Here is a 57,671-nt window from a genome sequence, read left to right on the forward strand (position 1 = left end):
GATGCCGGCGGCCGGCGGCGGCGCCGGGGCGCTGAGCGCGGCGCCGGGCATGGCAGGCCAACCCGGCGAACCGGGTGCGCGCGAGAGCCGCGGCATCGTCGGCCTGATTACGTCGATCGGCCGCGTGATGGGCGGCGTCGTCAATGTGCTGTTCAACAGCGGGCGCAAAGCGATCGATACGGTGATCCGCAACGTGCTGCCGTTCATGGCGTTCGTGACGATGCTGATCGGCGTCATCAACGCGACCGGAATCGGCACGGGTCTCGCGCACCTGCTCGAACCGCTTGCGGGCAACATCATCGGCCTCGTCGTACTGTCGGCGATTTGCGGGCTGCCGTTTCTGTCGCCTGTGCTCGGCCCGGGCGCGGTGATCGCACAGGTGATCGGCGCGGCGATCATCGGTCCGGCGATCGGCAATGGCACGATTCCGCCGCAAATGGCGTTGCCGGCGCTGTTCGCGTACGACACGCAGGTCGGCTGCGATTTCGTGCCGGTCGGCATGGCGCTCGGCGAAGCGAAGCCGGACACGATCCGCGTCGGCGTGCCGGCGGTGCTGATCAGCCGGCAGATCATGGGGCCGGTGTCGGTGCTGATCGCGTGGGGCGCGAGCTTTGCGCTGTAGTGATGTCGCGGCCCGTGCAACGGCGGTCGTCTTTTGTGGAAACGGACTATGCACTACTACAAGACGGTGATTTCGGAAGTCGGACCGGAAGTGGCGGAACTGCTCGAGGGCGGCGTGCTGATTCTTTATGCGGACGGCGCGCCGCCCGAACTCGCGGAAGTGTCGGTGCTGCATCGGGTCGAACAGGCGCAGCAGCAGGCGCCGCAAGCGGGCTCGCGGCTGCGCATCGGCGCGATCAGCGCGAGCGTGACCGCGGTCGGGCCTTCCGCATGGAACAAGGTCAGCGAACTCGGTCACGTCGTGATCAATTTCAATGGCGCGAACGAGGCGCAGCGGCCCGGCGAGATTTGCGCGCAGCCGGTCGATGCGGGTGAACTGCTCGCATGCATGCGCAGCGGCACGGTGATCGAGATCGCGGATCGGTGAGCCGGTCGTTGAGCCGGTCGTTGAGCGGACCATGCGGACCGTCGCCGGCGCTGCCCGTTGCCTCACGATTGTTCCGCGTGAACGGGGATGGGCGGTTATCCGTTGCGCGAGGCGGGTGACCTCGTTTGTTGCGGGCGCAACGGTGCTCGACCGTGCCGTGAAGTCACGGCCGGCCAGACGGCAAGGTGATGTCGATGCTTGAAGCAGCGGTGGTGGTGAAGGTGAGCGAAGGGCTGCATGCGCGGCCCGCGACGCAATTCGCGAAGCTCGCGAAGGAGTTTTCGTGCTCGCTGCAGGTGCTGCACGGTTCGACCAGCGCCGATGCGAAGAGCGCGGTCAAGCTGATGCTGCTCGGTATCCGCGAGCATGACCAGATCGTGCTGCGCGCGGACGGCGCCGACGAAAGCGATGCGATGCGGCGGATGGCGCAGTTCCTGTCTTCGCCTGAGGCGGGTGTGCAGCCGCAAGCGCAAACGGCGCAAACAGCGGATGTGGCGCAAACGGCGCAAACGGCGCAAACAGCGGATGCGGCGTTGGGCGATGCAGATGCGAACGCGGCCGCGCAAAACGCGATTCGCGTTGCCGCTGCCGCCGCCTCGGACGTCACCGAATCCGCCGCCGGTGTGTCGAGCGCGACCGATCAGCGCGCGATGGCCTCCGGCGCCGCCGCACTATGCGTGGACGCGGCAAGCGGACCGCCGCCGCTGATCGGCGTGCCGGCCAGCGAAGGCCTCGCGTACGGCGACGCATACGTGTACCTGCCCGAGCCGCTGCAAGCGAAACGCCAGTTTATCGAGCCGCACGAAATCGACGCGGAGACCGCGCGCTTTGACCGCGCGTTCGACGACGCGCTGGCCGCGCTCAACCAGCAGTGCGACACGGCCGGCGCGCACGACGATATCACCGAAGCGCTCGTGAGCGTCGCGCAGAGCGACGAGTTCGCCGGCCAGATCAGAGCGTGCATCGCAGCCGGCCGCGATGCGGCGGCCGCGGCGCTCGAAGTCGGCGCGGCGCTCGCCGCATCGTTCGAGTCGATCGACGACGAGTACCTGAGAAGCCGGGCCGACGATATCCACGGCATCACGCGCCAGCTCGTGCTGCGCCTCGCCGGCCAGCAGGACGTGAGCCTCGCCGGCTTGACGAGGCCCTGCGTCGTGCTCGCGGCGGAGCTGACCGCACCCGATCTCGCGCGCGCACCGCTCGCGCATATCGCCGCGCTCGTCTGCACGCGCGGCAGCGCGACCTCGCATCTTGCGATTATCGCGCGCGCGCACGGCATTCCGGCGGTGTTCGGCCTGCAGGCTACCGACGATGCGCTGCGCGGCGTGCGGCAGGTGGCGGTCGACGGCACGCTCGGCCATGTATGGTTCGAGCCGCCGTCCGCGTTGCACGCGCAGTTCGCCGCGCGCATCGACGACGCGCGTGCGCATCGCGCAGCGCTTGACGTCTATCGCGACGTCGAGCCGGTCACGCGCGCGGGCCGGCCGATCCGCATCGCGGCGAATCTCGGCGCGCCGACCGAGATCGACGCGGCGCGCGCGGTGGGCGCGATGGGCGTCGGCCTGTTTCGCACCGAACTGCTGTTTATGAATCGCCGCGCGCTGCCGGACGAGCAGGAGCAATTTGACGTCTACTGCCGCGTCGCGCAGGCGTTTGCGCCGCACCCGGTGGTGATCCGCACGCTCGATGTCGGCGGCGACAAGCCGGTGCCCGGCATCGCGTTTCCTGCGGAAGACAACCCGTTTCTCGGCTGGCGCGGCGTGCGCATGTGCCTCGACCGCCCGGACGTGTTCAAGCCGCAACTGCGCGCGCTGCTGCGCGCGGCGACGCACGGCAACCTGCACATGATGCTGCCGATGGTCGCCGATATCGACGAGGTGCGCCGCGTCAAGGCGCTGCTCGCCGTGTGCGCGCAGGAGCTCGCGCGCGAAGGCGTCGCGTACGGCGAGCCGAAGCTCGGCATCATGGTCGAAACGCCGGCCGCCGCGTTGACCGCCGACCTGCTTGCGCCCGAAGTCGATTTTTTTTCGATCGGCACCAACGACCTCACGCAGTATGTAATGGCCGCGGACCGCGCGAACCCGACTCTCGCGTCGCTCTATCGCGCGAGCCACCCGGCCGTGCTGCGCGCGATCGGCATGGTGTGCGATGCGGCGCGGCGGGCCGGCATCGGCGTCGCGGTGTGCGGCGAGGCCGCCGCGCAGCCGGACATGATTGCGCGACTGATCGCGCTGGGCGTCGATGAACTGAGCATGAGCCCGGCTTGCATATTGCGCGCGAAGAAAACTGTCAGTGAACTGTGAGCCGCTGCGCGGCGTCGCGTATTGGCTAGACGCGCGGCGTCGGCCGCATGCCGACGAACGACGGCGCGCCGAGCGCCGCTTTCACGCCGAGCGCCTCCGCCTTCAGCACGAAATCCGCGAGCGAACGCGCTTCCATTTTTTTCATCGCCTGGCTGCGGTAGATCTTCACCGTGATTTCGCTCAGCTTCATCTCGGCGGCGATCTGCTTGTTCAGCAGGCCGCATGCGACGAACGCCATGACCTCGCGCTCGCGCGGCGTCAGCGACTCATAGCAGCGCCGCAGGCCCGCGAACGACAGGTCCGCCTGGCGGCGCTGCTGATCGGCGGCGAGCGATTCGGACACCGCGTCGAGCATGTCCTGATCGCGGAACGGCTTGGCGAGAAAATCGCGCGCGCCGGCCTTCATCGCTTTCACCGACATCGCGATATCGCCGTGCGCGGTCATGAATACGATCGGCATGCGGATCTGGTGCGCGGCGATCTGCTCCTGCACCGCGAGTCCGCTTTGTCCTTTCAGACGCACGTCGAGAATCAGGCATGCCGGCACATCCGGCCGGTCGGCGGCGAGGAAATCCTGCGCGGAAGAGAATGTTTTCACCTTCAGGCCGATCGAGCGCAGTAATGTGCTGACCGCGTCGCGCATCGACTCGTCATCGTCGACGACGTAGACGATCGCATTGTCCGCGACGTTCACGGGTTCGTTGGCGGCTTCACTGCTCATTGCGGTCTCCCATCGTATACGGGCAAGGTAAATTGCAGCGCGGCGCCGCCTTCGGGCGGGGACTCGGCCCAGATACGGCCGCCGTGCGCTTCGACGATAGAACGGCAGATCGACAGTCCGATACCCATGCCTTCGGACCGGGTCGTGAAAAAAGCTTCGAAAAGCTGGCCGGCATGTTCCGCCTTGATGCCGGTGCCGGCGTCCTTGACGATCACGTGCACATACTGCGCATCGGCCATGCGTGTGGCGACCCACAGCCGTTTCGCGCGGCCGGTGACGGCCGCCATCGCCTGCGCGCCGTTCATCATCAGGTTGATCAAGACCTGTTGCAATTGCACGCGGTCGCCGATGATATGCGGCGCCGGCGACATATATTCGATCTCGAGCTCGACGCCGTGATCGTGCAGTTCATGCAGCACGAGTTCGATCGATTCATCGACGAGCGCATTGAGGTCGAGCGGTACATGCGCGGGGCCGCGCTTTTGCGCCATCGAGCGGATCCGCCACACGATGTCGCTCGCCCGCTTCGCGCTGCGAATCGCCTTGTCGATCGCCTCGCGCGCCTCGGCCAGATCCGGCTGCGGCCGGTCGAGCCAGCGCAGCGCCGCGTGTCCGCAGGTCACGATCGCGGCGATCGGCTGGCTCACTTCGTGCGCGATCGACGCGGTCAACTCGCCGAGCATCGTCACGCGGGTCACATGCGCGAGCTCGGTCATCGAACGCGTGAGCGCTTCCTCGGTGTGTTTGGCATGCGTCACATCCATCAAGGCTCCGACGTACTCGAAACGCCCGGACTGGCGGGCGCTGAGGTGAGCGACATAATGCACGTGTTTGACGGATCTGTCCGGCATCAGGAGCCGGTGTTCGATGTCGATGAACGGCGCTTCGGCGAGTATTTGCCGATAGCTTTGCCGCACCAGCGCGATATCGTCGGGGTGGGTGCGCGCGAGAATCAGATCCATGCTCGGAACGACGTTCGCAGCATAGCCGAAAATACGGTATGCCTCGTGCGACCACAGCATTTCGCCATCCGGGAGTTTCATCGCGATGCTGCCGGTGTGCGACAGCCGCTGGCCGTCGGCGAGAAACGCCTCGCTGCGCTCGAGCGCCTCCTCCGCGCGTTTGCGTTCCTCGATGTCGGTATTGACGCCGTACCAGCGCACGATCGCGCCGTCGATATTGCGCAGCGGCTCTGCGCAAATGTGCATCCAGCGATACAGGCCGTCCTTGCGCCGCAGGCGCGCGGTGCCCTCGAACGGCGCGCCGGTCGCGACCGCGCTGCGCCAGTCGTTTTCGAGCCGCGGCAGGTCGTGCGGATGCACCAGCGTGCGCCATAGACTGCGGTCTTTGCGCGTGGCATCGCCGGGCGCGATATCGAATGCGTCCCAGCGGCGATTCATCGGCTCGATTTCGCCATCGTGCGTCGAGGCCCAGATCATCCCCGGAATGGCTTCGAGCATCGCGCTCATTTCGTCCTGCTTGCGCTGCAGCTCCATCTGGAGATTCTTGCGCAACGTGATGTCGTTGTCGGTGGCGAGCACCGCGCGCGGCTTGCCGCGCTCGTCGCGCAACAACGCAAGGCGGCTCGCGATCGTCACGACCGTGCCGTCGTCGCGCGTGCGTTCGAGCTCGCCGTCCCAGCGGCCGGCTTGCAGAAGGGCGGCCCGAACCTCGTCGGCCGCGGCCGGAAAGCGCGTGCGCGTGAGTTCGTGAATCGGCTGGCGCAGCGCGCGGTGCGCGGGCCAGCCGTACAGTTTTTCCGCGCCCTGGTTCCAGAACGCGATGCGATCGTTCATGTCGTACACGACGATTGCATCGTGCGTGAGATTGAGCAGGTGGATCTGCTCGATCAGGTGCGCGGTGCTCGCCTGATGGCGTATCGCGATGAACGAGGTCACCGCGATCGCGACGAGGCTCATCGCGCTGCGCGCGGCGGCGCCTCCCGGGACGCCGTGCGGATGCGCGATCGCGAGCGCGGCGAGCGTGAGCGCCGCACAGGTCCATGCACTGGAATGCGTCGCCCGCCGCGAGCCGGTGAAGGCGACGAGCAGGATCACCACGACGTATAGAACCGAGATCGCGATGTGCAGTGACGTCAACGCGTCCGCGAAAAACACAGCGGACGCAAGCGCCGCGGCGAGGATGCGGAGCGCGCGCGCGTCGGGGCGGCGCACCTGTTCAAATGCGCGTCTTTGGACTTTCACGGCAACTGGAAGCGCGCGCCGACACTGTGCTGTGGGCACCAGTGCGGCGTGACAGGAGATAGTGCTGTTCAGGGCGGACACGTTGCCGCGAATGCCGGCATCGCTTTCCGTCAAAAGCGCGATATATAGCATGGCCATGAACCCGGCGAGAAGTCCGGCAGTGCCCGGCATGCCGCAGTTGCCTTGACAAGGTCGGCAATCTCCGCTTGGCCGGACGGCGGCCCGCGGCGCGTGTCGACGCGCCGCGAGGCCGGAAAAGCGCACATGAAGCGGAACGGACACGCATCGGCGCGTGCGTCTTTACCGCTTGCGATCTGGCCGCCGGCGCTGAATCTAACGCATGCAGCCCGCTCGCGGTGACGGCTGCCGCTGCGCGCGCAGGGTGCGACACGCGCTGTGCGCGCGCCGGATCACGCGCCGCGCACAGCGTGACATCACGGCGCAAACCGTTGTCGCGGCAGCCGCCTGAATCGCGCGCAGACGCCTCGCCGGTACCGTCGCTTTGCACGCGCGCGGCGCTTCGGTGTACCGTTCAATGATGCCCAGTCCACACAGTTGCGACTGGGCGTTGAAGCGCGCCATTCGGCAATGCCCGTTTTTCTATTCAGAACGAAGTCGACGACCGACAGCCTGCGCATGCGACCTGCGGAGCGCGTGTGCTGCTTTGCCGGCGCACCGTTCACCGAACGCATACCTCATCGGTGTTGAGTGTAGTCATCGGGTGCGCGCCGTCTTTTAGCGGCATCGGCGATTTGTTGAAATCGCACGATTCGTGCATTTCGCATGCCAGTTCGCGCGAGATACCGTGCGCGCTTTCACACGCGGGCCGCCGCGATGCGAAGTCACTTCGCGCGAGCCGCGAGCGCCAGGCGCCGCGTGCCGATCCGGGCGACGTGCATATTTGCAGCGGCACGTGCTGTTCGCAAAAAGCACGCGCGCGATTGCCGCTACTCTCGCCGCAATGATGACGCGGATCGCGCGCGGTGCAATCTCGCACGAATGGAAACAATGGTCTTGAGCGCGCGAACGCCCGGGTACCCGTCATTTGGGCTTGAACCTTTCCAAATTGGTCTGATTGAATGGTCTGACTGAATTGCGTCGACTGAGCGCCGCGTCTCGCGCATGCAATGCGCGGCCGGCGGCAAGCCCGTCCCACCCCGGTATTTTTTCAGGAGCATGCATGACGCGCGCAGCACAATCTCTGGAAGGCGAAGCACGTGAACGCCTGGTTCGCTGGATCAGACGCCGCATGAAGGAATCCGGCATCACATTCGACGCGCTCGAGCGGGCGCTCTCGGACGACCTGCGCGAACGGGATGCGATTCGCTATTGCGATGCGTACGGCAATACGTGGACCGGCGCGGGCGATATGCCGAACTGGTTGAGGCGCGCGGTGGCCGCCGGCCAGAGCATCGAGCATTTCCAGACAGACGGCCGGCCCACGGCGTGTGATGAGCCGCGAGCGGCCGGCGCACGGATATCGTCAGGCCACCAACCCGCACCTCGATTACCCACATCGGCTAGTTTGCGCGCGCATGGTACGCAAATCGGATTAGACGACTAAACCTGCAGATGAGTCGGCCAAACCAACAGTGGCCTGTGTCAATCCTTTGTAGGGCTGGTTAGGCCCTGTCTGTTCGGATACCTTTAGGAGAGCGCGGGGACCCGCGGTCTCCGCTTCGCATGCCCCCCACTTCGTGCAGGCCGCTCATGATTGCCTTGTCGACACACCCAACCGAAATCGCCACGGACGCCGTGCGCAAAAAAGCCGGCAACCCGATTCACGGCGAGCATCACTGGCGCTACCCGGCGATAGATGAACCGCGCGACGCGCTGCCATACGGCGACATGATGGTCGCGCGCTGGACCCGCAACGACGCCGGACCGTTCGAAGCGTCGCACCAGGGACACGCCGGCTATCACTGCATCGGCTTGAACCTGAAATGCACGACGCTCAGTTTCGAGCATGCGGGGCGCACGATCGTCTCGGGCCGCGTGACCGCGGGCGCCGTGCAGGTCACCGCGCCCGCGGTGCCGGTCAGCGTGCGCTTCGAATCGCCGGGCGACGTGCTGCATCTGTTCGTGTCGCAGCAGGCGCTTGCCGAATGTTTCGAAGACCTGTTTGGACAAGCGCACGCCGGCGAGATCGTGCTGGCCGATCCGCGCATGCTGCGCGATCCGACGCTCGAGCGGCTCGCGCAGGCGCTCGCGGTGTCGCACTCGACGGACGCCGCATCGGGCAAGCTGTTTACCGACAGCGTGTGCCTTGCAATCGTGTCGCGCCTCGTGTCGCGCTACTTCACCGCGGCCGCGCGGCAAACGCGCGAAGCGGCCGCGCTGCCGCAATGGCGCATGCGCCGCACGATCGAATTTATCGAGGCTCATTTGTCTGACTCGATTGGCCTGGCCGAAATGGCGCAAAGCGCGGGGCTCACGCGCATGCATTTCGCCGCGCAATTCCGCCGCGCGACCGGTCTGCGTCCGCACGAATACCTGCTGCGCCGCCGGATCGAACACGCGCAACAATTGTTGACGCGCTCGCGGCACAGCATGCTGGATGTTGCATTGAGCTGCGGATTCCGTTCGCAGTCGCATTTCACCGCGGTATTCAAAAGGTTCGTCGGAGATACACCTTACTGCTGGAAAGTGAAGACGAACGTCAATCCATGAACCGGCGGCCTGTCCTGCCGCGCAGAAGAAATACGGAGATGAAAGCAATGCGCAAACGTGTACCCGCGGCCGACCTCGACGCGCTGCTCGCGCCGTCCCGGCCGATCGCTGTGCGGCCTGTCGTGGTCCAGCCTGTGCCGGCGCTGCCGGTCGAGTATCGCAAGTCTGCCGCACCCGAACTGCCGCAGCCTTATACGCTGCCGCCGCAGAGCGCCGCGCGCCGCCATGCGCGGATTCTGAACTCGTGCGTCGTCGGTGGACGACGCAAGCCCGGTTGAATGCACTTCCTGACCAAGAGGTGACAGATGTTGGCCAAGATGATGGATATATGCGATCCGTGGCGGCAAACCATCGGTTTGCTTTCGTTGATGTCGGGGCGCGTCGATCCCGCGGTCACCCGGCTCGCGGCGCTGCACGTGCAGTTCGAACGCAGGCACAGCCCGCTGCCGATGGCCGGTGAGCGCTTCGACGCGCAGGTGTGCCTGATCGAGCGGCCGACCTCCGCGACCGCGACCATCGCGTGGCGCGATGCGACGCACTGCTCGTACGGCGATCAGCTCTGGCATGCGGCGCGTGCCCGCGTCAGCGGCGTGTGCGCGATGAGCGGGCGCGCGATCCGCGTCGGCGACGCAGTGTTCAAGCCGCGCCGCGGCCGGCCGGCGCCGCTCAACGCAAGCGCGATGATCCTCGCCGCGGTGCTCAACGAGGCGGCCAACGGCGCGATTCAGGCGCGCTTTCCGGCGGCCTGAGCGGTTGCGGCGACGCGCTGGGCTGGCGCGCTGACGAGGCGCCGTGCAGCGGCCTCGTCAAAAGAAAAACGCCGGCGCCTTGCAACAGGCGCCGGCGTTATCGGTACGCGGCAGCGGCCCGCGCGACCGGTTGCGTCAAGGCTTGTAGCCGTCGTTCAGCGTATTCATGAACGCGATGATGTCCTGGATATCGTCATCGGTCATCGCGGGCTTGTCGCCGAACTTGCGGTCGAACGGCGCATCGGCGACGTCGATGTTCGCGTGATACTTCGCCGGCAAATCGTCGTATGTTTCGACCTTGCCCGCTGCGTCGTGCGGGTAGATCCTGTCCGGGTTCGTGTTGCGCAGGTTGTAGAAGTCCATCACCTGCTTCAGGTCGTGATAGACGCCGTTGTGGAAGAACACATGGCGCGTCGCGACGTTGCGCAGCGTCGGCGTGAGGAACATCCCGCAGTACTGCGTGAGATCCTTCACGTCGTCGCGGAACGGGCCGCACACGCCCATGTCGTAGAACGCCGGATCCTTGTTGATCGCGAGCTTGTGGTTGCGCGGCACGCCGAGCGCTTCATATTGGGTATCGGTGAAGAGCGGCGGCAGGCCGTCCGGCGTCGGCTTGCTCAGGTGGCAGCCGGCGCAGTTCGCCTTGTCCGGGTCGTTGAACAGACGCAGGCCGTGCAGTTCCGCCTGCGTGAGGCGCGCCTTGCCTTGCAGCCAGTAATCGTACTTGCTCGTGAATTCGTGGAACGACGGGTCTTCGAGCTGGTAGCGGCCCACCGCGAACATCGCTTCGTCGACGAGCAGTTCCGGCCGGTTGATGATCGAATCGCCAAACAGCTTTTTGAAGCGGTCCGCGTATTTCGTCGCGCTCAGCTTGTGCGCGACATCGAACACGCTCGCATTGGCCATTTCGACCGGATTGAGCATCGGGCCGATCGCCTGGTCCTGCAGCGTGCTCGCGCGGCCGTCCCAGAAGAGGCCGCCTTGCGGCACCATCGCGGGCGCAGCGGGTGCGACGCCGGCGGTCTTCACCGCGCGCTGCACGCCCGCCGCGCTGGCCGCGAGCTGCTGGAGCGTGACCGGTGCGGCGTCCATGTCGCCCTGGTCGGGGCCGATGCTGAACGGCGCCTGCCGGTACAGATAGGTGAGCGAAGGCGGCGGCCGGTAGCCGGCGTCGGTCATGTGCGGGCCGCCGAACTGCACGTCGAGATCGTTCGCGGGGCCGTACGAATGTTGCGGGCTATGGCACGACGCGCATGACTGCTTGCCCGATGCGGACAGCGACGTGTCGTTGAAAATGTCCCGGCCCAGTTGCGCGACCGCGGACAGCGGCGCTTGCTGCGGCAGGACCAGATGAACCGGTTGGGGATTCGCGCCGGTGATGTCTTCGACCATCGTGCCGATCGCAAGCGGCATCCGCTCAGGATAGATCGCCGCGTAGGCGGCAAAGGCGGCGCAGCCGGCCGCGACGACGGCGAGCGTCCAGCCCACGATGCGCTTGAGCGACCGTTTGGCGGCGCCGGGGTTCGAATCATTGCCGGCGGGCAGGGTGGGCGGCAGGGTGTTCGGACGAAGACTCATGGCGGTAGTGACGGAGTGATCCAGCGATAAAGCAAAAAAAATGTCGAGCCAGCACGGTTGCGTACTGGCTCGACACGGTTACGGCTAGCGGCGCTTCCCGCTACGCGGCGCCGCGCACGTGGTGACCACGGCTGCGCCGCACCGCGCGGGACAGAAAGCGCATTTCATTTACACGGCCGGTCAGTTCGTCGGCGCGGCGGCGACCGTCGTGCCGAAGGTCTCGTCGAGGAACACGGTCGGCGTATTGCCGGTGGTGTTCAGCATGCTGCGGATATCGCCTGCGTTGGCATCGAACGAACCGTTGCCGAGGCGTTGACCGCCGAGCCAGTTGTCTTCGATGAACTTCACGACCGACGCTTGCGTGATCTGCGTGTGGTCGACGAAGTTCTTCTTCGCCCACGGCGAGATCAGGATGAACGGCGTGCGCGTGCCCGGGCCGCAACGGCCGTTCACGACACCGCCATTCACGCCTTGCGGCTGCGTCGAGGTCGCGCTGTCACAACGGCCCACACCCGTCAGCTGGTCCGCACCGCCCGGGAAAGTCAGGTTCGGCGTCGTGGTCTTGATCGTGGTCGACAGCGTCTGGTCGAACGACGAGTTCACGATGGTCGGCTTCTGGTGGTCATACCAGCCGTCCGAATCGTCGTACGCGATGATCACGGCGGTGTTCTTCCAGTCCGGCTGCTGCTGCAGGAAGTTCACGACCTTCACGACGAACGCCTGCTCGTCGAGCGGGTCCGAGTTGCCCGGGTGAGCGTCCTGGACTGCCTGCGCCTTCAGGAAGCTGACCGACGGGAAGTTGCCCGCCGTGACGGCCGCGAAGAAGTCATCCGTGTCGTACTGGTGGTGAACCGGCGTGGCCGTGTTGTCGAGCGTCGGCTCGGTGAAGCCGATCATCGTGTTCGACGACGGACGCTGGTGCGTCGGGTTCGCGGTCGATGCGAAGTACTGGAACCACGCGTGGTGCTGCGTGTAGTCGACCGATGCGGCGTTCAGCACCGACGAGAACGTCGAGCGCTTGCAGCCGGTCGTGCCGTTCGGGTTGGTCGTGCCGAGGTTGAAGCCGCCCATGAAGCCGCCCCACGTGATGTTCTTCGCGTTGAGCAGGTCACCGATGTTCTTGACCTTCGACGAGTACTGCATCACGACCGAGCCCACGCCGTTGCCCTGGTTCGTGCAGGCGTCGCCTGCCGGGTCCAGGTCGCCGATCAGCGTGAAGCCGCCCTGGCTGTCCGGAATCGCGTTGCCGCTCGGCGACGTGGTGGCGGTAACCAGCGTGCCGAGGCTCGAGCCCGTCGTCGCCGTCGTCGTGTACATCTGGATGCCGTTGTTCTGGCCGGAGACCACTTCGACCGCGCCCGGCGTCGACGGACCGAACGTGTCGGTCCACGCGTTGTCGCTCATCGCGAAGTTCTGCGCGTAGTTCCACATCGCGGTGACGGTGTTGCCGTCGAAGTAGCCGAGCACCTGCGCGGCCGAACCGAATGCGCCCGAGCTGCCCGTCGTGACCGACGTGGCCGCCGTGAAGAGCGGGAACGCGTCCATCGCGCCGCCGTCGTCGGCGAGCTGTTCCGGCGCGTAGCTGTGGTTCTGGCTCTTCGTGTTCGCCTGCGTGCGGTCGAGGCGGAACGGTTGCGACAGGGCGGCGGTCAGCGTGCCGCCGGTGCCGACAGCATTCGGCGGCGTGGTCGCGACGTTATTGACCGTCGTAGCGACGACGTTCGGCGAGGTGCTGGCCGCGTTCGGGTTGGCCGTGCCCAGCAGGCCCTTGGACTGCAGCGTGTTGATGTCCGTCTGCGTAGTCGCGGCAGCCGTGATTTGCGGTTCGCCGTTGCCGGTCAGCGCATTCGGGTACGTCGCGAAGTAGTGGTCGAACGAGACGTTCTCACCGAAGATCACGACGACGTGCTTGATCGGCGTGGCCGTCTGCAGTGCGTCCTGCGGGCTGACCGAAGCGGTCGGCGTCGACGGCGGCGTCGAGTTGTTGTCGTCGCTGCTGCCGCAAGCGGCAAGCGCAAGCAGCGCCGCTGCTAACGACATGGGGAGGATCGCTTTGCGAAACATAGGTGGGGGGCTCCAATATTCAACGTCGCTGTTCCAGCTCCGCCTTTCTGCGTGTGGTCGAGCTGGGATGTTTTTGTTGCTGACTGGTACAGCCGCAGGCCTGCAGACCGCTCCGGATGAAACAGCGCGAATTGGAACACCGGCTTATTAAGGTTTAGAGGCGCAATCTTTTCTAAAGCCTTTCGATGCATTTCTATTTCATTTTCCTGGTAGGGTGCATACAACTTCAATACGGCGTGCAACGGGGCTTGCGGCCCCCTTGCGTCCGCCGGAAAAAATAAACGGTAATAAAAAAACTCTTTTGACTGAGCGGGCGGCAATGGACGGTGTTGCGCCGCATGCGAGGTTCGCGCAAGCGCCTGTTCTACCGGGAATAAACGCCCCCGCGGTCCCGTTCCTGCTTTGCGCGCCGCCTGCGAAATGCGATTGCCGCGCCACCTTTCGTAGCGCCTGACGTAGAGGTTGGCTGTGCAAGAATTTCAGCGTTTGTGTACATTCCCGCTTGAGTTCGCCGATATGCTCCGCGCCGGGCGGTTTTTCCGTCCGGCGCCAGCCGCGCAATGTTCTGTTCAGTTCGCGGAAAGGAGAAAGAAAGGATTTGTCGCCGGTCTTTTAATGTGTAACGAGACCGGGAACGGCCCGTACTCACGGCCCGTTTCGAAGAAAGCGAAGCGCATCACCCCGCGCCTCCGATTAGCCGGTTACTGCCGTATGCGGTGACCGCGCGATGCCGACACTGATCTCGTCCGCGCCGCAGCGTTGAACGTGCGGCGTGGCTACATCTTTTTTCCGGCGCCGCAACGGATCGCAGTGGTGTACCGCAGTACGGTGCACCGGGCGCTTTTCCCTGTAACCGTTCTACCCAGGAAATCTCATGCTCGGCCTGGTACGTATTGCCCTTCAACGGCCATACACCTTTGTCGTGCTGGCGATCGCCATCTTCATCATCGGGCCGCTGTCCGCGCTGAAGACGCCAACCGACATCTTTCCCGACATCCGCATTCCGGTGATCAGCATCGTGTGGCAATACACGGGCTTGCCGCCGGACCAGATGGCCGGCCGCGTCACGTCCACGTTCGAACGCACGATCACCACGACGGTGAACGACGTCGAGCACATCGAGGCGGAGTCGATCAACGGATTTGCGGTGATCAAGGTGTTCTTCCAGCCGGGCGTGAACATCGCGACCGCGAATGCGCAGGTGACCGCGGTCGCGCAGACGCAGTTGAAGCAGCTGCCGCCCGCGACCACGCCGCCGCTGATCCTGAACTACAACGCGTCGACGGTGCCGATCATCCAGCTCGCGCTGTCGGGCAAGGGCCTTTCCGAGCAGAACCTCGGCGACCTGGGCTTGAACCAGTTGCGGCCGCAACTGGTGACGGTGGCGGGCGCATCGATTCCGTATCCGTTCGGCGGCAAGACGCGCCAGGTGCAGATCGACGTCGATCCCGCGAAACTGCAGGCGCGCGGACTCTCCGCGCAGGATGTCGCGAACGCGCTCGCCACGCAGAACCTGATCACGCCGGTCGGCACCGCGAAGATGGGCGACCACGAATACGTGCTGCAGCTGAACAACGCGCCGTCGGTGATCCGCGAGCTCGGCGACCTGCCGATCAAGGCGGTGGGCGGCACGACCGTCTATATTCGCGACGTCGCCAACGTGCGCGACGGCGCGCCGCCGCAAACCAATATCGTGCACGTGAACGGCCACCGCTCGGTGCTGATGTCGGTGCTGAAGAACGGTTCGGTGTCGACGCTCGCGATCATTTCGGGCATCAAGCAGCACGTCGCGGATGCCCGCGCGGCGCTGCCGGATAACCTGCAGATCGACCCGATCGGCGACCAGTCGCTGTTCGTGCGCGCGGCCGTCTCCGGCGTCGCGCGCGAAGCGGTGATCGCCGCGGTGCTGACGAGCCTGATGATTCTGCTGTTCCTCGGCAGCTGGCGCTCGACGGTCATCATCGCAATCTCGATTCCGCTGGCCATTCTCGGTTCGATCATCGCGCTGTCGGCGCTCGGCGAGACGCTGAACATCATGACGCTCGGCGGTCTCGCGCTCGCGGTCGGCATATTGGTGGACGACGCGACGGTGACCATCGAAAACATCAACTGGCACCTCGAGCACGGCAAGCCTGTCGAAGATGCGATTCTCGATGGCGCCGCGCAGATCGTCACGCCGGCGTTCGTGTCGCTGCTGTGTATCTGCATTGTGTTCGTGCCGATGTTCTTCCTGAACGGCGTCGCGCGCTTCCTGTTCGTGCCGATGGCCGAGGCGGTGATCTTCGCGATGGTGTCGTCGTTCATCCTGTCGCGTACGCTCGTGCCGACCATGGCGAACTTCCTGCTGAAGCCGCACAGCGCCGCGCACGAAGAAGAGCACAAGCCGTCAGGCCCGCTCGGGCGTTTCCAGAAAGGCTTCGAAGCGCGCTTCGAGCGCGTGCGCACGGTTTACCGCGGTCTGCTGATGCTTGCGCTTTCGCATCGCAAGCGCTTCGTCACGGCGTTTTTAGGCTTCGTGCTGCTGTCGTTCGCGCTGGTGCCGTTTCTCGGCCGCAACTTCTTCCCGGATGTCGATGCCGGTCAGATCCTGATGCACGTGCGCGCGCCGGTCGGCACGCGGGTCGAAAGAACGTCGGAAATCTTCGCGCATATCGAGGACTCGGTTCGCACGATCATTCCGCCGAATGAACTCGGCACGGTGGTCGACAATATCGGCCAGCCGGTCAGCGGTATCAACACCGCGTACAACAACACCGGCACGATCGGCTCGCAGGATGGCGACATCCAGATCGAACTGAAGGAAGGCCACGCGCCGACCGCCGAATACGTGCGCCGGATGCGCGAGGAACTGCCGCGGCTCTACCCGGGCGAGACGTTCTCGTTCCCGCCGGCGGACATCATCAGCCAGATCCTGAACTTCGGCTCGCCCGCGCCGATCGACCTGCAGGTGCGCGGCAATAACCTGAACGGCAACTTCGCGTATGTGAATGCGGTGTTGCGCGACGTCCGCAAGGTGCCGGGCGTGGTCGACGCGCGCCTGCAGCAGTCGCAGCAGATTCCGTCGTTCAACGTGAACGTCGATCGCACGCGCGCGCAACTGGTCGGCATCACCGAGCGCGACGTGACGAACAGCCTCGTCGTGAACCTCGCCGGTTCGAGCCAGGTCGCGCCGACGTACTGGCTGAACAACGCGAACGGCGTGTCGTATCCGATCGTGCTGCAGACGCCGCAGTACTCGCTCGATTCGCTGTCGGCGCTGCGCAATATTCCGATCACCGCCAACGCGCCGCAGAACGCGCAGGTGCTCGGCGGCCTCGCCACCTTCGATCGCACCAATACGAGCTCGGTCGTGAGCCAGTACAACATCGTGCCGATGGTCGAGATTTTCGCGGCGACGCAGGACCGCGACCTCGGCGCGGTCGCCTCCGACATCCAGAAGATCGTCGCGCAGCACGCGAAAGAACTGCCGAAGGGCTCGACGGTCGCGCTGCTCGGCCAGGTGCAGACCATGAACAGCGCGTTCGGCGGCATGTTGTTCGGCCTGCTCGGCGCGGTGGTGCTGATCTACCTGCTGATCGTCGTGAACTTCCAGTCGTGGTCCGACCCGTTCGTGATCGTGTCGGCGCTGCCGGCCGCGCTCGCCGGCATCGTGTGGATGCTGTTCGCGACGCACACCACACTTTCGGTGCCCGCGCTGACCGGCGCGATCATGTGTATGGGCGTGGCGACCGCGAACTCGATTCTGGTGGTGAGCTTCTGCCGCGAGCGCCTCGCCGAGCACGGCGACCCGATCAAGGCCGCGATCGAAGCGGGCTTCACGCGCTTCCGCCCGGTGCTGATGACCGCGCTGTCGATGATCATCGGCATGGCGCCGATGGCGCTTGCGCTCGGCGAAGGCGGCGAACAGAATGCGCCGCTCGGCCGCGCGGTGATCGGCGGCCTGATCTTCGCGACCACCGCTTCGCTTTTCTTCGTTCCTATCGTGTTTAGTATCGTTCACGCGCGCGACAAGCGCGCGGCTAGCCCGGCATCTGCCTCGGGAGGTCCTGCTCATGTCGTCTGAATCCGTAGAACCCGGTTTTGAACCCAAATATGCGGGTGCCCCGCCGCGCCGTCGGCTCGTTACGGTCGGCATCGCCGGCATCGTGCTGGTCGTCATCGTGGTCGGCGCCGGCCTCGCGGTACGCGCGTCCGACTCGCGCAAGCTGACCAGCTGGACCGACGCGCAGGCGGTGCAAACCGTCAGCGTGGTCGCGCCGGTGAAGGACGCGCAGGGCCCGACGCTGACGCTGCCGTCGCAATTGCAGGCGTTTTCGCGCGCGCCGCTGTTCGCGCGCGTGAGCGGCTATCTGAAGGCGTGGTACGTCGATATCGGCGGACACGTGAAATCGGGTCAGCTGCTCGCCGTGATCGAAACGCCGGAGCTCGACCAGCAACTGGTGCAGGCGAAGGCGGACCTCGAGACCGCGAGGGCGAATGCGGCGCTCGCGCAAACCACCGCGAAACGCTGGCAGGCGATGCTCGGCACCGATGCGGTCGCGCAGCAGGATGTCGATACGCGAAATGGCGACTACGCGGCGAAGAAGGCGCTGGTCGATGCCGCGCAGGCGAACCTCGACCGGCTGGTCGCGACGAAGGGCTTCGCGCGCATCGTCGCGCCGTTCGACGGCGTGGTCACCGCGCGCGATACCGATATCGGCGCGCTGATCAATGCGGGCAGCGGCGGCATCGGCCAGGAGCTGTTCCAGGTGTCCGACGTCAAGCAGTTGCGCGTGTACGTGCAGGTGCCGCAGAACTACGCGCCGATCGTCCATAACGGCACGACCGCGACGCTGATCGTGCCCGCGTATCCGGACGAGAAGTTCACCGCGCGCGTGGTCGCTTCGGCCGACTCGGTGAATGCGACCTCGGGTTCGACGCTCGTGCAGCTGCTGGTCGACAACAGCGAAGGCAAGCTGTTGCCGGGCGGTTTCGCGAGCATCCAGTTCAAGCTGCCGGTCGCGCCGAACGCGTTGCGGGTGCCGGCGAGCGCGCTGCTGTTCGACAGCCACGGCTTGCGCATCGCGACGGTCGGCGAGGGCGAGCGCGTCGTGTACAAGCGCGTGACCATCTCGCGCGACCTCGGCGACTCGGTCGAGATCGGTTCCGGCCTTGCGCCGACCGACCGCGTGATCGATGCGCCGCCTGATGGCCTGCTGGAAGGCGATAAGGTCGAGATCGCGACCGCGGGCAAGAAGGCCGCTCATGGGTAATGCCGTCATGCGCGCCTTGCGCCCCGCGCCGCTTGCGGCAGCTGTAGCGGCTTTGGCGGCGCTCGTCGCCGGCTGTTCGCTCGCGCCGGACTACAAGGTGCCGCCTTCGCCGGTTGCCGCGCAATACCGGACCACCGGGCCGTGGGTCAGCGCGAAGCCCGGCGACCAGTTGAATCGCGACGGCTGGTGGACACTCTACGACGACCCGCAACTCGACGCGCTCGAGAAGCGGCTGCTCGCGAACAACACCGATCTCGAAGCCGCGTACGCGCATTATCAGCAGGCCCAGGCGTTCGTCACGCAGGTGAGTGCGGGGCTCTTCCCGACCGTCACGGCGAATACATCGGCGTTCCGCGAGCGGCAATCGGCGACGCGGCCGTTGCGCGGTGCGGGTCCGAACGACTATAACGCGGTCACGCTCGGCGGCGAAATCGACTACGACCTCGATCTGTGGGGCCGTGTGCGCGATTCGGTGAAGGCCGGCAAGTACGAAGCGCAGGCCACCCAGGCGGATCTTGCGTCGGTGCAGTTGAGCTTGCAGGTGCAGCTCGCGGATAGTTACGTGCAGTTGCGCGGCCTCGATCAGCAGACCGCGCTGTTGCGCGAGACCGTCGTCGCGTTTACGAAGGCGCTGCAGCTCACCGAGGCGCTGCACGGCGGCGGCATCGTCGCGGGGCTCGACGTCGCGCGTGCGCAGACGCAGCTGTCGTCCGCACAATCGCAGCTGTCGCAGACCGTCGCGCAGCGCGCGCTGCTCGAGCATGCGATCGCGGTGCTGGTCGGCGCGTCGGCGTCCGAGTTCACGCTGCCCGAATCGACCGCGGCGATTCCGCTGCCGCCTATTCCGGTCGGCGTGCCGTCGGTGCTGCTGCAGCGGCGCCCCGATATCGCGGCGGCCGAGCGGCGTGTCGCGGAAGCGAACGCGAAGATCGGCGTTGCGCGCGCCGCGTATTTCCCGTCGATTACGCTGACCGCGGCGGGCGGCCTGCAAAGTTCGAGCTATACGAACTTCTTCAGTGCGCCGAACTTCTTCTGGGCGCTCGGGCCGCAGCTCACGCAGTATATTTTCGATGGCGGATTCCGGCGCGGCCAGCTCGAAGCGGCCAAGGCGGCCACCAGCGAAGCCGGCGCGCGTTATCGCGGCGTCGTGCTCACGGCGTTCCAGCAGGTCGAAGACAACCTGACGCTGCTGGCGGATCTCGGCACCGCGCTGCAGCAGCAGCGCGATGCGGCGTCGGCGGCCGAGCGTGCGCTGTCGCTCGCGCTTACGCAATACAAGCAGGGCGCGATCGGCTACCTCGACGTGGTGACTGCTCAGACCGCCGCGCTCGATGCGGAAGTGTCGGCGATCCAGATCCAGACGCGGCAGCAGAGCGCGAACGTGCAGCTGGTGCGCGCGGTGGGCGGCGGCTGGTCGGCTGAGCAGCTCGACCAGGCGGCCACTGCGCCGGCGCTCGTCGCATCGGCGGACGAGCATGCGCCGTCGAATACGGCGTCGGACGCCGCGGGTAAATAAGCGTGATGCGGCTGTTGCGCGGTCGCTCAGCGGCGGCGCTGTAGCCGCGCGTCGAACGCTGCGTGGCGCTTGTGGCGCTTGCTCGGTGACCGCTGAGCCGCAGCAGTGAGAGCCCGCCTGGGCGGGCTCTCACGTGCGCCATCGCGGGGCGGCTTTGTGTGTGTCCGCGTCTGCCCCGCATTCGCCGCCGCGCCCGTCATATCTCACATCTCGCAGCTCACGGCGCACAGCCTTGATGGGGCGGGCAGTGCACGCGCCGCTTTGCATGCCTGAGCCGCTTCGCGCTACCGCCCCACCGCCCTCGACGTACTGCGCCGCTTACACGTGGCGCGTCGCCTCGAACAGGAACCACGCGCGCCGTTCCGTTTCGTCGATCCAGTTCTCCAGCTCGCTTGCACTGGCGACATCGCCGGCTTCGTCGCAGACGTCGTGCGCCTCGCGCATGCTGGCCGCGAGCGCGAGGTTGTCGTTGCGCAGTTCCGCGAGCATTTCCTCGGGCGGGACAAACGGCTTGTCGTTGTCGCGGATGCGTTGCAGCTTCGCGATCTGGCCGATCGAGCGCAACGTCGTCTGGCCGATCTTGCGGACACGCTCGGCGATATCGTCGGTCATGCCGAAAATCTGCTCACCCTGTTCGTCGAGCAGCAGGTGATAGTCGCGGAAATGCGGGCCAGACATGTGCCAGTGAAAGTTTTTCGTCTTGATGTAAAGCGCAAAGGTATCGGCGAGCAGCGGATTGAGCGCCGCGGCGACCTTCGCGGTGGCGTCCTCCGGCAGGTCGGACGGCGTGCGCAGCGCGGCTTTGGCGGGTTTGCTTTCAACGGTATGCGGCATGGCATGTTCCTCGATTGAGTGTCGGTTCGCAGGATGGTGCAAGAGGCGCGTCGCCGTGAACGGCCGTCGTATCCGCGGCCGGCGATGCGCGACTGGAAAGCATCGCGCGTCGCGCGCCGCGGCGTATTGCCGGACGAACGGCTTTTTGCAGGTTCGCACTTTTTTACGCGGCGTGCACGGACTGCGCGACTCGCGCAGAGTGCATCAGCGTGCGTTGACCCGCCGGCGTGCCGGGTTGCGTCGCGCGTGACATGTTCGGCGCGCGCGGCGTGCGACTTCGCGACGCACGCAGTTTGTGTGCCACGCGTGACGCAGGGTCGGACATCACGCAGCCCGTCGCGTGCCGCAGGCGCTCGATGCCGGATAAGTGGCGCTCACGCATCGGATACGACCGGCTGGGTACAACGGATGCTCTGCCGTCGAAGTGCCGCGCGCCTGTAACGAGCAATCCGGATCGGGTGCGCGCCCTGTCACGACGCATCGGGAGGACCGCAACCATGGCAAACGGACACAGCGAAGAACGCATTCGGGAACGCGCATATCACCTGTGGGAACAGGACGGCTCGCCGGAAGGCCGGGCCGACGAGTACTGGGACAAGGCCAGCAGACAGATTGTCGCCGAGGGCGACGATACGACGGAGCCGGTTTCCGCCGACCAGTCGAAGAAGCGCAGTCTTGAAGATGTGGCGCCGCAGGAAGACGAGGACCAGAGTGCGGGTCAGGTCGGGGCGCCGCGAGCGAAACGGGCGCGCTAACTGTGGGCGGGATGAGCGGGTGAGGGGCGCTGACGAGATAACAGGGCCGGTGTCGATGCGGAATAAGCACGCAGAATCAGCACGCAGAAGAAAGGCGCAGGATACGCACGCGAAATAAGTACGCGAAATAAGTACGCGCAATCAACGGTGCGCCGGCAGCGTGAAGTCGCGCATGTTGCGCGCGTAAGCCTTACAAACGCCGTGCAGCGAATCGGAGCGGCTCTTCACCGCCCACTGTCGGAACGCATGATGACGACCTTGCACAATGCCCCGCGGAATGCGCCGCGGACCGCGCTTCGGAGCGCGCTCCACCACGCGCGAAGCAACGATGCGCTGCGTTTTCTCGCGACGCATCCGCTGCGCTTCCTGTTGAGCGCACTCAAGGCGTTCCGCGCGAACCAGGGGCTGCTGCTGGCCGGCGCGGTTGCGTATTACGCGTTGCTGTCCATCGTGCCGCTGCTGATTCTGATCGCCATCGCGTTCTCGCATTTCGTCGGCGAACAACGCCTGCTCGAGACGCTCGCGCGCCTGCTCGAATGGCTGACACCGGGACAGTCGAATGCCCTCGTGCATGAGCTCGCCAACTTCCTTGCGCATCGCAACGTGGTCGGCTGGCTGCTGCTCGTCACGATGATCTTTTTCAGTTCGCTTGCGTTTACGGTGCTCGAGAATGCGTTGTCGATCATCTTCGTGCATCGCGTCGCGATCCGGCGCCGGCACTTTCTCGTGTCCGCGATCGTGCCTTACTGTTTCAGCCTGTCGCTCGGGGTCGGCGTGCTGCTTGTCACGCTCGTCACCAGTAGTCTGCAGGTGGTCGCGTCCGACGGCATCGTGCTGTTCGGCCATCCGGTTTCGCTGACGGGCGCGGTGCGCACCGTGCTGTACCTGCTCGGTGTCGCCGGCGAGGTGTTCGTGCTGACCGCGATCTATCTCGTGATTCCGGTCGGCCGGCCGGCGCCGCGCCACGCGCTGATGGGCGCGCTGACCGCCGCGCTGCTGTGGGAGATCACGCGGCGCGTGCTGGTCTGGTACTTCGCGACGCTGTCGCAGGTCAACGTCGTGTACGGATCGCTGGCGACCGCGATCGTCGTGCTGTTCAGCCTCGAAGCGCTGGCCACGCTGCTGCTGTTCGGCGCGCAGCTGATTGCCGAATACGAACGCCTCAGTGTGCCGCCGCGCACATCTCCACCCGGGCCGCCCGACCCGCCTGCACCTCCTGCACCTCCCGCGCCATTGAGCACCGGCTAGCGTACCGCGCGCGCCCGTTATGCTAACGTTCGGCTTTCGCTGGCGCAGGCTTTCCCTTGCCGCGCGCAGTGCGAAGGCATGCAGGATGTGCCCGCTTTTGCAAGCTTTCGCGCATCCTGTGTTCGTTGAGGAGACACTCCGATGAAAGTCGCCGTGATGGGTGCGGGCGCAGTCGGCTGCTATTACGGCGGCATGCTGGCGCGCGCCGGGCATGACGTCGTGCTGATCGGCCGCGCGCAGCATGTCGACGCGATTCGCGCGCAGGGTTTGCGGCTCGATACGCAAAGCTTCGACGAACGCGTGCGCGTCGCGGCGAGCACCGATGCGCATGCCGCAGCCGGCGCGCAGCTCGTGCTGTTCTGCGTAAAGTCCACCGATACCGAAAGCGCCGCATTGCAGTTGCGGCCGCATCTCGCGCAAGACGCGCTGATTCTCACGCTGCAAAACGGCGTCGACAATGCGGAACGCCTGCGCAGCCAGCTTGCGCAGCAAGTCGCGGCGGCGGTCGTGTATGTCGCAGCCGGCATGGCCGGACCCGGTCACGTGAAACACAACGGTCGCGGCGAACTGGTGATCGAGCCGTCGAGCGCAAGCGACGCCGTGGCGCGCGTGCTGATCGCAGCCGGCGTGCCGACCGAGATTTCCGATAACGTGCGCGGCGCATTGTGGGCGAAGCTGATCCTCAACTGCGCGTACAACGCGCTGTCCGCGCTCGCGCAATTGCCTTACGGCGAACTCGTGCGGCGCGAAGGCGTGACGGACGTGATGCGCGACGTGGTCGCCGAATGCGTCGCGGTCGCGCGGGCCGACCAGGTGGTCATTCCCGGCGACGTCGACGCGGCCGTGCGCCGGATCGCCGAGACGATGACGACCCAATACTCGTCGACTGCGCAGGACCTCGCACGCGGCCGCCGCAGCGAGATCGATCATCTGAACGGATATGTCGTACGGCGTGGCGCGATACGCGGCGTCGCGACGCCGGCCAATCGCGTGCTGCATACGCTCGTGAAGCTGGTTGAAAGCAACGCGCGCGCAACCGCTGCATGATGCGTGGCGCAGCGCGTTGGCGAGTCTTCACGCTTGCTGGTTTTACCCTGCTTTTGCAGATGTTTTTGTCCATGCGGACGACCTGTTGCGACGCTTCGTGCTAGCATCGTCCGCCCCATCTTCCTGAACCGGGACCGCGCGCCGGTGTCGCGATCCCCGCGCCAACGAGGTTCCCCGATGACTCAATCTGCTTCTTCTTCCGCTACGCATCCGACGCATCCGGCCTTTGCGGCGCCGGGCGCGGTCGCCGTCATTACCGGCGGCGCCTCCGGCATCGGCCTTGCCGCCGCGAAGCGTTTTGCACGGTTAGGGCTGCGCGTGTGTATCGCCGATCTCGGCGCCGAACGTCTCGCGCACGCAGTCGACGAAGTCGCCGCGGTTGCCGCGCACGGCGCAAGCGCCGTGTTCGCGCAGGAGACCGATGTAAGCCGCGTCGAAGACATGCGCCGTCTGCAGGCCGCGGTGCGCGAGCGCTTCGGCGGCACGGACGTGCTGATGAACAACGCGGGCATGCACCAGGAAAACACCATCTTCGGTCCCGCCGACCACTGGCAGCGCGTGCTCGGCGTGAACCTGTGGGGCGTGATTCATGGCACGCAGGTGTTCGTGCCGGAGATGATCGAGCGCGGCCGGCCCGGGCTCGTCATCAACACCGGCTCGAAACAGGGCATCACGACGCCGCCGGGCGACCCCGCTTACAACGTCTCGAAAGCGGCGCTGAAGGCCTTTACCGAAGCGCTGCAGCACGAATTGCGCAACAGCGCGAACGGCAAGATCAGCGCGCATCTGCTGATTCCCGGTTTTGTATTCACCGAGCTTACGCGACGCGGCCGTGCCGAGAAGCCGGCGGCCGCGTGGACGCCGGAGCAGACCGTCGACTTCATGATGGAACGGCTCGCGGCCGGCGACTTCTATATCTTGTGCCCGGACAACGACGTGCCGCGCGCGCTCGACGAGCGGCGCATTCTGTGGGCGGCCGGCGATATCGTCGAGAACCGGCCGGCGCTGTCGCGCTGGCATCCGGACTACGCGGCGCAATTCGAAGCGTTTATCAAGCAGCGGTGATGCACTAATGCGCCGACACGCGGACGAGCTGAAGCGCGGACGCGTTCGCGCGGCTTCGTTCGATTGACTGACGCGGGCGGCCAGCACGGCCGCCCGCGTTTGCTTTTTGCACGCCGCCCCACCTCGCACTGGCGCAATCCACCGACTCCAGGCTATCGTTCGCCTCAGCATTCGTCCGTCTCGCGCGAGTCGCCGCGCCGTCGCGTGGGCCTGACCGTCATGCCGCGGCGAGGCGGCTGCTAGCGGCTGCTAGCGCCTGCTACCGCCTGGTTATCCGGCCTTTATCCAGTTCATACCCGATGCACCCATGATTGCCGATTTCGTCTGGCGGCTCTGTGCCGCGTTCGCATGCGGTGTCGCGATCGGCCTCGAGCGGCAGATGCGCCAGCGCACCGCGGGGTTGCGCACGATCACGCTCGTAGCAAGCGGCGCGTGCCTGTTCGTCACACTCGGTGTGTTGACCGGCAACGGCACTGCCGGCGTCACGCAGATCGCCGCCTATGTGGTGTCCGGCGTCGGCTTTCTCGGCGGCGGCGTGATCATGCGCGACAAGGGCTCGATTCAGGGCATCAATACCGCGGCCACGCTCTGGTGCGCAGCCGCGGTCGGCGTGCTGTGCGGCAGCGGCCACTACGGCCCGGCGCTGGCCGGCACGCTCGCGGTGCTCGCGGCCAATACGGTGCTGCGCGACCTGAGCCGCATGATCAATGCGACGCCGGTAGCGAGCGCGGACCTCGTGCGCCAGTACGTGATCACGGTCGTATGCCGCGAGGAAGACGAAATTCATATCCGCACGCTGCTGTCGAACTCGATGTATTCGCAACCGTTGTCGTTCCAGAGCCTGACGAGCCGCGATGTCGAAGGCGATCCGCCACGCATCGAGGTGAGCGCGACCGTGCGCATGCATCCGAAGGATCAGGCGAAGCTCGAACTGATGGCAAGCCGCATCAGCATGGAAAAAGGCGTGTCGAGCATCAGCTGGAGCGGCACCGAAGTCGAGCCGACACCCGAATAAGCGCGCGCGGCGCATGGCGGCGGCGTACGCATCGTGCCGCATCGCCGGCGAATCCATACGAAACCACACTACAGGAGGAACGACTCGTGCCGACCATCAACCCCGAGCGCCTGCTTGGCGATTTGCACAAGCTGCGCAGCTTTGGCGCGACCGGGCCGGGCGTCGTGCGGCTCTCGCTGTCGCCGGTCGATGTGGATGCGCGCCGCTGGCTGGCAGGCCGGATGAGCGAAGCCGGGCTCGATGCGCGGATCGACGGCGTCGGCAATGTGGTCGGCCGCTCGCGCAATGCCGGGCCCGCGCTGCTGATCGGCTCGCACACCGATACGCAGCCGACCGGCGGCTGGCTCGACGGCGCGCTCGGCGTGATCTACGGACTCGAAATTGCGCGCGCGCTCGCCGAACACGACGACACGCGGCATCTCGCGCTGGACGTCGCATCGTGGATCGACGAAGAGGGGACATTCTGCGGGTTTCTCGGCAGCCGCAGCTTTGTCGGCGGCGAGCACGATGCCGCAGTCGACGACGCGCTTCGTTGCGCGCGCAACCGTGACGGCCAGTTGCTGCACGACGCATTGCAGGCGGCCGGACTCGCGGGCGAACCGCGTGCGAGGCTCGAGCGTGCACGCTATGTGGGCTACCTGGAGCCGCACATCGAGCAGGGCGGGCGGCTCGAAGCAGGCGGTCACGCGCTCGGCGTCGTCACGACCATCGTCGGGATGCGTGAACTGCGCGTGCGCTTTACCGGTCAGCGCAATCATGCGGGCACTACGCCGATGGCGATCCGGCGCGATGCGGGCGCGGCGCTGGTCGCGTTTATCGCGCGGATGGACGACGCGTTTCGCGCGCTCGCCGATGCCGATACCGTGTGGACGGTCGGCCGTATCGATCTCGAGCCGGGCTCGTTGAGCGTCGTGCCCGGTCAGGCGGACCTCTATCTGCAGTTCCGCGACAGTAACGCGGCGCGTTTGCGCGCGATGGAGACGGCGCTCGCGGAACTGGTGCGCGAGTTCGACGCGCGCGGGCCGGTCGGCGTCGCGCTCGACACGCTCGAAGAAGCGATGGAACCGGTCACGATGGATGCGGCGTTGCAGGAGCATGTCGCGCGCGCCGCGCAGGCGCTCGCGCCGGGCCGCTGGGTGCGCATGCCGAGCGGCGCCGCGCACGATGCACAGGTAATCGCCGCGCAACTGCCCGCGTGCATGCTGTTCGTGCCGAGCATCGGCGGCGTCAGTCACGATTTCATCGAAGACACCGCGGAAGAACATATCGTGCTCGGCTGTCAGGTTGCGGCGGATGCTGCCGCATCGATCCTGCGGCACGCGGGCGGTAGCCGGTAGCTGAAAGATGACGGCAAGGCAGGCGCCTGAGTCCCTGGGCTTGCGCGCCAATCTATTCGTCCTGCTGAGCGTGTACTTCAGCAACCAGGCTGTGCTCAGTGCGGCCGGTCGGCGTCGATCCAGGCCTGCGTGGCGGTCAGCGTCAACCGGTATCGCGCGCAGTTGAATACCTCGAGCTTCTTCAACTCGTCGAGCAGCATCGCCTCGAAGCCCGGGGCCCGGTCCTCGGTGAGGCCCAGCTCCGACACTGCAGCCTGCGCGGATTGTCTGTCGCGAACCACGCGTCCCATCGCCTCCGTCAGATGCTCGCGGTAGCGCAGTCGCAGAGGATTCGGGGCGCCCATGGATTCCATCACCACGACATATTTCTTCATCGAGCGCCGATAGGTCCAGGTGAACAGGTCCACCGCGCGCGACACATCGAGGAATTCGTATACGCCCAGCATCGCCTGCGCGTAGTCGTGAGGGTTGACGTCGAGGAACGACAACGGCGAGCAGTTGTAGAGCATCAGCGGGATGTTTGCCGCCAGACGACTGGTGCGCTTGTTGCCATCCTCGAATGGCTGCAGGTACGCGATATTCACCCACAGGAAGAAGGCGGCTTCGAGCGGATTCTTGATGAGCCTCGCCTTGGCCAGGATGGTCTCCAGCATCTCTGCGAGCACGGCCGGCACCTGCGTCGGCACGTAGACCGTGCCGCCGATGCTGACCAGCTTCTTGCGGATGACGCCAAGCGCATCGGTATCGGCAAGCAGGTCCTGCATGAGCACTGCATGCAGGTTTCGGATGAGCGCTGTCGCAAGGCCTTGCAGCGGTACCGCATCGACCAGAAACTCGATGGCCGCCTTGTGGTTGAGCAGCATCACCGCGTCGGCGTCGCTGTCTGCGGTGCCGCGTCTGAACAGGGCTTCGGTCGCCAGCAACGTGTAGCGGTTGCCCTCCAGACGCGAGGACGACCAGGACAGGTCGATCAGCAGTTGCTCCAGCACCTTGCGCGCGTAGGTGCCCGCGGGCTGTTGTTCGCGCAGGCGACCGTCACGATAGAGTTCTTCGGCCAGCTCTTGCGGCATCAGCCAGCTCTTGTTGGGCACATAGTCTTCGACAAATTCGCGCCGGTAGGTGACCGGGTCGCGCGCCGCCAGCGGCCAGTCGAGTTTATGGCCGAGCTCGATGGCCGCCGGTGACCAGGCCGGACCCGGACCGGTGGACGGCTCCTCGAGGATATGGGCGGTCCGTACGGTCGCAGGAATCTCGACGGCCTCCGCGAGGCGGTAGCGGGTTGCTCGCGCCTGGCCGCTGCGCGTGAGCTGCCCACTGGCGCACAGTGCATCCAGATGACGCCGGACAGTAGCGGAACTGCCGTGCGTAGCGTGGATGACGTCGGTGGAGGAAACCTCCAGCTGGCCCGTTTGGGCGAGGCGTGCGATGGCGTCGAGGACAACTGCCGGGGTCAATCTGCTCATTTATTTGCTCAGTATCTGCTCATGATTGATCGGATACTAGCTGAAATGAGCGGATATGGCAAATTTTGAGCAGATATTGAGCAGATATCGAGGCATGAGCCGATTTGAGCAGATTGCCCTGGCGCCCATGCACAACCGTAAAAAAGTTTGCGAATGCGTGCTCCGCGCCCTTCAATCAGGCTTATCTCGTGTGACCGGTCGTCAAGACGCTGGGTGAAGGTCCAAGGCGGCCGCGTCCCGCGGCCTTTCCGCGGTTTTTCGCGAGGTGAATGTCGATTTCGCCCGGCGTCCTTCGTCGTCAGTCAGAACACCCATAAACGCACGCGTTCACCGGAGGGGACACACGATGACGCTCAAGCTCTATGCCCACCCATTCTCGTCGTATTGCCAGAAGGTGCTGACCGCGCTCTACGAGAACGGCACGCCGTTCGAATGGCGCACGCTCTCGCCCGAGCATCCGCAGGTGCTCGAGGAGTTCGCGGCGCTGTGGCCGCTGAGACGCTTTCCGCTGCTGGTCGACGGCACGCGCACGGTGACCGAGTCGACCATCATCATCGAGTATCTGGGGCTGCACTATCCGGGCCCGGTTCGCCTCGTGCCCGAGGACCGCCGCGCGGCACTCGACGTACGCGGCATGGACCGCTTTTTCGATCTTTACATCTCGACGCCGCAGCAGAAGATCGTGTTCGACAGCATGCGGCCCGAGGCCGAACGCGACCCACGCGGCGTCGCCGAGGCGCGCGCGATGCTCGACACCGCGTACGGCTGGCTCGAGCACACGATGGCCGGCCGCGCGTGGGCGGCCGGCGAGCAATTCAGTCTGGCGGATTGCGCGGCCGCGCCCGCGCTCTTCTATGCGGACTGGACGCATCGGATCGGCCCGGCGTTCGAGCATGTGATCGCATACCGGAGGCGGCTGCTTGCGCGGCCGTCGTTCGCGCGCGCGGTCGATGAAGCACGGCCGTACCGGCCGCTGTTTCCGCTGGGCGCGCCGCAGCGCGACTGACGATCGATGCCCGATCGTCCTTTACCGGCCGGCCCGCACGCATCGCGCCGGCAGGCCAACCGAGCCTTGTCATGGATAGGAGACTGATATGGCGAATGCCTCAACCCCGACCCTCGTCCCCGCCGCCGAACTCGCGCGGCGCAACTCAATGACTTTCCCGAACGAAAGTGCCGACTACCGGCGCGCCCGCACCACGCTGCTTGCCGAGGAGATCGAACTGCGCCGGCATATCGAGCGGGTCGCGCACATGCGCCGCGCGTTGCCGCCGGGCGGCGCGGTGACCGGCGACTATCGCTTCGACGGAGAACACGGTCCGGTCGATTTCGCGGGCCTGTTCGGCGACAAGGACACACTCGTCGTCTATAGCTATATGTTCGGTCCGCAGCGCGAGCGTCCATGCCCGATGTGCACGTCGCTGCTGAGTGCCTGGGAAGGCGAGGCGGCCGATGTCGAACAGCGTGTCGCGCTCGCGGTGGTCGCGCGTGCGCCGCTCGAGCGTGTGCTGGCGTTTACGAAGGCGCGCGGCTGGCGCGACCTGCGGCTTTTCTCGGACCTGAACGGTCACTTCAGCCGTGACTACTTCGGCGTGACGGAGCAGGGCGAAGACATCCCGGCGCTCAATGTGTTTACGCGCCGCGACGGCACGATCCGGCATTTCTGGGCCGGCGAAATGGGCTTCGAGACCGCCGACCCCGGCCAGGATCCGCGCGGCGCGCCGGACCCGATGCCGCTGTGGACGATTCTCGATCTGACGCCCGACGGACGCGGCGCCGACTGGTATCCGAAGCTCGAATACCGCTAGCGGCGCGCCGCGTCCGCGCATCGCGCCGGCGGCTTCACGCGCCGGCCGTTTCCGCATAGCGCGGCCGCAGCGCGAGCGCGCGGCCCGACGCGGCCGGCAGCGCGTCGGTTGCGACCAGCACCGGCACGTCCGTGTGACGCAGCACTTCCTTGTACAGATTCTCGCGAAAGAGGCTCCACAACGACGGCTTGCGATTGCCGATCACCAGCAGGTCCGCGCCGATCGCGCGCGCGTGGTCGGCAATCGCGCGCCCCATCGTGCTGCCGCACATCGGCAACATGATCGTGCGTGCATCGCCGTCGCAGCCGGCCTGATGGAGCGCAGCGACACAGCGCTCGGCAACCGCGTGCCCATAGGCTTCGAAAGCGTCGAGCGTCACGCTGAAGTCGCAGGTGGCCGCGCCCGCGTACGGCGGCACTGGATCGACCACATGCAGCGCGGTGACGCGCGCGCCGGTTTCACGCGCCAGCCGGATGGCTGCTTCCAGCGTGATGGAATCGGGATGGGTGCCGACTGCTACCAGAATGTGCTTGTACATAAGGGCCTCGCTATGGTGTCGTACCGCCTGGTTCTCGGTGATGTCCGCTGGCGTGCTTCAGCCATGGGTGCATCATCCGCGCGGCGAATTAGCGAAAAATTAGACGCGATCGGGGCCACGATGAATCTGCGCATCGATCCGCGCATCGGGCCTCGCGACGCCTCGCCTCGAGCAGCTTCGGCGCGGCGGCGACGGTTGTGCTTTCGCGAGCGCGACATCGAGCGTTCGCTGTCGGCGCGCTTTGTGCGCCAGCGCGCATTTGGCGTTGCACCGCGTGGCATAAACCGCGTGCGACTCGCATCGGACGGCAGGGTACGTGTCGAAAGTGTTTTATTTTCGTTTTAGCGCGCTCGTCGTGATTGTTTCGCGCGGTAAAACGAATTCAGAACCTCATTCATCCGTGCGAGCTTGCTTAAGCGAAGCAAGCTGCCTGCTATCCGCTGATGAATCCGGGGTGCTTTTCAGCATGATGTTCAATCGTGCAACGCTTTTCAAAACAGGTTGCGCGCGCAAGCAACGGCCAGACGGCGCGAGATATATCAGGCTGTGATGCTTGTGCCGGAAGGCATGCCGCGCGGCGGAACAGGGCAGCGAGTGCGCGACCGCACGTTCACCGATGAAACATTTTGCCGGCGCGGTGCGGGCGCACCGCAATGTATTCCAACCTTGCGCCTGCGTGCAAAAGGGCGACATCGCACTGGCACGTCCTTCGCTTACGGCGAGGCCGCGCAAGTCTGGTGCATCGCGTTCGAACGAAACGCGAGCTGACCGGTGAAGCGCCGAACATAAACGCCGCACGCGAGACCAGGATTCCCGGATGTTTTTCAAATGTGCCAAACATAGGCACGGGGACTTCCTTTGTCTGGAGCGCGGCTCCGACAAGCGAGGAACCATGAAAAACAGACGCTCTAGCCGCCGCACGCGCGCCGCAGTCAAGGCGACCGCCTTGCTGCTGGTGCTGCTCGCGCGCGACTACTGCGCCGCGCAGCCGAACGCCGCAGCGGATTCACCGGGGAATGTCGCGGAAGGCCAGATCATGACCGAACGCGATCAGGTTCGCAGACAGTTGTTCGACATGGCGGGCTCCGGCTCGCCGCAGCTCGCGCTCGACGAAGCGCGCAAGCGTCCCGACGCGTTTTCGCAGAAGGACCTGTTGCAGATCGAATCGCTCGTCGTGGTGACCGAGGTGCATTGGGGCCGGCAGCAGGCGCAGGCGATCGACGACCCGGACCGTCTCGCGCAGACGAAGGCCGCGCTGCGGCATATCGACGAGATGCTCACGCGCATTCCCGACGGCGACGAGTACGGCGACATCCGCTGCGCGGTGCTTGCCGAACGCATCGGCGCGCTGCAGGGTGTCGGCCGCATGCAGGAGGCCACTGCGCTTTATGAACAGCTGTCGCGTGTGCCGGACCCTCTGCCGGCACGCACGTATGCGGCCGCCGGCGACGCGTACACGTATCTCGACCAACCGCGCCTTGCGGCGCCCGCTTACGAGCGCGCGCTGCAAACGCCGGTCGCACCGCTGCAGCCTTCGGTCGAACCGCATGCGTTAAAGCGCATCGACGTGCAGGAAGGGCTGTTCTTCGCTTACCTCGATTCGGGACGCTACGAAAACGCACAGCAACTGTTGAAGTCGATTGCGGCGAGCACGCCGTTGCGCGCGGACCTGGCCGATCATCCGGAAGACGTGAACGAAGACTACGGCCGCGTGAAGAAGCTGCAGGCGCAGTACCTGTTGTACACGGACCGTACGCGCGAGGGTGTCGACGCGCTCGACACGCTGCGTCATGAAGCGCCGTTCGATCCTGCATTGATCAGCGCGCGCTCGGATGCATCGCTCGTGCAGCAGCGCCCGCACGAAGCGGAAAAGATGTACGAGGGCACGCTGGTCGATCATCCGGGCGACATCGAAACGCTCGCCGGTCTCGGCAAGACCGCGCTGCAGCTGAACCAGTATGACCGCGCGGCGGAAGTCAACGCGACCTTCGGCGACCAGTTCCCCGACAACAACACGGTGAAGAATTTCCAGCGCGATTACGCGGCGTACCGCAGCCCGCAGCTGATCGTCGCCGCGAACGGGCAGAAGGGCAACTCGGTGATCGCCGACAACGACTGGGGCGTCGATACGCAGTTGTACTCGCAGCCGATCGCGCAGTACTGGCGCGTATTCGCGCATCAGTTCAGCGGCCGCGCGGACACCGGTGACGGCGACAGCGTGAGCCGCGTGCGCAACGGCATCGGCGGCGACTTCCGGTTGAACGGCATCGACGCGGCGGCCGAGGTCGATCGCTCGACGGGCGGCAATGCGTACACCGGCGTCGCGGGCACGCTCGGTTATGCGCCCGACGACCGCTGGCATTTCCAGGCGGGTCTCGATACGAACAGCAACGGCTTGCCGTGGAAAGCATACCAGGCGGGCATTACCGGCCGCACGCTCGGCGCGTCCGCGCGCTATTCGGTCGACGACCGCCGTTATTTCGACCTCGCGTATGGCGTGGGCCGTTACAGCGACACGAACGTGAACCAGCAGTGGACGGCGATCTGGTACGAGCAGTTCCTGAATACGCCGCGTCATCAGATCGCGACGTGGGTCGAGTTCAACACGAACAGCAACACGGTGACCAACACCGTCTATTTCAGTCCGCTGCGCGACTACACCGCGCAGGTCACCGCGATGTACCAGTGGACGCCCTGGCGCGATGCGGACAAGTCGTTTGCGCAGCGCGTGTACGCGACCTTCGGCGGCTACCGGCAGACCGATGTCGGCGACAGCGCGCTGTGGGAGGTGCGCCTCGAACAGGCGTGGCAGCTCGGCACGCAGGCGACGCTCGCGTACGGAATCGGTGTCGCGAGCCAGCGGATGGATCGCACGCGCGAGACCAGCAAGCTGATTTACCTGAACCTCAACATTCCCTTGTGAGCCATCATGGACAAGCTCAATCGCAGACGCTTTCTCGCTTTTGCCGCGGCGCTGTCCGCGGTGCCCACCGCCCACGCGACGCAGGCGGGCCTCGGCCTCGACCTGCTGCCGGCGCCCGATGCCGACGACGGCCTGACCTTCCGCGTGCTTGCGATTCACGACGTGCGCGACGATCTGCACACGGACGTCGGCACCGTGGCCGACACCTGCGCGATCAGCACCGCGACGCTGCATATGATTTTCGCGTGGCTGAAGGCGAAGGACTTCCGCCCGGTGAGCGTCGATCAGATCATCGCGTCGCGCAACGGCGGTCCGCGCCTGCCGCCGCGCGCGGTGCTGCTGACTTTCGACGACGCGTACAGCAGCCAGTACACGCGCGCGTTTCCGCTGCTCAGGCAATACGACTATCCGGCGCTGATCGGCGTCGTGACGCGCTGGACCGATACGCCGGCCGGCGAGCCGGTGCGCATCAGCCACAAGTCGGTGATGCCGCCCGGCTACTTCATGAGTTGGGACAACCTGCGCGAGATGGCCGATTCGGGTCTCGTCGAAATCGCGTCGCACACGCACGACCTGCATCACGGCGCGCTCGCGAATCCGCAAGGCAACGAACTGCCGGCGGCGAGCGCGCATCTGTACTACGCGGAGCTGCAGCGCTATGAGACCGACGACGAATATCAGGCGCGCATTCATGGCGACCTCGGGCGCAGCACGGCGCTGATCAGCGCGAAGACCGGCGTGCGCGTGCGTTCCGCGGTCTGGCCGTACGGGATGTACAACCAGACGCTGATCGAGGCCTCGCAGTCGCTCGGCATGGCCGTGCACTTTACGCTCGACGACGGTCCGAATACGCCCGATGTGCCGCTCACGAAAATTCGCCGGCTGCTCGTGTCGTATGACTGGGACGTCGGCACGCTGATCGGCCAGATGCGCTCGTCGCGCGCGTATCGCGGCGAACACAACCCGGTCGAGCGGGTGGTCAACGTGTCGCTCGACGAGCTGTACGACCCGGACCCCGCAAAGAGCGAGGACAAGCTCGGGCGCCTGCTCGATCGCATCAAGGATCTCGAGCCGAAGTCGGTCTACCTGAAGGCGTTCGCGGATCCGGACGGCAGCGGCGTCGCGCGCGCGGTGTACTTCCCGAGCCGTCATCTGCCGATGCGCGCGGATCTGTTCAATCGCGTTGCGTGGCAGCTGATCACGCGCACCGGTGTGCAGGTCTATGCGCGCATGCCGCTGCTGTCGTTCGCGTTGCCGGCGGATCATCCGGCCGCCGGACGGTTGGTGGAAAGCGCGATGGACGGCGCGCGTGTGCCGCGTTTGAGCCCGTTCGACGAAACCGCGCGCGCGGCGATCCGCGAGATCTACGACGACTTGACGCGCTATGCGAGCTTTAACGGCATCGTGTTCGGCGAGGACGCGACGCTGAACGAATACGAGGACGTCAGCGCCGCCGCCATCGACACCTATGCAACGTGGGGCCTGCCGCGCGATATCGCCCGCATTCATGCGTCGGATGCGCTGATGCAGCGCTGGGCCAGCGGCAAGACGATGCATCTGACCGCGTTTTCGCGCGAGCTCGCGCAACGCGTGCGCGCGTATCAGGGCGGCGGCAACGTGCTGACCGTGCGCACGCTGCCCGCCGAAGCGGTGTTCGACGCCGACGCGGAACGCCACTTCGCACAAAGCCTCGACGTGTTTGTCGCGAACTACGACTTCGTCGCGCTTGCCGCAGCTCCGGATCGAACGGCCGGCGCACAGGCGGGCCGTGAAGAGCGCGCCTCGAATAGCTGGCTCGACTCGCTTGCGCAGACGGTGCTCGCGCGGCCTCGCGCCATCGGGAAGACGGTCTTCGAACTGCCGGCGGTCGATCCGGCGACCGGCCGGCCGATCGCGTCGAACCTGCTGCGCGCCCAGATGAAGCGGCTGAATGCGGCAGGCGTCGTGCATCTCGGCTATGGGCCCGACAACTTCGCCGCGAACCAGCCGGATACGGCGATGTTGCGCGACGTGATGTCGGTGCAAAGCACGTTGCGCTCGAACCAGGGGATGCTGGGCTGACCACGCGTGCTCCATATGGGCCGGCCTGTGTGGCGAGCCCATATGGAGCCGACAGAGCGGGTCGGCCCGGCAAAAAGGGGAAAACAATGAAGAACGCGATGGACCTGATATCGAACTTCGTCTTCTACTATCCGCTGTTGATGGCGTATCTGTGGATGGTCGGCGGGCTGCTGCATTACCTGCTGGTCGAACGCAAGGACGGCGGCAACGCCGCCGTGGCGCCGCTGTCGAGCTACCCGAAGGTGTCGGTGGTGGTGCCGTGCTACAACGAGGCCGACAACGTGCGCGAGGTGATCGCGTGCCTCGATACGCTCAGCTATCCGAACTACGACATTATCGCGATCAACGACGGCAGCCGCGATGAGACCGGCGCGATTCTGAACGAGCTGGTCAATCTCTACCCGAAGCTCGTGGTCGTGCATCAGCACCAGAACGAGGGCAAGGCGATCGGCCTCACCACCGCGGCGATGCTCAGCGATGCGGAGTACCTGATGTGCATCGACGGCGATTCGCTGCTCGACAAGGAAGCGATCGGCTGGATGCTGCGTCATTTCCAGCACGACGCGTCGGTCGGCGCGGTGACCGGCAACCCGCGCATCCGCACGCGTTCGACGCTGCTCGGCCGCATGCAGGTCGGCGAGTTCTCGTCGATCGTCGGGCTGATCAAGCGCACGCAGCATATGTACGGACGCATGCTGACGGTGTCCGGCGTCGTATCGATGTTCCGCAAGCGCGCGCTGCAGGAAGTCGGCTACTGGAGCTCCGATATGCTGACCGAAGACATCGACATCAGCTGGAAGCTGCAGGTGAGCGGCTGGCTGATTCACTTCGAGTCGCGCGCGCTCAGCTGGATTCTGATGCCGGAGACGTTTCGCGGCCTGTACCGGCAGCGGCTGCGCTGGGCCAGGGGCGGCATCCAGGTGCTGTTCAAATACGCGGGCGAGGTGCTCACGCGCCGCAATCTGATGATGTGGCCGATCTTCGCCGAGTATGCAGTCAGTATTGTGTGGGCGTACTGCATGCTGTTCACGCTCGCGATTCTCGCGTGCAACCTGCTGTTCCCGATGCCCGACGCGTGGCGTTTCGGCTTCGTGCCGCGCGGTACCGGCGTGCTGCTGTTTCTCACCTGCTGTCTGCAGATTCTGATCGGCTGCCTGATCGATCGCCGCTACGACAGCAACCTGATGCGCTACTTCGCGGACACCGTGTGGTACCCGGCCGCGTTCTGGGCGATCAGCATGATCGCGTCGGTTATCGCGTTTCCGTCGGTGCTGTTGCAGCGGCGCAAGCGCGCCCGCTGGATCAGCCCCGATCGCGGCATTCGCGCGAGCCACGTACTCGACGGCGGTGGCGCCGCGCCGGAGCGGGCGGCGCACACACCGCACGGCGATGCGCTCGAAGCCGAGCGACACAGTTGATCGCTTCAAGCGGTTAAAGCAGCTAAAGCGGTCAAAGCAGGGCAAAGCAGTCAACCACAACAGGAGACCTACCATGCCTTTCCCGATTATCGATGTATCGAAGCAATCCGTCGCGCAGTTCGAAGCGCAATGCAGCCGCGTTCGCGCATGGCAGTACGTCGCGTGGTATCGCGTGATGCGGCCGTTGCTGGTTATCGGCATCTGGTTTCTCGCGGCGCGCTATATCCGCTGGTGTCTCGCGAATGCGACGCCCACGGAAGTGTCGCTCGAGGCGTTCGTGCCGATTGTCATCGGCATCGCCGCGGTGAGCGCGACGTTGATTGTCTGGACGCTGGCGCGCCAGCTCGACCTGTTTCACACCGGCCGCGTGCGCCGCATGCACGACGGTGCGCGCGCGGCGGACGACGCAGCGGCGCCGCCGCAACGCGAACTGCCGGTCGCGGCGGACGCCGGGCGCTGCCTCGTCGCCTATCACGATGACGACGGCATGATCTCGCACGTCGTGTCGATGCCCGACTACGCGCGGCAAGCCGCGTAAGCTCCGTCGGCCGCGAATAAGGAGGAAGAATATGTGCGGGATAGTGGGCGCAGTGGCGAGGCGTGACATCGTGCCGGTGCTGACCGAGGGGCTCCGCCGCCTCGAATATCGCGGCTATGATTCGTGCGGTGTCGCGGTGCTGCAGTACGGCGTGCCGCGCCGCGTGCGCAGTGTCGAGCGCGTCGCGAACCTGGCGGAGCAGGTCGATCATGCGGGTCTGTCGGGGACGATCGGCGTCGCGCATACGCGCTGGGCGACGCATGGCGCGCCGGTCACCGGCAATGCGCATCCGATCTTCTCATGCGGCGAGATCGTGCTCGTACACAACGGCATCATCGAAAACCACGAGGCGTTGCGCAAGGAACTGAAGACGTTTGGCTATGCGTTCGATTCGGAAACCGACACCGAGGTGATCGCGCATCTGATTCATCACATGCGCAAGCAGGATCCGACGCGTGATCTGCTGGTCGCGGTGCGGCGCTCGCTGCGCAGGCTGCGCGGCGCGTATGCGATTGCGGTGTTCGCGAAGAGCGACCCGAATCTCGTGATCGGCGCGCGCGCGGGCTCGCCGCTCGTCGTCGGCCTCACCGATCGCGGCAACTACCTCGCGTCGGATCCGATGGCGTTGGCGGGCACGGCGGACCGCTTCGTCTATCTCGAGGAAGGCGATGTCGCGGTGCTGACCTGCGACGGCGTGAAGATTGTCGATTGCGGCGGCGAGGCCGTGCGCCGCGAAGTGCAGACGCAGCGCGCGAGCCACCACACGACCGAACTCGGGCCGTTCCGGCATTACATGCAGAAAGAGATTTTCGAGCAGCCGTCGGTGCTCGCCGATGCGACCGAACGCGTGCAGACGCTGACACCGACGCTGTTCGGCGCCAACGCGCCGCACGTGTTTAAAGAGGTCGATTCATTGCTGATTCTCGCGTGCGGCACGAGTTATTACTCGGCGCTGACCGCGAAATACTGGTTCGAATCGATCGCACGCTTGCCGACCCAGGTGGAAGTGGCAAGCGAGTATCGCTATCGTGAGAGCGTCGTGAATCCGCGCACGCTGGTGGTGGTCGTGTCGCAATCGGGCGAGACCGCCGATACGCTCGCCGCGCTGCGGCATGCGCAGCAACTCGGCCATCGGCATACGCTCGCCATCTGCAACGTCGCGCACAGCTCGATGATGCGGCAAACCGATTTGCAGTATCAGACGGGGGCGGGGCCGGAGATCGGTGTGGCGTCGACCAAGGCGTTCACGACGCAGCTCGTCGCGCTGTTCCTGCTCGCGGCCACATTCGCGCAAGCACGCGGCGTTGCCGATGCCGCACGGCAAGCGCAGTGGCTCGAGCAACTGCATCATCTGCCGGCGGCGCTCAATGGCGTGCTCGCGCTGGAACCGCAGATCATCCGCTGGGCCGAGGCATTCGCGCACTACGAGCATGCGCTTTTTCTCGGGCGCGGCATGCATTACCCGATCGCGCTCGAAGGCGCACTGAAGCTGAAGGAAATCTCGTATGTGCACGCGGAGGCCTACCCGGCAGGTGAACTGAAGCATGGTCCGCTCGCGATCGTCACGAACGAGATGCCGGTCGTCACGATCGTGCCGAACGACGCGCTGATCGAGAAGCTCAAGTCGAACATGCAGGAAGTGCGCGCGCGCGGCGGCCTGCTGTACGTATTCGCCGACGAAGACGCGCCGCTCGACGATGACGACGGCGTCAACGTGATTCGTCTGCCTGCGCACGATGGGCCGCTGTCGCCTATATTGCATGTCGTGCCGTTGCAATTGCTTGCGTACCATACGGCCTGTGTGCGGGGCACCGATGTCGACAAGCCTCGCAATCTCGCGAAGTCCGTCACCGTCGAGTGAGTCCCGACATGCGAAACGCGTTGGCCGTCGCCGCGCTGCTCGGCGTTTGCGTGTGGTTGTGCCCGGTGTCCGCCGCGGCCGCGAAAGGGTCGAGCCGCGCGCGCACCGCGACGGTCGATCTGCGTTCGTATATGCACGGCATCGGCACGGCGAGCGACGGGCACGGCAACACGTGGGTATTCTTCAGCAGTTCGGGCTTGCCGCCGCGCGGCCCGGGGCGCGACCGCAACTGGACGCACGATGTGTACGTCGCGCGCTGGTCGCCGCAGCAGGGCAATCTCGACAAGCCTCGGGTTTTTATCAGCCGTCCCGAAGCGCAGGAGCCGGTGTCGATTGCGCAGAACGATAGCGGCCGCGTCATGGTGACCTTCGAGGACGGCTGGAACACGCCCAATGAAGTGAGTCAGCGCTACGGCGTGTATACGTCTGACCTCGACGCGGTGAAGCCTTATCCGGTCGACGTGAAATCGGGTGGGCATTCGGGGCATGCGGCCGCGGTTGGCGCGCGTTTCGTCGTGTTTTATTCCGACGATTGGGTCGACGGCGGCGGCGTCGACAATCTCGGCACCGGCAACGGCGTGTATCTGAAGACCTATGACGCGGACGGCACATTGCTGCAGTCGGTCGATGTCGCGCCGCGCGTGCGTGAATGGTGGCCGATGATCGCGGCCTCGCCGACGCGCGCGTTGCTGATCTGGCAGCAGTTCGTGCCGGGCGCGATCTATGCGCGGCTGAAGTCCGCGGTCTTCAATCCGGAGGACGGTTCGCTCACTGAAGCGCGCGTGCTGTCGCCGAGCTTGCGCTATTACGTGTACGCCGCCGCGTATGTGCCGGCGCTGGACCGCTTTATCGTGGTCGCAACCGGTTTCGACGGCAAGGGCTTCGCGCAACTGATCGATTCAAGCGGTGCGACGACCGCGACGCTCGCATGCATGCCCGCGTCGGTGCGCGAGGCGGGCATCGCGGTGGCCGGCGACCATGCGTTCGTGCCGACCCAGGATGGGCGTCTGCTCGATTTGCGGCTCGGCGCATCGTCGATCGAGCTGGCCGGCACGCAGCGCTCGCCGGTCAAATGGGGGGAAGTCGGCAGCGTCGGGCTGGTGCGGTCGCCGACCGCGTTGCATTGGGTCACGCTGACGCAGCAGGGGGTGAAAGAAGCGGAGTTTGATCTGAAGGCGATGCGGCCCGCCTCCGCGGCGGATCGCTGCACACGGTAATTCATCGCCGCGGCGCGGGCCGCTTCAGCGTTGCGCCGCGCGCGTCGCGATCGGCGCCGGCCGGCCGCCGGACTCGTTGTCGAGACGCCGGAACACCAGCGCGGAGATCAGCGTGATCACGCCGACGCAGATAAAGCTGAGCCTGAAACCGAGCGCGGCCGATCCCCATTCGGCGGCAAACAGATTCACCAGGCCGCCGCCGATCGATACGCCGAGGCCGATCGCGAGCATCTGCACCATCGAGAACAGGCTGTTGCCGCTGCCCGCATCGACCATCGACAGGCCTTTCAACGTCACGCTGTTCATCGCGGCGAACTGCATCGAGTTGGCCGCGCCGAAAACGGCGAGCACCGCGATTTCAATCGCGATCGGCGTGCCGCGCGAAAAGAGTGCGAACGCAACGATCGAACCGCCGACGATCAGCGTATTGACGAGCAGGAACGCCTCATAGCCGAAGCGGCGGATCAGCGGTGCGATCCAGCGTTTCGCGACGGTGCCGGCGAGCGCGGCCGGCAGCATCATCAGCCCCGAATGCAGCGGCGTGTAACCAAGTTGCAGTTGCAGCAGCAGCGGCACGAGAAACGGCACCGCACTCGAACCGATCCGGGCGATCAGATTGCCGATCAGCCCGACGCTGAAGTTGGGTTCGCGAAAGAGCCCGAGACGGAACAGCGGGTTCGGCGCGCGCCGCGCATACGGGATATAGGCGAGCGCGGCGGCGAGACCGATCACGAACAGGCACGCGGACCATGCGGCGCGATTCGAGTGCATCGGCACGTCGATCGCGAGCGAGCACGCGACCATGCATAGCGACAGCATCGCGCAGCCGATCATGTCGAAGCGCGGCGTATCGCGCGACGCGCCGTCCGGCAGATAGCGGTTCACCGCGAGCAGACCGCACGCGCCGATCGGCACGTTGATCAGAAAGATCCAGTGCCACGAGAACGCTTCGACGAACCAGCCGCCGAGCGTCGGTCCGAGTATCGGCCCAACCTGTCCGGCGACGGAAATCAGGGCGAGCGCCGATACATAGCGTTCGCCGGAGATCGTGCGCAGCACCGCGAGCCGCCCGATCGGCAGCAGCATCGAGCCGCCGACGCCTTGCAGCACGCGCGCGACGATCAACTGATTGAGCGTGTGCGCGCTCGCGCAGCACAGCGAGCCGATCACGAACAGCAGGATCGCGGTGAAGTACACGCGCCGTGTGCCGAAGCGGTCGGCGAGCCAGCCGGATGCGGGCGTGAGCAGCGCCATCGTCAACGTGTAAGCGACGACGATCGGCTGCATCGCGAGTGCGGGAACCCCCAGGGTGTGCGCAATAGATGGCAGGGCGGTGTTGACGATCGTCGTGTCCAGCGCCTGCATGAAGAAGCCGGTGGCGACGATCCACAACAACGCGGTGTGCGTGGATGCTTTGGTCATTTCAAAACGAATGGGCACGCGGGGCGCGCCGTTTGGCAAGCCGTCTGGCGCGTTGCTCGAAACCGGCGGGGAAGGAGGCGGGGCGACGCGACTTCGGCGGAAGTGCCGTCATGATAGTGGGAAACGCGTTTATGGAAAACCCGCTTAACCCGTTCGATGCGCGCGAACCCGCCGGTTAGCGGCAATCGGGTTTTCTACTTGAGAACTTTTCTCATCTATGGCACATTGAACTTTCGTTTAACTAACGATGAGGTTACAGATGCTAAAAATAATTGCGATGAGCGCGGCGCTCGGTTTTTCAGGTGCGGCGTTGGCGAAGGCGGACTGCACCGCGCACCCGAAAGATCAATGGATGAAAGAGTCGGACGCGCGCGCGCAACTGGAAGGGCAGGGCTACAAGATCAAAAAGTTCAAGGTCGATGGCCACTGCTATGAAATCTACGGCACCAACAAGGAAGGCAAGAAAGTCGAAATCTACTTCGACACCAGGACGCTCGACGTCGTGAAGTCGGAAATCGACTAGGCGCGGTTGACGTACGCGTTCACTTGTACGCGTTCACTTCTCATCATGGCCCGCGATGTCCGATACCGCTCGAATCAGGATCTGGGACTGGTGGGTGCGGCTCACGCACTGGACCATCGCGGGTATCGTCATCTGGAATCTGTTCGGCCCGACCGACCGGCTGCATCGCATGTTCGGCTATGCCGCGGCTGCGCTGGTCGCGTTGCGCATCGTGTGGGGTTTCATCGGCACACGCCATGCCCGCTTTTCCGCGTGGTGGCCCACGCGTTCGCATCTATGCGCGTATCTGCGCTCGCTTGCGTCGGGCACGCCGTTGCATCATCTTTCGCACAATCCGCTCGGCGGTGTGATGGCACTCGTGTTGTGGGCACTTGTCCTCGCGCTTGCGTTGACCGGGTGGCTGATGCGGCTCGACGCGTTCTGGGGTGAGGACTGGCCGCAAGAGCTCCATACATTGCTCGCGGTTGCGCTCGAAGTGTGCGTGTGCATCCATATCGCCGCGGCGATCGTGATGAGCGTGTGGACGCGTGAGAATCTGATTGCCGCGATGTTGACCGGCTATAAGCGCAGTCACGCGCGGCATGCCGCAAGGGCGAGCGGGAGCACCGCAAAGCGCGCTGGCCGGAGCACAGGCGCTGACGGTCACTGACCGTCGCTGACCGCCACGAAGGCAGCGCCGCACCGCGCGTGCGCTGCCTCGTTCGCCGATGGGCGAGGAAGGTCCGTCAAAGAAGGTCCGTTACTGGGACGCGCTGCCTGGTGCGACGCCGCCATAGCCGCTCGTCGCATTGTTCGATTGTGCGGCGCTCGTGGCCTGAATGCGCGCTTCGGTCATTTGCAGCTTGTTCGGATAGGTGGTCTTTTCACCTTCATACCCGGCCGCCTGAAGCTGCGACAGTTCCCGGTTGACGTCGGCGCGCGAGATGCGCGGCGATTGCGCGTGAGCGGCCGATGAAACCAACGCGGAAGCGAATGCGAGCGCGGACACGGATACGGCAGCAGCGAGACGAATGTGCTTCATCATCTTCTCCATTCCTTAAAGCGTTTTCAGGTACAACGAGCGAAAGGCCGCGCATCGTCTTCGCGTTTCGCTGAGTGGGCGATTGCGCGGCCTCTTCTACAACACTTTGAAGAACGAATGCTTCCCAATGAATCGCACAGTCACGTCACTTGTTGTATCGAACGATGCCGGGCGAAATGACGTTGACCGAAGCGAAACCTATGTATCGGGATGATCGGCAAGATGCCGCCCACGAAGGGTCTTGTCCGCAACAAATACCGCTTCGTGTGCAGTCGCGCCCGGTTCGCACAATTTCCGCCATCAGTGCGCTGATGTCTTGCGCGCAGCCTGTCGCGCATGTCGAGTTGCTCGTCGAGCAGGTTCGCGTGCCGGGTGCGCCGGTCACGTCGTTGGGCGACGCGCCTTCGATCACACGCACGAGCGAACTGCAACGCAAATATCAAGCTCGTTGCGAAATGCGCGATGAAGCGGATCCTCTCTCGCAGGGCAGTGATGCAAGTTTGATCTAGCGCAAATAGTCGGAGCAAGTCGCCAGAACGTTCTACAAATTTTGAAGCGGCTGCCGTAAACCGAAGGGAACGGGTTGTTTCCGTGGCGCGCGACCTTTCGCTGTGCTTTCTTATCCCGAGGGTGTCATGTTTCGAAATATCACGATCCGTATCCGTCTCGCGTTTGCGATGGGATTTCTCGGCCTGCTGATGATCGTCGGCGCGGTGCTCGGCGTCGTCGGCGTCGCGATGAGCAACAACGATCAGAAGGTGCTCTATACGGATCAGCTCGCCTCGGCCATCGCGCTCGGCAAATTCGACTTCTACACCGCGCGCGGGCGTCTCGTGCTCGACCGCATCGCGGCGCAGCCCGATAGCCCGGAGGTCGAGGATTTGCGCAAGCGTGCGAACGAGCAGTTCGATATTGCCGACAACGCGTGGAAAACGTATCGCGCGCAATCGGCCGGCGCGGATGAGACGCGTCTTGCCGACGAAGTGGAGGCGCGGCGCGCCGCCGCGATGTCGGGGCCGGTCGCGCAAGTGAACGCGGCGATCGGGCGGCACGATAGTGCGGCGTTGAGCGACCTGATCTCGCACAAGATGACGGCGCCGTTCAACGAAGTGACCGACCGTACCGCTAAACTCGAAGCGCTGCAGGCCGATCAGGCGCGTGAGTTGTACGAGACGGCGCAAAAGCGTTTCGATGCGATTCTCGTTCTCGCGGTGCTGGGCGTGGCGGTGGGGATCGGCATGGCGGCGATCGCGTGGTACACGCTGCAAAAGTCGATCGCCGGGCCGCTCGACGACGCGCTGCGCCACTTCAGGCAGATCGCGGACGGTGATCTGAGTGAGCGCATCGACGTGCGTTCGCGCGACGAAATGGGCCGGTTGATGGAGGGCCTGCAGTCGATGCAAACGCGGCTGACCGAGACCATTGCGTCCGTGCGTGACAGCGCGCAGTCGATTGCGACCGCCACCAAGCAGATCTCGGCGGGCAACATCGATCTGTCGTCGCGCACCGAGGAACAGGCCGCGTCGCTCGGCGAGACCGCGTCGAGCATGACTGAACTGACGTCGACCGTCCGCCAGAACACCGATAACGCGCGTCAGGCGACCACGCTCGCGCGCGATGCGGCGAGCGTTGCGCAGACCGGCAGCGACGTGATCTCGCAGGTCGTGTCGACGATGGGCGAGATCAACGGCAGCTCGCGGCAGATTGCCGACATCATTGGGGTGATCGAAGGGATCGCGTTTCAGACCAATATTCTCGCGTTGAACGCCGCCGTCGAGGCCGCGCGCGCGGGCGAGCAGGGCCGCGGCTTCGCGGTCGTCGCGGGCGAGGTGCGCACGCTGGCGCAGCGCAGCGGGGCGGCGGCGAAGGAGATCAAGGCGTTGATCGACAGGTCGGTGGAGCGCGTCAGTAACGGCACCGAGCTCGTGGGACGCGCGGGCAGGACGATGAACGAGATCAACGAGGCGGTGCGGCGCGTGACCGAAATGACGGCGGAAATTTCCGCGGCCTCGGAAGAGCAGAGCGATGGCATCGAGCAGGTCACGCAGGCGGTAACGCAGATGGATTCGGTGACGCAGCAGAACGCCGCGCTCGTCGAACAGGCGGCGGCCGCGGCGGCGTCGCTGCGCGAGCAGGCCGAGCGGATGAACGGGGTGGTTAGCGTGTTCCGCATCGCGTAGTGCCGCACGTTCCGGACTGAACGCCGGATGCGGGACGCCGGACGCAGGATGAGAAAAGGGCCGCTGTCTGGAAAGACAGCGGCCCTTTTGCCGTGGACCCGCTTCGCTTCGAACCGTTCGACAAGCGCGGCGCGATGTCGCGCCGCTTCCGCCTAGCGTTCGGCTTCTGCGCTCATCGCGCGTTCGCCGATCGACTCGTGAATGCTCTCGAGGTAGCGCTGCGCATCGAGTGCGGCCATACAGCCGGTGCCCGCGCTGGTGATGGCCTGGCGATAGATATGGTCCTGCACGTCGCCGGCGGCGAACACACCCGGCACGCTCGTCGCGGTCGCGTTGCCTTGCAGGCCGCTCTTCGTGACGATGTAGCCGTTTTTCATCTCGAGCTGCCCTTCGAAGATGTCGGTGTTCGGCTTGTGGCCGATCGCGACGAACAGGCCCTGCAGTTCGATGTCGGTGGAGACGCCCGTTTGCGTGTGCTTGATGCGCACTCCGTTCACACCGCCATCGTTGCCCTTCACTTCATCGAGCGTGTGATTCCACTTGATCTCGACGATGCCTTCCTTTTCCTTTTCGAGCAGACGGTCGATCAGGATCGGCTCGGCACGGAACCGGTCGCGCCGATGGATCACCGTGACCTTCTGCGCGATGCCGGCGAGGTAAAGCGCTTCTTCGACCGCCGTGTTGCCGCCGCCGATCACCGCGACATGCTGCTGCTTGTAGAAGAAGCCGTCGCAGGTCGCGCATGCGGACACGCCGCGGCCCATGAACTGCTCTTCGGACGGCAGGCCGAGATACTGCGCGGATGCGCCGGTCGCGATGATCAGCGCGTCGCACGTGTATTCACCGGAGTCGCCGATCAGGCGGATCGGCTTTTCGTTCAGCTTCGCGGTGTGGATATGGTCGAAGATGATGTCGGTGTTGAAGCGTTCCGCATGCTCGAGAAAACGCTGCATTAACTCCGGTCCTTCGACGCCTTTTGGATCGGCCGGCCAGTTTTCGACGTCCGTGGTGGTCATCAGCTGTCCGCCCTGCGCAAGACCCGTGACGAGCACGGGCGACAGATTGGCTCGCGCCGCATAGACCGCCGCCGTGTAGCCGGCCGGGCCGGAACCGAGAATCAGGACCTTTGCGTGTTTTGTCGTGGATGCTGGCATGATCGAAATCCGTAAAAAGCGTCCGGCTTGCGGTGACGCAGCCGGCATGGCCGCTGTTGCGTACTAGATGGGAGTCAGACCGGCATTATAAAGGGCGGCCCGTTTTGCCGCCTCATCAAGGTTTGCGATCGGGCCGATAGGCGCGCAGCGCGCGGGAACGTGCGGCCGGGGCGCCTGCGGGCGCCTTGTGCGGCCCCATCCACGCGACTTTTGCATGGCGGGCGGCGCACCGCCTTTTGACCGTGTGCGTACAGGATTCGGGCTGCATGTCGGGCCAGCGACCGGCCCGGGAACCAGGCCGGGGACCAGGCCGGAAACCTGGCCAGATTCGGGGCTGTTTCTCCGGCGGTATGGGCGCCGCATGCGCGGTTTCGTCCACTGAACCGACGATAAGCGGCATCAGGTGTTGTCGGTTACCGTCACTTACAGCCTCGCGCGCGGCACAGCGTTTACAATAGCCCTCGATCAACGACCGGCCGAGCCACCGGTTGCACACGCTAAGGATCAATGGCAAAAGCTACCTATTCCGCGAATGCGCAGGCACTGCCTCACCGGATGTCGCGCCTCTTCACCGAAATCCGCTGGATTCTGCAGGTCGCGCTCGGCGTTTTCCTGCTGATGGCTCTCGTCAGCTACAGCCGGCACGACCCGAGCTGGACGCATGCCGCGCAGGTCGATCACATCGCGAACTGGGCCGGCCGCGTCGGCGCCTGGACGTCCGACATCCTGCTGCTGCTGTTCGGCCTGTCCGCCTACTGGTGGGTGGTGCTGCTCGCGCGGCGCATCTCCGCGAACTATCGCCGCATCACCCGCAACGACCCGCTCGACGAAGACGCGCCGCGCGACCATACGTGGCTCGCCGAAGCGGGCGCGTTCGTGCTCGTGCTGCTGTCCTGCGACGGCATCGAGGCATTGCGCATGTGGTCGTTGAAGGTGCAGTTGCCGCGCGCGCCGGGCGGTGTGGTCGGCGAGGCGGTCGCGCGCGCGGTGTCGCATGCGCTCGGCTTTACCGGCGGCACGCTCGCGCTGCTGCTCGTGCTCGCGATCGGCCTGTCGCTGTATTTCCGCTTCTCGTGGCTGTCGGTGGCCGAGCGCGTCGGCGAGTCGATCATTTCCGCGGTGACGCTCGCGAAGCTGCGCCGCGAAGCGGTGCGCGACCGCAAGGCCGGCGAAGCGGCCGCCGTGAAGCGCGAAGGCAAGGTCGAGCAGGGCCGCGTGAAGATCGAGGAGCATGAGCCGGTCACGATCGTGCCGCCGGTCGTCACGCCCGAGAAGTCCGTGCGCGTCGAAAAGGAGCGGCAGGTGCCGCTCTTCACCGATCTGCCCGGCGACTCGACGCTGCCGCCGATCGCGCTGCTCGATCAGGCGTCCGCGACGCAGGAAACCATTTCCGCCGATACGCTCGAATTCACGTCGCGCCTGATCGAGAAGAAGCTGAAAGATTTCGGCGTCGATGTGAGTGTGGTCGCCGCGTATCCGGGGCCGGTCGTCACGCGTTATGAAATCGAACCCGCGACCGGCGTAAAGGGCAGCCAGATCGTCAATCTCGCAAAGGACCTCGCGCGCTCGCTGTCGCTTGTGTCGATCCGCGTGGTCGAGACAATTCCGGGCAAAAACTTCATGGCGCTCGAATTGCCGAACCAGCGCCGGCAGACGGTGCGGCTCTCTGAAATTCTCGGCTCGGCCGTTTATGCGGACGCCGCGTCGCCGCTCACGATGGGCCTCGGCAAGGACATCGGCGGCAATCCGGTGTGCGCGGATCTCGCCAAGATGCCGCATCTGCTGGTGGCGGGCACGACCGGCTCGGGCAAGTCGGTCGGCATCAACGCGATGATCCTGTCGCTGCTGTACAAGGCGAGCGCCGAGCAGGTCCGCATGATCCTGATCGATCCGAAGATGCTCGAAATGAGCGTCTACGAGGGCATTCCGCACCTGCTGTGTCCGGTGGTCACCGACATGCGCCAGGCGGGACACGCGCTGAACTGGACGGTCGCCGAGATGGAGCGCCGCTACAAGCTGATGAGCAAGCTCGGCGTGCGCAACCTCGCGGGCTACAACAACAAGATCGACGAAGCGGCGAAGCGCGAAGAGAAGATTCCGAATCCGTTCAGCCTGACGCCGGACGAACCGGAACCGCTGTCGCGGCTGCCGAATATCGTCGTCGTGATCGACGAACTCGCGGACCTGATGATGGTGGTCGGCAAGAAGGTCGAAGAACTGATCGCGCGGATCGCGCAGAAGGCGCGCGCGGCCGGCATCCATCTGATTCTCGCGACGCAGCGTCCGTCGGTCGACGTGATCACCGGCCTGATCAAGGCTAACGTGCCGACGCGCATGGCGTTCCAGGTGTCGTCGAAGATCGACTCGCGCACGATTCTCGACCAGCAGGGCGCCGAATCGCTGCTCGGCATGGGCGACATGCTCTATCTGCCGCCGGGCGCCGGCTTGCCGATTCGCGTGCATGGCGCGTTCGTGTCCGACGACGAGGTGCATCGCGTGGTCGACAAGCTGAAGGAGCAGGGCGAGCCGAACTATATCGAGGGCATTCTCGAAGGCGGCGTCGCGGGCGAGGGCGATGAAGGGTCCGCCGATGGCGCGGCAACCGGCGCGGGCGGCGGCGAGTCGGACCCGCTTTACGACCAGGCGGTCGAAATCGTCATCAAGAACCGTCGCGCGTCCATTTCACTGGTGCAGCGGCATCTGCGCATCGGTTATAACCGTGCGGCGCGGCTGCTCGAGCAGATGGAGCAGTCGGGGTTGGTGTCGGCGATGTCGTCGAACGGCAACCGCGAAATTCTCGTGCCGGCGCGCGAGGCCGATTGATACGCATCCACCCGATGCCGGTGTCGAGCCCGATTGCGCTTTGATTGAACCTGCCTGAACCAGATCGAATCAGATTGAACCCCGGCCAGCGGCGGCTGCACATTCGCCGCCGGGCACCGCAACCTCATGCGCGGGCGAGCCGCTGATGACCTCGCCCGCGCGTCCCAGTCCCATCCTTGGAGAGCCATTCATGCAGCACGACGTCAGCGGGCATCACGCCCGCTTCGCTGATTCCGGTCATCGCAGCTGGCTGCGTGCGTTGGCGCGCCGTATCGGCGCCTGTGCGGCGGCCGGCGCGGCGCTGCTGGTCGCGTCGCACGCGTGGGCAAGCGGCACCGACCAGTTGCAGCAGTTTGTCTCGCAAGTCCATTCGGCGCGCGGCGAGTTTGTGCAGACCGAAATTCGCGTGCCCAGCAAAGCGCAAGGCGCGAGCGGCGCGCTGTCGACGCAGGCGCCCAAGGGCAATACGGTGTCGAGCGGCACGTTCTCGTTCGCGCGGCCCGGCAAGTTCATCTGGCAGTACCAGAAGCCCTATGAGCAACTGCTGCAGGCCGATGGCGACAAGCTGTACGTGTACGACAAGGACCTGAACCAGGTCACCGTGCGACCGCTTGGCGGTGCGCTGGGCGCGAGCCCCGCGGCGATCCTGTTCGGCAGCAACGATCTCGAACAGAACTTCACGCTGAAAGACGCGGGCGTGAAAGCCGGCATCGACTGGCTCGAACTGGTGCCGAAGTCGAAGGACACACAGTTTCAGCGCATCGGCATCGGCTTTCGCGACGGTAATCTCGAAGCGATGGAGCTGCACGATGTGTTCGGAAACGTGACGCTGCTGAAGTTCTCGAATATGCAGAAAAATCCGTCGCTGCCGGCCGATGCGTTCAAGTTCACGGTGCCGAAGGGCGCCGATGTGATCAACGGCTGACGGCTGACGCGCGGGTTGTCGCGCTGCACATTTGACGCTGCGGCGCGATCTGCCGGCTCGCCGGCTTCGTCCTGTTTTTCGCCTTTGTCCTGTTCCTCGCCTTAGTGCTGTTCCTCGCGCTTTTTATCGCTCGGCGCCGCGCGTCTCATGCGCGGCCATCACATCGTCGACGAACGCGTCGACCACTTCAGTCCGATGCTGCCGGGCGCGCGTCACCATCTGGAATGCGACCCGGTAGCGCATCCGCGCCGGGTTCAGCGCGGCGAGCAAACCTTCCTTGACGTACGGCGCGGCGAAATGCCCCGGCAGATAGCCGAGGTGATGACCCGACAGCACCAGCATCGCGACCGCTTCCATATTGTCGGCGACCGCGGTCACGTTGCGCAGCGGCGCGGCGTCGGCCTCGGGCACCGGATAGCTGCGCGAGGCCCATGCGTACTGCGCGGCTTGCGCGGGCGTGACGCGGCCGGCGCGGGCGAAGAGCGGATGCCCGCTCGCGCAATACGCGAACTGTTCTTCGGTGAAGAGCGCGCGGTATTCGAGCGACGGCACGCGGTGCCAGAAATAGCCGATGCCGACCTGAACCCGGTCGCGCAACAACAGCTCCTCGAGCTCGCCCGGCGAGCGCACCAGAATCGAGAAACGCACCGATTCATCGCGCGTGCGGAACCGCGCGATCGCCTCGCTGATCCGCGCACTCGCGGATACCGGCGTATGGCCGATCATGCCGATCGCGAGGTGGCCGACCAGCCTGCGCCCGACGTTGCGCGCCTGTACGCCGAACGTATCGACCGCGGCGAGCAGCGCGCGGGCCGCGTCGACGAATTGCGCGCCGCGCGCGGTCAGACTGAAACCACTGCGGCCGCGCTCGCAGAGCCGGTAGCCGAGGCGCGTTTCGAGCGTCGCGAGCTGTGTGCTGATGGTCGACTGGCCGATGTTGAGCGTCGCCTGCGCCGACGAGACGCCGCCTGCGTCGACGATCGCGAGAAACACGCGAATCAGCCGTAGATCGAGGTCGGCCAGCACGGCCGGGGCGCGAGCAGTGGACATAAGCGCACACACATGAAGGGGCGGTCACGACACATCGATCCGGATCGATGTGAGTGTTTTTGAGATCGCATTTTATCCTGATGAAGAACGCACAAAAATAGGCGATCTCCCGGCCACTGCCTTTTTAGACAGGCTTCGGCGGGCTGGGCTTGTCACCGTTGTTTTTCATGGGTGAATCGCGATGAATCAATCATCCTTCGTCTCTCCGGACCTATCGTCCGAGCGTCCGCAGCCGCTCTCCGGCAATGCGATGCCCCGCTGCGGCGGCATCGCGACGATGATGCGTTTGCCGAACGCGGGCTCTCCCGCGGGCCTCGACGCATGCTTCGTCGGCGTGCCGTTCGATCTCGGCACGTCGAACCGCACCGGCGCGCGCTTCGGGCCGCGCCAGATCCGTACCGAGTCGGTGCTGCTGCGGCCGTACAACATGGCGACACGCGCCGCGCCGTTCGATTCGCTGCGGGTGGCCGATATCGGCGACGTCGCGATCAACCCGTACAACCTGCACGATTCGATTGCGCGCATCGAAACCGCTTACGACGAGATCCTCGCGCACCGCGTCAAGCCGGTCACGCTCGGCGGCGACCATACGATCGCGCTGCCGATCCTGCGCGCGATGCACCGCCGGCACGGCAAGCTCGCGCTGATTCATATCGACGCGCACGCGGACGTGAACGACACGATGATGGGCGAGAAGATCGCGCACGGCACGCCGTTCAGGCGCGCGGTGGAAGAGGGGCTGCTCGATTGCGAGCGGGTCGTGCAGATCGGCTTGCGCGGCACCGGCTATGCGGCGGAAGACTTCGACTGGTGCCGCGATCAGGGCTTCGAAGTCGTGCAGGCCGAAGCGTGCTGGAACCAGTCGCTCGCGCCGCTGATGACGCGCGTGCGGGAACGGATCGGCGACGCGCCGGTGTACATCACGTTCGATATCGATGGCATCGACCCGGCCTTTGCGCCCGGCACGGGGACGCCGGAAATCGCCGGGCTGACGGTGCCGCAGGCACTCGAGATCATTCGCGGCGCGCGCGGGCTGAATGTGATCGGCGCGGATCTCGTCGAAGTGGCGCCGCCGTACGATCCGTTCGGCACGACCGCGCTGCTCGGCGCGAATCTCGCGTTCGAGCTGTTGTGCGTGCTGCCGGGTGTCGCCTATCGGGCAGTGAAGGCGCGCTGACGCGCTTTAATGGGCGAGGACGTGCGCGATGACAGGAGCGGGGTCGCGCACATCGGATCGACACGGCGAACGTAGCACTGGCGCGAGCACATCAGCGCGGCTCGCGTGCAGCACACGATTGCATCGAATGTGCGGACGTCGCATGAAGACCGGTGAATCTTTGCCTGACACGCGATAATCGGACCCGACGAAAAGCACAATTAATTCAGAAATATTTAATCTTGCGCGCGCGAATAAGCCGCTATATGGGTTGTTTCACGTCATTTCAATATTGTTTCACAGGCGCGAAATCGGCCGATACTACGCGACCCCGCTGACGTTTAAAGCAGATCGGCAAGCGCCGCAAAAAGCGGGCCGATGCGCCGGAATTCGCGTCTTCAAAAATATAAAAAATTAAAAGTATTAGAAAGTTATACAGACCTTCACGCCCGCTGCCATCGCAATTAAACATACCTCAACCACACACCCTGAGCAGACCGGGGTTTTCGACCCCCTTTACCGAGCGGCGCGCCTCTGGCGCGCCTTTCGTGCCTGCTTCACGCCGCGGATATTCCTGGATGAAAGAACCGAGCCGTTCCGATACTCAGCATTTTCATCAGCTCGATGCGCTTCGCGGCGTCGCCGCGCTGATGGTGGTCATCAATCATTTCGTGCTGGTCGGACCGTTCGAGTGGATATTGCGGTCGCCTTTGCGCGTGATTGCATTGGGACATGAGGCGGTTATTCTATTCTTCATATTAAGCGGTTTTGTTTTGACGTTGCAATTGCGTTCGAGCCGCGGTATTGCGTATAGGGATTTCCTGATCAAGCGGATTTGCCGGATCTATTTGCCGTATCTGGTGGTGCTGGTCGTGACCTTTTCGATCGTCGACGCGATCGAGGTGAAACCGGTCGCGTGGCTCGGCAGATGGGGTAACGGCGTGTGGAGCGGTCCGTTCACCGGCACCGAGATCGCCGATCATCTGCTGTTTATCGGGCGGTACAAGGCAGGCCAGATGATTCCGGTTATCTGGTCGCTTATCTATGAACTGCGGATCTCTCTGGTCATGCCGTTGATCGTCTATTGGGTTGCGCGTGTGTCGGGGCGCGCCGCCATCAGCGCCGCGGTCGGCATTTCGCTGCTGTCGTTCGTGCTCGTGCTGCTGGAGCGGGACGATCCGAATAGCGCGAACTTCAATGGCGACTGGGCGATGACGCTGCATTACCTCGGCATCTTTATCGCGGGGGCGGCGCTTGCCGTGCACCGCGCGACGTGGCGCCAGTGGCTGATGGACGGCGGCCGTCTGTGCCCGGTGCTGGCCGGCTCGCTGGTGCTGTACTTCGTGTCGCGCTCGGTGCTGTCGCTGACGTCGGGCGCGGTCGGCCAGTTCCTGTTCGACTGGCTCGTGACCGCGGGCGCGGCCGGCGTGATCTGCGCGTCGCTCGTTTCCGTACGCTTTGCCGCGCTGCTCGAAGCGCGGCCGATCGCGTTTCTCGGCCGCATTTCGTACAGCTTGTACCTGACGCATACGATCGTGCTGTTGACGATGATTCACCTGATGGCGTCTAAAGCCTCGATGTGGCTCGCAATGCTCAGCGCGGCCGCACTTGTCATTCCGGTGGCGACCGTCATGCACCATCTGGTTGAACGTCGCGCGATGATGCTCGGCCAGTTTCTGATCGCGCGCAGAATCGCGGATGCGGCAGCGCGCGCGAATCAGCCGTATTGAGCGCGGGTGCGGCGAGTGAACGGCCGCAGGTGGCGACGTGTGAATCCGCGCCGGCCGACTGGATGTGGCTTGCTGACAATGCGGCCTCGCGGCCCGCGGCCTCAGCTAAAACCATCTACAGCTTCAGCTGCAGCTACAGCCGCAGCCACAGCCACAGCCACAGCCACAGCCACAGCCACAGCCACAGTCACAGCCACCGCCACCGCTACGCGAACGCCTGCCGCCGCGCCGAAACGAAGGCGAGATAGCACAACGCGCCGATGGCCAGCGCAGGCAGTGTCGCGCCGAGGTTCGGCAGCCACTGGTTGATCGCCTGGTACGCGGCGATGCCGATGGCCCACGCGATAAACGCGCTCACGTGCCAGCCCGCGGAATAGCCGTAGCGGCCCTGCGGGTCGGCGAGCACGGCGGCGTCGACGCGCCGTTTGCGCACGATGAAATGATCGACCAGCACGACGCCGAAGAGCGGCGCGAACACCGAGCCGATCAGCAGCAGGAAGTTCTGATACTTCGTCATCGGCACGAACAGCGCGATCAGCGTGCAGAGCGCGCCGAATGCCGCGGACAGCAGCGGCACGCTCGAGCGCGCCCAGAACGTGCCGGTCGACACCGCCGCCGAGTGGATATCGGCGAACGCGTTATCGGTCTCGTCGATCAGCACCAGCAGCAACGCGAGACCGCCGCCGGCCTGCGCGAGCGTGGTGGTGAGCAGCGCATCGCCGCCGCCGGCCGCCAGTCCGTAGACGGCGCCGAGCGCGTAGAACCAGAGGTTCGCAATGCCATAGCCGAGCAGCGTGCCGCGGAACGTTTCCCCCGCGCGCCGGCCGAAGCGCGTGTAGTCGGCGATCAGCGGCAGCCACGACAGCGGCATTGCCACCACCAGATCGACCGCGACGCCGGACGACATCTCGCCGGTGCCCGGGCGATGCAGCAGCGCGTTGATGTCCTGTTTCGCAAGCACGGCCCACGTGAGCCAGCCCGCGCCCGCGAGCAGCAGCCAGATGCCCCAGCTGCGCAGAAAGCGCCGCACGAACGATAGCGGCCCGCTGATCGCGAGCAGTGTCGCGAGCACGCCGAAGATCACGGTCCACACGAGCGGCATCGATACGCCGAACGCCTGCTTCGCGAGCGCGTCCGCTGAATCGCGCATCACGATCACTTCGAACGACCCCCAGCCGACCAGCTGGATTGCGTTGAGCACGGCCGGCACCGACGCACCGCGTACACCGAGTGTCGGCCGCAGCGACGACATTGCCGCCAGCCCGGTATCGGTGCCGATTACGCCGGCCAGCGCGAGCAGCACCACGCCGAGCGCGGTGCCGATGACGATCACCATCAGCGCATGCGGCAGCGACAGGCCGGGCACGAGCAGCGCGCCGGCCTGCGCGACGAGCAGGCCGATGCCGAGCGAAAACCATAACGCGAACGCGTCGCCGGTGCGAAACGCGCGGCGCGCATCGGGGACGGGCAAAAGCGGGGCGTAGGCGGAGCCGGTGTCGCCGGCGAGCGGGTCTTGAGCCATCGGATGTCGTTCCTCTCTGTCTTCGTTGGTATCGGTTCGGCGTGCTGCGCGGCGCGCGAGCCGTCGGCTCGCGCCGCTGCGACGGGCTATGCGATGCCTCTGCGCGGCGGCAATCAGACGGCAGGCGCGATACGCGATACGGGACGCTCGCGTGATCGCGTCACCTCGCTCGTCCCGGTCGTCCGGATCGTTGTGCCGCGCCGGCTGTCATAATGCCAAACCATGCCGGCGAACTTGCCGCGGGTCGCAAGCCGCTCATGTTATGGCCCTTGCGGCGTCCGGTGCTTGCGCAGTGGCGCCCGGCGAACCGCATCGGGTTCGCGTGGGCGCCGTGCGGCTCGCGGTTGCCATGCCGGCCGGCCGCGACCGCGGTCACCACCGTCGCTTCAGCCTGTCAGTTTGCGCCGAAAAAGCCGAGATTATCCCAAACGCCATGTTCGAAGAAACCCGTGCCAATGTTCCGCTCGCCGAACGCCTGCGGCCTCGCGCTATCGATGAAGTGATCGGCCAGAAGCATCTGCTCGGTCCGAGCAAACCGCTGCGCGTTGCGTTCGAGTCCGGCGAAGCGCATTCGATGATTCTCTGGGGACCGCCCGGCGTCGGCAAGACGACGCTCGCGCGACTGATGGCCGATGCGTTTCATGCGGAGTTCATCGCGTTGTCGGCGGTGCTGTCGGGCGTGAAGGATATCCGTGAGGCGGTCGAGATCGCGCAGGTGCACCGCGCGCATGGGCGGCAGACGCTGGTGTTCGTCGATGAAGTGCACCGCTTCAACAAGAGCCAGCAGGATGCGTTTTTGCCGCACGTCGAATCGGGGCTGTTCGTCTTCGTCGGTGCGACGACTGAGAATCCGTCGTTCGAAGTGAATAGCGCGCTGTTGTCGCGCGCCGCGGTGTACGTGCTGAAGAGCCTCGATGCGGACGAATTGCGCG

General features: G+C 65.3%; 45 protein-coding genes (1 of these 45 running past the window's edge). 33 read left to right on the plus strand and 12 right to left on the minus strand.

The window, feature by feature from the left end; all coding sequences use genetic code 11:
* The 3 genes from HV675_RS19930 to ptsP all read left to right on the plus strand — a co-directional run.
* On the plus strand, positions 1-622 hold a 622-nt coding region (locus tag HV675_RS19930), incomplete at its 5' end, for a PTS glucitol/sorbitol transporter subunit IIB (protein ID WP_175112836.1).
* 48 nt (positions 623-670) lie between these two features.
* Positions 671-1,048, plus strand: a complete 378-nt coding sequence (locus HV675_RS19935; RefSeq protein ID WP_175112837.1) for a PTS glucitol/sorbitol transporter subunit IIA — start codon at positions 671-673, stop codon at positions 1,046-1,048.
* A gap of 194 nt (positions 1,049-1,242) precedes the next feature.
* On the plus strand, positions 1,243-3,351 hold the full coding sequence (gene ptsP, locus HV675_RS19940) for a phosphoenolpyruvate--protein phosphotransferase (protein WP_175112838.1): 2,109 nt from the start codon (positions 1,243-1,245) through the stop codon (positions 3,349-3,351).
* A gap of 25 nt (positions 3,352-3,376) precedes the next feature.
* Here the strand turns inward: ptsP and HV675_RS19945 are convergent, their stop codons facing one another.
* Both HV675_RS19945 and HV675_RS19950 read right to left on the minus strand, forming a co-directional pair.
* On the minus strand, positions 3,377-4,072 hold the full coding sequence (locus tag HV675_RS19945) for a response regulator transcription factor (protein ID WP_175112839.1): 696 nt from the start codon (positions 4,070-4,072) through the stop codon (positions 3,377-3,379).
* On the minus strand, positions 4,069-6,276 hold the full coding sequence (locus HV675_RS19950) for a PAS domain-containing sensor histidine kinase (protein WP_246270414.1): 2,208 nt from the start codon (positions 6,274-6,276) through the stop codon (positions 4,069-4,071). Before HV675_RS19950 ends, HV675_RS19945 begins: the two co-directional genes overlap by 4 nt.
* A 1,180-nt stretch (positions 6,277-7,456) precedes the next feature.
* On the opposite strand from HV675_RS19950, the gene HV675_RS32975 reads away from it, so the two are divergent.
* The 4 genes from HV675_RS32975 (at position 7,457) to HV675_RS19970 (ending at position 9,695) form a co-directional block, all read left to right on the plus strand.
* Complete coding sequence (locus HV675_RS32975) at positions 7,457-7,840, plus strand: H-NS family nucleoid-associated regulatory protein (RefSeq protein ID WP_175112840.1); 384 nt, start codon at positions 7,457-7,459, stop codon at positions 7,838-7,840.
* 146 nt (positions 7,841-7,986) lie between these two features.
* Positions 7,987-8,946, plus strand: a complete 960-nt coding sequence (locus tag HV675_RS19960; RefSeq protein ID WP_175112841.1) for an AraC family transcriptional regulator — start codon at positions 7,987-7,989, stop codon at positions 8,944-8,946.
* 47 nt (positions 8,947-8,993) lie between these two features.
* On the plus strand, positions 8,994-9,224 hold the full coding sequence (locus tag HV675_RS19965) for a hypothetical protein (RefSeq protein WP_175112842.1): 231 nt from the start codon (positions 8,994-8,996) through the stop codon (positions 9,222-9,224).
* A 27-nt stretch (positions 9,225-9,251) separates the two neighbouring features.
* Positions 9,252-9,695 carry a DUF3331 domain-containing protein gene (locus tag HV675_RS19970; protein WP_175112843.1) on the plus strand — a complete coding sequence of 148 codons (444 nt, stop codon included), beginning with the start codon at positions 9,252-9,254 and terminating at the stop codon, positions 9,693-9,695.
* Between the two features lie 135 nt (positions 9,696-9,830).
* Here the strand turns inward: HV675_RS19970 and HV675_RS19975 are convergent, their stop codons facing one another.
* Positions 9,831-11,273 (minus strand): cytochrome-c peroxidase, encoded by a 1,443-nt coding sequence (locus HV675_RS19975; protein WP_175112844.1) that lies wholly within the window; start codon positions 11,271-11,273, stop codon positions 9,831-9,833.
* Positions 11,274-11,453: 180 nt separating this feature from the next.
* Entirely contained in the window at positions 11,454-13,337 is a 1,884-nt protein-coding gene (locus HV675_RS19980) for a phospholipase C (RefSeq protein WP_175112845.1), read from the minus strand.
* An 874-nt stretch (positions 13,338-14,211) separates the two neighbouring features.
* Between HV675_RS19980 and HV675_RS19985 the strand changes: the two genes are divergently transcribed.
* The 3 genes from HV675_RS19985 to HV675_RS19995 are packed head-to-tail and all read left to right on the plus strand — an operon-like array spanning position 14,212 to position 20,105.
* Entirely contained in the window at positions 14,212-17,400 is a 3,189-nt protein-coding gene (locus tag HV675_RS19985) for an efflux RND transporter permease subunit (protein WP_175112846.1), read from the plus strand.
* Complete coding sequence (locus tag HV675_RS19990) at positions 17,390-18,589, plus strand: efflux RND transporter periplasmic adaptor subunit (protein WP_175112847.1); 1,200 nt, start codon at positions 17,390-17,392, stop codon at positions 18,587-18,589. Before HV675_RS19985 ends, HV675_RS19990 begins: the two co-directional genes overlap by 11 nt.
* A 7-nt stretch (positions 18,590-18,596) precedes the next feature.
* Positions 18,597-20,105, plus strand: a complete 1,509-nt coding sequence (locus HV675_RS19995) for an efflux transporter outer membrane subunit (protein ID WP_175112894.1) — start codon at positions 18,597-18,599, stop codon at positions 20,103-20,105.
* A 318-nt stretch (positions 20,106-20,423) separates the two neighbouring features.
* On the opposite strand, the gene HV675_RS20000 is transcribed toward HV675_RS19995, so the two are convergent.
* On the minus strand, positions 20,424-20,939 hold the full coding sequence (locus HV675_RS20000; protein WP_175112848.1) for a Dps family protein: 516 nt from the start codon (positions 20,937-20,939) through the stop codon (positions 20,424-20,426).
* Positions 20,940-21,436: 497 nt separating this feature from the next.
* Between HV675_RS20000 and HV675_RS20005 the strand changes: the two genes are divergently transcribed.
* From HV675_RS20005 to HV675_RS20030, 6 genes are all read left to right on the plus strand, one after another.
* Positions 21,437-21,694 (plus strand): DUF2934 domain-containing protein, encoded by a 258-nt coding sequence (locus HV675_RS20005; protein ID WP_175112849.1) that lies wholly within the window; start codon positions 21,437-21,439, stop codon positions 21,692-21,694.
* 249 nt (positions 21,695-21,943) lie between these two features.
* Complete coding sequence (locus tag HV675_RS20010) at positions 21,944-22,942, plus strand: YihY/virulence factor BrkB family protein (RefSeq protein WP_175112850.1); 999 nt, start codon at positions 21,944-21,946, stop codon at positions 22,940-22,942.
* Positions 22,943-23,083: 141 nt separating this feature from the next.
* The gene (locus HV675_RS20015) at positions 23,084-23,989 is read left to right on the plus strand and encodes a ketopantoate reductase family protein (RefSeq protein ID WP_175112851.1); all 906 of its coding nucleotides are present in this window, start codon (positions 23,084-23,086) and stop codon (positions 23,987-23,989) included.
* A gap of 177 nt (positions 23,990-24,166) precedes the next feature.
* Positions 24,167-25,054: an SDR family NAD(P)-dependent oxidoreductase gene (locus tag HV675_RS20020; RefSeq protein WP_175112852.1), complete on the plus strand. Its 888-nt coding sequence runs from the start codon at positions 24,167-24,169 to the stop codon at positions 25,052-25,054.
* 307 nt (positions 25,055-25,361) lie between these two features.
* Positions 25,362-26,069: an MgtC/SapB family protein gene (locus tag HV675_RS20025; protein ID WP_175112853.1), complete on the plus strand. Its 708-nt coding sequence runs from the start codon at positions 25,362-25,364 to the stop codon at positions 26,067-26,069.
* A gap of 86 nt (positions 26,070-26,155) precedes the next feature.
* Complete coding sequence (locus HV675_RS20030; RefSeq protein WP_175112854.1) at positions 26,156-27,406, plus strand: Zn-dependent hydrolase; 1,251 nt, start codon at positions 26,156-26,158, stop codon at positions 27,404-27,406.
* Between the two features lie 95 nt (positions 27,407-27,501).
* On the opposite strand, the gene HV675_RS20035 is transcribed toward HV675_RS20030, so the two are convergent.
* Entirely contained in the window at positions 27,502-28,869 is a 1,368-nt protein-coding gene (locus HV675_RS20035) for a Fic family protein (protein WP_175112855.1), read from the minus strand.
* A gap of 346 nt (positions 28,870-29,215) precedes the next feature.
* On the opposite strand from HV675_RS20035, the gene HV675_RS20040 reads away from it, so the two are divergent.
* Both HV675_RS20040 and HV675_RS20045 read left to right on the plus strand, forming a co-directional pair.
* Complete coding sequence (locus HV675_RS20040) at positions 29,216-29,875, plus strand: glutathione S-transferase family protein (RefSeq protein WP_175112856.1); 660 nt, start codon at positions 29,216-29,218, stop codon at positions 29,873-29,875.
* An 88-nt stretch (positions 29,876-29,963) separates the two neighbouring features.
* On the plus strand, positions 29,964-30,677 hold the full coding sequence (locus tag HV675_RS20045; protein WP_175112857.1) for a DUF899 family protein: 714 nt from the start codon (positions 29,964-29,966) through the stop codon (positions 30,675-30,677).
* 34 nt (positions 30,678-30,711) lie between these two features.
* On the opposite strand, the gene HV675_RS20050 is transcribed toward HV675_RS20045, so the two are convergent.
* Positions 30,712-31,215 (minus strand): universal stress protein, encoded by a 504-nt coding sequence (locus HV675_RS20050; RefSeq protein ID WP_175112858.1) that lies wholly within the window; start codon positions 31,213-31,215, stop codon positions 30,712-30,714.
* Positions 31,216-32,107: 892 nt separating this feature from the next.
* On the opposite strand from HV675_RS20050, the gene pgaA reads away from it, so the two are divergent.
* The 6 genes from pgaA to HV675_RS20080 all read left to right on the plus strand — a co-directional run bounded on the left by pgaA (position 32,108) and on the right by HV675_RS20080 (position 41,233).
* The gene (gene pgaA, locus HV675_RS20055) at positions 32,108-34,138 is read left to right on the plus strand and encodes a poly-beta-1,6 N-acetyl-D-glucosamine export porin PgaA (protein WP_175112859.1); all 2,031 of its coding nucleotides are present in this window, start codon (positions 32,108-32,110) and stop codon (positions 34,136-34,138) included.
* A 6-nt stretch (positions 34,139-34,144) separates the two neighbouring features.
* Positions 34,145-36,199, plus strand: a complete 2,055-nt coding sequence (pgaB, locus tag HV675_RS20060; RefSeq protein ID WP_175112860.1) for a poly-beta-1,6-N-acetyl-D-glucosamine N-deacetylase PgaB — start codon at positions 34,145-34,147, stop codon at positions 36,197-36,199.
* An 86-nt stretch (positions 36,200-36,285) separates the two neighbouring features.
* Positions 36,286-37,617, plus strand: coding sequence for a poly-beta-1,6-N-acetyl-D-glucosamine synthase (pgaC, locus tag HV675_RS20065; RefSeq protein ID WP_175112861.1), 1,332 nt, complete (start codon positions 36,286-36,288; stop codon positions 37,615-37,617).
* A 73-nt stretch (positions 37,618-37,690) separates the two neighbouring features.
* Positions 37,691-38,155, plus strand: a complete 465-nt coding sequence (locus HV675_RS20070; protein WP_175112862.1) for a hypothetical protein — start codon at positions 37,691-37,693, stop codon at positions 38,153-38,155.
* A gap of 31 nt (positions 38,156-38,186) precedes the next feature.
* Positions 38,187-40,016 (plus strand): glutamine--fructose-6-phosphate transaminase (isomerizing), encoded by a 1,830-nt coding sequence (glmS, locus tag HV675_RS20075; protein WP_175112863.1) that lies wholly within the window; start codon positions 38,187-38,189, stop codon positions 40,014-40,016.
* Positions 40,017-40,024: 8 nt separating this feature from the next.
* Positions 40,025-41,233 (plus strand): hypothetical protein, encoded by a 1,209-nt coding sequence (locus tag HV675_RS20080; RefSeq protein ID WP_175112864.1) that lies wholly within the window; start codon positions 40,025-40,027, stop codon positions 41,231-41,233.
* A gap of 24 nt (positions 41,234-41,257) precedes the next feature.
* Here HV675_RS20080 and HV675_RS20085 read toward each other — a convergent pair whose 3' ends face one another.
* Entirely contained in the window at positions 41,258-42,655 is a 1,398-nt protein-coding gene (locus HV675_RS20085) for a DHA2 family efflux MFS transporter permease subunit (RefSeq protein ID WP_175112865.1), read from the minus strand.
* Between the two features lie 259 nt (positions 42,656-42,914).
* On the opposite strand from HV675_RS20085, the gene HV675_RS20090 reads away from it, so the two are divergent.
* Both HV675_RS20090 and HV675_RS20095 read left to right on the plus strand, forming a co-directional pair.
* The gene (locus HV675_RS20090) at positions 42,915-43,178 is read left to right on the plus strand and encodes a PepSY domain-containing protein (protein WP_175112866.1); all 264 of its coding nucleotides are present in this window, start codon (positions 42,915-42,917) and stop codon (positions 43,176-43,178) included.
* 55 nt (positions 43,179-43,233) lie between these two features.
* Positions 43,234-43,827, plus strand: coding sequence for a cytochrome b/b6 domain-containing protein (locus tag HV675_RS20095; RefSeq protein ID WP_175112867.1), 594 nt, complete (start codon positions 43,234-43,236; stop codon positions 43,825-43,827).
* Positions 43,828-43,917: 90 nt separating this feature from the next.
* Here the strand turns inward: HV675_RS20095 and HV675_RS20100 are convergent, their stop codons facing one another.
* A complete protein-coding gene (locus tag HV675_RS20100; protein WP_175112868.1) occupies positions 43,918-44,202 on the minus strand; it encodes a DUF4148 domain-containing protein in 285 nt (94 codons plus the stop codon).
* 173 nt (positions 44,203-44,375) lie between these two features.
* Between HV675_RS20100 and HV675_RS20105 the strand changes: the two genes are divergently transcribed.
* Positions 44,376-44,708, plus strand: a complete 333-nt coding sequence (locus tag HV675_RS20105) for a hypothetical protein (RefSeq protein ID WP_175112869.1) — start codon at positions 44,376-44,378, stop codon at positions 44,706-44,708.
* 126 nt (positions 44,709-44,834) lie between these two features.
* Positions 44,835-46,379 (plus strand): methyl-accepting chemotaxis protein, encoded by a 1,545-nt coding sequence (locus HV675_RS32775; protein ID WP_175112870.1) that lies wholly within the window; start codon positions 44,835-44,837, stop codon positions 46,377-46,379.
* A gap of 152 nt (positions 46,380-46,531) precedes the next feature.
* Here HV675_RS32775 and trxB read toward each other — a convergent pair whose 3' ends face one another.
* Positions 46,532-47,533: a thioredoxin-disulfide reductase gene (gene trxB / locus HV675_RS20115; RefSeq protein ID WP_175112871.1), complete on the minus strand. Its 1,002-nt coding sequence runs from the start codon at positions 47,531-47,533 to the stop codon at positions 46,532-46,534.
* Between the two features lie 507 nt (positions 47,534-48,040).
* On the opposite strand from trxB, the gene HV675_RS20120 reads away from it, so the two are divergent.
* Together HV675_RS20120 and lolA are read left to right on the plus strand one after the other, a co-directional pair.
* On the plus strand, positions 48,041-50,356 hold the full coding sequence (locus tag HV675_RS20120; RefSeq protein ID WP_175112872.1) for a DNA translocase FtsK: 2,316 nt from the start codon (positions 48,041-48,043) through the stop codon (positions 50,354-50,356).
* A 190-nt stretch (positions 50,357-50,546) separates the two neighbouring features.
* Complete coding sequence (gene lolA / locus HV675_RS20125) at positions 50,547-51,281, plus strand: outer membrane lipoprotein chaperone LolA (protein ID WP_175112873.1); 735 nt, start codon at positions 50,547-50,549, stop codon at positions 51,279-51,281.
* 123 nt (positions 51,282-51,404) lie between these two features.
* Here the strand turns inward: lolA and HV675_RS20130 are convergent, their stop codons facing one another.
* Complete coding sequence (locus tag HV675_RS20130; RefSeq protein ID WP_175112874.1) at positions 51,405-52,331, minus strand: LysR family transcriptional regulator; 927 nt, start codon at positions 52,329-52,331, stop codon at positions 51,405-51,407.
* Between the two features lie 181 nt (positions 52,332-52,512).
* Here HV675_RS20130 and speB point away from each other — a divergent pair, with 181 nt between their 5' ends.
* A complete protein-coding gene (gene speB, locus HV675_RS20135) occupies positions 52,513-53,508 on the plus strand; it encodes an agmatinase (protein WP_175112875.1) in 996 nt (331 codons plus the stop codon).
* Positions 53,509-54,065: 557 nt separating this feature from the next.
* Positions 54,066-55,217, plus strand: coding sequence for an acyltransferase family protein (locus HV675_RS20140; protein ID WP_175112876.1), 1,152 nt, complete (start codon positions 54,066-54,068; stop codon positions 55,215-55,217).
* A 205-nt stretch (positions 55,218-55,422) separates the two neighbouring features.
* Here the strand turns inward: HV675_RS20140 and cytX are convergent, their stop codons facing one another.
* Positions 55,423-56,739 carry a putative hydroxymethylpyrimidine transporter CytX gene (gene cytX, locus HV675_RS20145; protein ID WP_175112877.1) on the minus strand — a complete coding sequence of 439 codons (1,317 nt, stop codon included), beginning with the start codon at positions 56,737-56,739 and terminating at the stop codon, positions 55,423-55,425.
* Positions 56,740-57,172: 433 nt separating this feature from the next.
* Between cytX and HV675_RS20150 the strand changes: the two genes are divergently transcribed.
* Positions 57,173-57,671, plus strand: the beginning of a protein-coding gene (locus HV675_RS20150) for a replication-associated recombination protein A (RefSeq protein ID WP_175112878.1). The gene runs 815 nt beyond the window's last position; only the first 499 of its 1,314 coding nucleotides appear in the window; its start codon is at positions 57,173-57,175; its stop codon lies off the right edge, out of view.

Source organism: Paraburkholderia solisilvae, assembly GCF_902859875.1.
Taxonomy (GTDB): domain Bacteria; phylum Pseudomonadota; class Gammaproteobacteria; order Burkholderiales; family Burkholderiaceae; genus Paraburkholderia; species Paraburkholderia solisilvae.

Bases quoted from the DNA above. Each gene is read 5' to 3' on its own strand.
- HV675_RS20120 (WP_175112872.1), top strand. From the start codon at position 48,041: ATGGCAAAAGCTACCTATTCCGCGAATGCGCAGGCACTGCCTCACCGG.
- HV675_RS19975 (WP_175112844.1), bottom strand. From the start codon at position 11,273: ATGAGTCTTCGTCCGAACACCCTGCCGCCCACCCTGCCCGCCGGCAAT.
- HV675_RS20130 (WP_175112874.1), bottom strand. From the start codon at position 52,331: ATGTCCACTGCTCGCGCCCCGGCCGTGCTGGCCGACCTCGATCTACGG.
- pgaA (WP_175112859.1), top strand. From the start codon at position 32,108: ATGAAAAACAGACGCTCTAGCCGCCGCACGCGCGCCGCAGTCAAGGCG.
- HV675_RS19990 (WP_175112847.1), top strand. From the start codon at position 17,390: ATGTCGTCTGAATCCGTAGAACCCGGTTTTGAACCCAAATATGCGGGT.
- HV675_RS20105 (WP_175112869.1), top strand. From the start codon at position 44,376: ATGACGTTGACCGAAGCGAAACCTATGTATCGGGATGATCGGCAAGAT.
- HV675_RS19985 (WP_175112846.1), top strand. From the start codon at position 14,212: ATGCTCGGCCTGGTACGTATTGCCCTTCAACGGCCATACACCTTTGTC.
- HV675_RS20100 (WP_175112868.1), bottom strand. From the start codon at position 44,202: ATGATGAAGCACATTCGTCTCGCTGCTGCCGTATCCGTGTCCGCGCTC.
- pgaB (WP_175112860.1), top strand. From the start codon at position 34,145: ATGGACAAGCTCAATCGCAGACGCTTTCTCGCTTTTGCCGCGGCGCTG.
- HV675_RS20090 (WP_175112866.1), top strand. From the start codon at position 42,915: ATGCTAAAAATAATTGCGATGAGCGCGGCGCTCGGTTTTTCAGGTGCG.
- HV675_RS20050 (WP_175112858.1), bottom strand. From the start codon at position 31,215: ATGTACAAGCACATTCTGGTAGCAGTCGGCACCCATCCCGATTCCATC.
- glmS (WP_175112863.1), top strand. From the start codon at position 38,187: ATGTGCGGGATAGTGGGCGCAGTGGCGAGGCGTGACATCGTGCCGGTG.
- HV675_RS20085 (WP_175112865.1), bottom strand. From the start codon at position 42,655: ATGACCAAAGCATCCACGCACACCGCGTTGTTGTGGATCGTCGCCACC.
- HV675_RS20140 (WP_175112876.1), top strand. From the start codon at position 54,066: ATGAAAGAACCGAGCCGTTCCGATACTCAGCATTTTCATCAGCTCGAT.
- ptsP (WP_175112838.1), top strand. From the start codon at position 1,243: ATGCTTGAAGCAGCGGTGGTGGTGAAGGTGAGCGAAGGGCTGCATGCG.
- HV675_RS20045 (WP_175112857.1), top strand. From the start codon at position 29,964: ATGGCGAATGCCTCAACCCCGACCCTCGTCCCCGCCGCCGAACTCGCG.
- HV675_RS19945 (WP_175112839.1), bottom strand. From the start codon at position 4,072: ATGAGCAGTGAAGCCGCCAACGAACCCGTGAACGTCGCGGACAATGCG.
- HV675_RS19995 (WP_175112894.1), top strand. From the start codon at position 18,597: ATGCGCGCCTTGCGCCCCGCGCCGCTTGCGGCAGCTGTAGCGGCTTTG.
- HV675_RS20000 (WP_175112848.1), bottom strand. From the start codon at position 20,939: ATGCCGCATACCGTTGAAAGCAAACCCGCCAAAGCCGCGCTGCGCACG.
- HV675_RS20070 (WP_175112862.1), top strand. From the start codon at position 37,691: ATGCCTTTCCCGATTATCGATGTATCGAAGCAATCCGTCGCGCAGTTC.
- HV675_RS19960 (WP_175112841.1), top strand. From the start codon at position 7,987: ATGATTGCCTTGTCGACACACCCAACCGAAATCGCCACGGACGCCGTG.
- HV675_RS20080 (WP_175112864.1), top strand. From the start codon at position 40,025: ATGCGAAACGCGTTGGCCGTCGCCGCGCTGCTCGGCGTTTGCGTGTGG.
- HV675_RS20035 (WP_175112855.1), bottom strand. From the start codon at position 28,869: ATGAGCAGATTGACCCCGGCAGTTGTCCTCGACGCCATCGCACGCCTC.
- HV675_RS32775 (WP_175112870.1), top strand. From the start codon at position 44,835: ATGTTTCGAAATATCACGATCCGTATCCGTCTCGCGTTTGCGATGGGA.
- cytX (WP_175112877.1), bottom strand. From the start codon at position 56,739: ATGGCTCAAGACCCGCTCGCCGGCGACACCGGCTCCGCCTACGCCCCG.
- HV675_RS19970 (WP_175112843.1), top strand. From the start codon at position 9,252: ATGTTGGCCAAGATGATGGATATATGCGATCCGTGGCGGCAAACCATC.
- HV675_RS20005 (WP_175112849.1), top strand. From the start codon at position 21,437: ATGGCAAACGGACACAGCGAAGAACGCATTCGGGAACGCGCATATCAC.
- HV675_RS19980 (WP_175112845.1), bottom strand. From the start codon at position 13,337: ATGTTTCGCAAAGCGATCCTCCCCATGTCGTTAGCAGCGGCGCTGCTT.
- HV675_RS20040 (WP_175112856.1), top strand. From the start codon at position 29,216: ATGACGCTCAAGCTCTATGCCCACCCATTCTCGTCGTATTGCCAGAAG.
- HV675_RS20095 (WP_175112867.1), top strand. From the start codon at position 43,234: ATGTCCGATACCGCTCGAATCAGGATCTGGGACTGGTGGGTGCGGCTC.
- HV675_RS32975 (WP_175112840.1), top strand. From the start codon at position 7,457: ATGACGCGCGCAGCACAATCTCTGGAAGGCGAAGCACGTGAACGCCTG.
- lolA (WP_175112873.1), top strand. From the start codon at position 50,547: ATGCAGCACGACGTCAGCGGGCATCACGCCCGCTTCGCTGATTCCGGT.
- trxB (WP_175112871.1), bottom strand. From the start codon at position 47,533: ATGCCAGCATCCACGACAAAACACGCAAAGGTCCTGATTCTCGGTTCC.
- HV675_RS19935 (WP_175112837.1), top strand. From the start codon at position 671: ATGCACTACTACAAGACGGTGATTTCGGAAGTCGGACCGGAAGTGGCG.
- speB (WP_175112875.1), top strand. From the start codon at position 52,513: ATGAATCAATCATCCTTCGTCTCTCCGGACCTATCGTCCGAGCGTCCG.
- HV675_RS20020 (WP_175112852.1), top strand. From the start codon at position 24,167: ATGACTCAATCTGCTTCTTCTTCCGCTACGCATCCGACGCATCCGGCC.
- HV675_RS20015 (WP_175112851.1), top strand. From the start codon at position 23,084: ATGAAAGTCGCCGTGATGGGTGCGGGCGCAGTCGGCTGCTATTACGGC.
- pgaC (WP_175112861.1), top strand. From the start codon at position 36,286: ATGAAGAACGCGATGGACCTGATATCGAACTTCGTCTTCTACTATCCG.
- HV675_RS20025 (WP_175112853.1), top strand. From the start codon at position 25,362: ATGATTGCCGATTTCGTCTGGCGGCTCTGTGCCGCGTTCGCATGCGGT.
- HV675_RS20010 (WP_175112850.1), top strand. From the start codon at position 21,944: ATGACGACCTTGCACAATGCCCCGCGGAATGCGCCGCGGACCGCGCTT.
- HV675_RS19965 (WP_175112842.1), top strand. From the start codon at position 8,994: ATGCGCAAACGTGTACCCGCGGCCGACCTCGACGCGCTGCTCGCGCCG.